Below are 57,671 nucleotides of genomic sequence, written 5' to 3'. Positions count from 1 at the left end.
GTCGCTTAACACCGGACTGGGATTAAAGGACTTCGGGGCCGAAGGTCAAATCGGCCTTTTGATGACGATCACTCTGACAAGAGAAATGTCTCCGTTTATGACGGCATTGATTCTCGCGGCCTCGATCGGATCGGCGATGGCCGCGGAAATAGGAACGATGAAAGTTTCCGAGGAAGTGGACGCGCTCGAAGTTATGTCCATCGATCCGGTGCGTTATTTGATCTTTCCCAGAATTTTAGGTTTTTCCGTCATGGTTCCCGTGTTATGCGTTTACTCCACCGTTCTCGGAATTTTAGGCGGAGCTATCGTCGGTTATTTCCAACTTGGAATCGATTACTTCACCTATTTCCGAGATGTGTTCGATCGAATCGCGTCCATTCCGGGTCTGAAAGATTTGTATGTTGGAATTCTGAAAGGTTTTATATTCGGAATCATCGTTTCTGCGATTTCCTGTTCCCATGGACTGAGAACTTCGGGAGGTGCGATCGGAGTCGGAAGAGCTACGAGAGAATCCGTGGTGACTTCGTTTTTGATGGTAATCTTTACGGGTTATATGATCACCGCCCTATTTTACAGAGATTGAACGATGGAACCCTTTGCAATCGAACTCAAAAACGTCCATAAAACTTTCGGCAAAAGAAAGATTTTGACGGGTATGAATCTCCACGTAAAAAAAGGAGAAACGCTCGTAATACTCGGACCTTCCGGAACTGGAAAGTCCGTCACTCTCAAACATATCACGGGGCTTTTGGAACCCGACGCGGGAGATTGTTTTATCTTCGGAGAAAGTATTTCCAGAGTGGGCATCAAAGTAAAAAAGAAATTGAGAGCCAGGATGGGAGTTCTATTTCAATCCGGCGCGCTCATCAACTGGCTGACGGTTTTCGACAACGTGGCCCTTCCTCTGAGAGAACACAAATTGGCCTCGGAAGAAAAGATTCAAGAAATCGTAATGCAAAAATTAAAATTGGTGGATATGGTGATCGCTAAGGATAATTTCCCGAACGATATTTCAGGGGGTATGAAAAAAAGAGCGGGAATCGCAAGGGCAATTACTACCAATCCCGAAATCATTCTCTACGACGAGCCGACTTCCGGATTGGATCCAGTGATGTCTAACGTGATCAACGAACTGGTTCTCAAAATTCAAAAAGAAACCGGCGCCGCACAAGTCGTAGTCACACACGACATGTCCAGCGCCTATAGGATTGCGGATCGGATCAGCTTCGTTTATAAGGGAAAGATCGTGTTTACGGGAACGCCGGAAGAGATTCAAAACTCGGACAACGAGTTGATCCAGCAATTCATACACGGTAAAACGACCGGGCCGATGATTTTGGAAACCAAAGAGTAAAATCGCAATTACATGAGGAGAATCTAATATGAATTCGTTACGTTATCTGCTCGTCGGAGTCATTTTTACCGCGGCCATAGCCGTGGTCGGTTATTTTACGATCATCACTGAAGGCGGCCCGGTTAAAAAAAAGGGCGAGTTTATGAAGGTCACCTTCCGAAACGCGGAAGGAATCAAGGTCGGAAATAAAGTGACGGTTCAGGGAGTTCCGTTCGGTTACGTTTCCGCAATTCGGTTGATCCAAATCGACGAAAACGGAATCGAAGTTCAAACCGGAGAAGCGGGAATCGGAACCAGGGTGGAAATCACGATGCTTCTCAGGGAAAAAATCAGCCTCTATGACAATTACGATATCATTATCAAAAACGAAAGTCTTTTGACGGGACGCGTAATTTCCATCGACCCCGGTACCACGGATCCTGAATCGAAACAATTAAAGGCAAGATCCACCCCCGTTACGATGGTCGACTACAAAGCCGCGGGAGCGCTCAAAGGAAGGGTCTTACAAGATCCTTTGGTGAGTTTATCGGAATTGATTTCCGAAAATAGAGGGGATATTCGTAAGACATTTTCGAATATCGCGGACATCACGACCAAAATCAACACGGGAGACGGAAGTTTGGGTCGACTTATCAACAACGACGACGTTCATAAAAATGTAAACACAGTCCTAACGGACGCCCAAATCGTCCTAAGGGAACTCAGGGAAGGACTCGAGGACACCAGGGAACAAACTCCGGTCACGAGTTTTATCCGAGCAGCTTTAAGCGCTTTTTAATATTAGAGTTATTGAAAAATTAATTCTCCAGTTGTTTCTGTTTCATTAAAATGGACGATTGAAGCGGTTTTGTTAATCTCCAATATCGAATTTTTCAACAACTCTATTATAAAGTTTTTTCAAAACCTTGCGGCTTGATTTTTCCGATATGCTAAATTAAAGTTTAAAAAACGCCGTAAATTATTTTAATTTTATATTCTAATGAAACAACATACCATATGCATCATAGGAACCGGAATCATGGGACGCGGAATCGCGGCCAACCTCGCAAAAGAAGGTTTTAGTCTCAGACTCTATGCAAGAAATACGTCCAAAATCGCGGATCTGATAAACGACAACGTCCGAATTTTCGATTCCCCCGCTACGGCGTCCAAAACCGCGGATCTCGTGGTTTTGTGTTTAACCGAAGATACGATCATAGAAAAAGAAGTCGTCGCATCCGGACTTTTAGAGACAAAACCTCCGGTTATCATAGACTGCGGAACAACTTCTCTTACGTTCACTTCCAAACTTGCGGAAGAATGTTCCCAAAGGAAGATTCGTTTTTACGATTCTCCGATGACCGGTTCCAAAAACGCGGCGAGAGACGGACAGATTCTTTTTATGGTCGGAGCGACCAAGCAGGAAGTGGAAGATATTCAATTCTTCTTTGAAAGTTGCGGAAAGAACGTCGTTTATTGCGATTCCATAGGCAAAGGTCAAAAAGCGAAACTCGCGCTTAACATGATTCAGGCGGGAATCTTTCAGGTTTATATGGAAGGTTTTGAACTCGCAAAAAATGGCGGAATTGCACCGGAGGTTTTAAAGGAAATTCTTCTTGGGTCCGCCGCAAAGTCCGGAATCGCGGAATTCAAGTTTCCGTTCGTATTTTCGGGAAACTATGAAACTCATTTTTCGCTCAAGAATATGAGAAAGGACGTCTATCACGCGATGGAACTCGCAAAAGAAAACAAGACGAACCTTTCTCTTTGTCAAAATCTTCCCGCGATTTACGACGCGGGAATGAATGCGGGTTTTGGAGAAAACGACTTCTGCAGCCTAAACGAAGTCACAGCGAAGATCCGTCCTCCCAAATCAGAGAATCGGTAAGAGCCTTTCCGTTCAAATCCACTTTCAAACGGATGTGCACCTTCTTCTCTTTTCGTAGTCGCCTTTCGTACTCAAGAGCTTTTTCTTCGTTCACATAAAAACGTTCATTACCGATTTTGAATCTTCCATATCGACAAGTTCCGCGCAAGTACAATCGACAGATACTTCTATCCTTCAAAGTATCGGGATCGCAATTCTCTATAAAAAATCCTTCTCCCTCTTGTATCTTTCCGGAATGAGGATAACAGATACAATGTTGTTGATCCGAGTCGGATTTACTGTAGGAATTCGTATTCAAATTTTGGCAGATAGAATCCGATTGATACTCGATGTTGTAACGCAGATAATGTCCCGCGAGAAGATCCCTCGGATCGTATCCGCTAACGGGAAGAATCAGTTCTTTTCCCGAACTTTTTGAAAACTCGAGAGTCGCGATTTGCCAACCGAAGAACACGATCGGAAGGAACAATGCGACAGGAAGGATCAGTTTGAGAAATTTCATTCTTCACCTCCCAATAAAATTCTTACTCTGGATTTGTATTTCAAGTATCCGATCGTAAGTCCTATGATGAGCAGCCCGGAAATGATAAGCCCGAATCCTGTGTAAGTCAGGGTTCCGAATAGATCGAAGTAAAAGTATAAGAATCGAATTCCCACGATCGCCAAAGAAAGATCGAATATTTTTCTGTGATTCCGAAACGAGGACGCAATTCCCAACCAAAAAAGAATAAACAAAAAAGAAGGCAATAACGTCACGAAATAATTCCAAATATAGGATCCGATCGATTCAGCCAAAACATACCGAAACGGATGCGGAAAATACAATAAGAATAATAAAAATAAACTTACGCTCAAAGATTTCTTTTGATTGGAGGAAATTTCCGTATTGGAGAATAAAAGATAAAAAAGCGGAGCCAAAACAAACAATCTAAGCCCTACCATCAACCAAGGAAAATCGGTCGTATAACCGAGATACCCTAAATTTTCAGAAAGATGATTACCGTAAATCAGGTCCTGGAAAAATCCCCGGAAAAAAGTTCCGGCGATCAAAAACAATACGGCCCAAAAAAACAACGTATCCCTTCTGGACTCTAAAACGAATTTTTCCGCAGCCAACCAAATTCCCGTAAAAATTACGGCCGAATAATAAAAATACATACTCCAATAATACTCCGAATCACCCCCTATTAGGTGGTCGATTTGATCACTGATCCAACCCGTTATAAAAATTTGAAAACCTACGATCCAAAGATGGAGGAAGGTTTTGGAATCGGTCGCAATCAAAAATAAAAAAGTAAGAACACACCAAAGCTGCGCCGCTTCGTAATACTTCCCTTCCAAGTTATAGACCTGCGATACAAGTCCGATCATCCCGAGGATCAATATCGAATTGAGAACGATCAAGACGGTGAGCAAATTCGGATTTTCCCGTTTCCAAAACGCAAGCCCTGCAACCAACAAGAGTGCGGCAAGACCTGTCCCTAACTTTAAGGAATCTTGAATTTCCTCCCAATTGGCGGCGATGATTGCGATGACACCGATACCGATGACGATCACACCTAAAATGATAAACGAATAATAGAGATAGGGAGTTTTTCGGGTTCCTTCGAAATTTCGAATCGCGTCCGATTGTTCCGACCGGATCAGCCCCGCCTCCACCCATCTTTTTAGTTTTTGTTCCAAACGCATAGATGGAAAGACTTTAGAGAGAATCAAACCGATTGCAAGAAGTTTTTAAAACGACTACGCCGAACCATTTGAATTTCTTTAATTTTCCCAAACATTCCAATAGTAAACAGTTCGGCAAACCGCCCGCCAAACGACGAAAAAAACGTTAGGCGAAATAGGATCGCATTTCGATCCTATTTATAGCCGCAAAAATGATTCATGCGATTTTAGAGCAGATCCTGAGTTCGTATAAGCGAGTTCGTCAGTCCTCATCCCCAAATGCTCTTTCCATCGCCGCTCGATAACGTTCCGTAAAAAGATTTTCCGGAGTCGGTTTCGGATTTCCGATGGTTCGGAGTCTTTTGGCGTTTTCGGCGATTCTTTCTTCATTCAAAGGATGTGTGGATAAGAATTTTATAATACGCTTGTCCGGACCCGTTCCCCCTTCCTCTTTTTCCTTCTTTTCGATGAGGACAAAAAAAGATTCCAAGGCTCCGGGATAGTATTTCGTGGATTTTAAATATTCAAAACTCGTTGAGTCTGCCTCCGCTTCCGCGGAACGACTGTTGGCTAGGGTAAGAATTTCTCCGCCGACCCTGGAACCCAAATTGATTAAGTTCGCCGCGTCCGATCCCAAAAAAATCGTAAGACCGATATAGATCGTAAAATAAATTCCTAATGAACTGATGATCTGTTTTACGGAATGTCTTTTTTCCGCGTGTGCGATTTCGTGCGCGAGAATTGCGGCGAGCGTTGCCTCGTCCTTGATCAACTTTAACAGTCCGGTATACACGAAGATATAACCGCCGGGGGTGCAGACCGCATTGATCGTATCGTCGTCGTCCAGGATGGAGATTTTATAAGGAAATTCTTTTTTATATCGGATCTGATCCGATTTTAGAATTTTATCCGCAACGGACTTTACATATTTTTCAAGGGCCGCGTCTTTTAAGATATGCATTCCTTCCTTTCCGTCTTTTGCGTTTTCTAAAAACGACTTTCCGATCTGTAAATCCAATTCTATCGGAACCGCGGAATCAATGATCGCCCCACAACTCGAAAAACAAAGAACGAAGAAAATTAAAACAAACGTATTCCGGATCTTTTTCATACGGAACATTCTTTTATTTTTGGAAATAGGATTCAAACCGGAAATTTAGGATACGAGTAAAAACTTAAATGTCGAAAAACGACGTCGGAAGAAGTAAAAATCAATTATTTACGATGAACTGCGAGCAGATGTTGAAATAGTCGGTCTTATTTCAAAGATAGATCTCGATAATCTTTTAAAAATCAAGGAGCGAATCCTAATACTAATAAATTAGAATTCTATCATCCCTTCGAAAGAATGTCGTTTAACATTTTTGATAAAACGAAAAGGATTCAAATCATTCCGCGCTCAAAACCGTTTCGTAACCGCCGTAGGCGCGTATATTGATGACCCCGGATGGAAACAAAAGATATTGCCCTTTGATCCCGGTAAGAACGTCTTCGATCACCGGATTTTTGTCAGGTGCAAGCGATTGTATTTTGGATGGATAAGATCGAACGGGATAACGAATGAGAGTCGGCTCAGTTTGAGTAGAAACCTTATAATCCAAGTCCAGATCCAAAGTTCCTATCTTTTGGATGAATTCTTTTTTTCTCTCGGAAAGATCTACCTCTTCCGGATCACCGGCCACCATCTTCTGCCAAGTCGTTCGATCGGACAAAACTTTAGAAAGTTCTTTTTCGATGATTCCCGCATCCCTTCTCGAAGTGACTTCCACAAGGGGAATTCCCTGAACGGCTCCCTGATCCACCCATCGATTGGAGACGGGATTTTCTTTGGTGATTCCGACTTTGATCGCGGAACTGTTTGCGAGATACACCGTATGGGAAATAAAACAGTGAGATTCTCCCCAATCCGGTTCTCTGCAGGTCCCGAGATGGAAATGGCAAGTATCCGGTCTTAAAATACAAAGATCGTTTTCGGCTAACGTTTGAAAACAGGTAAAACAATTTCCCTGGTTGAAACTTTTTTTAGTAATTCTTCCGCAGGAAACGCAGCGTATCCTACCGGTAAACTCCAACTTAATCTTTTTATCCAAGTAATTTAGAATATCAGAATTTTCTTGAATATGGGCTTCTTGTTTTTCGGAAGAATTCGAATCGTACTTCGCCGTGACCCAGATATATCGAACGGGATCGATCCCTTGATGATCCATCATTCTTAAAAAACCGGAAGCGATTTGTTTCATGGAAATAAAATTTCCCTTCCGCTAAGCGGTCTGCGTATCGGATCCGTTTTCACTTCCAGGATCGCGTTCAATTTGGAGCCGGACCAGTCAAAAATGAGAATCCTGTCCTGAAACTCGTAATGACTGAGTTGTCCGTTGTTTAGATAAAATGCGCGTAAGGATTCTCCCGGATTTTCTTCCGAATCGATTTTCACCACGTTTTTTCCGGAAATCGTGGTTCCCGAGTATAATTGAATATTCTTATATACTTTCAAACCCGGATTGAGTCCGTAGGCCGAATGGGGAGAAAGAGTTTCGGAAACGGATTCGGGAAGTCTTTCGGAGATCGGAGAAGAGGATATCGTTTCAGGCGAAGGTGTCGACTTTTGTGACTCGGACGGATATTGCTGTTTTAAGAGTCCGCAGAAAAAAGGTCCTGGAAGCGGAGGAACGGGAACCTTACAAACCCCGTCTTCCCATATCTGCTCCCGATCGATCGTGTATTCTTTTCTTAAACTCTGCGCGACCTTCGCGTAAGTGTAGTATTTAAGTCTTCCGATCAATTCTCTGAGGGAATATTCCTTCCAATCCGAATTTTGTGCAAAGACGGAAACATTCAAAAATGAGAATACAATACAAAACGCGACCGTTCTTAAAAGAACGCCGAGCTTGATTTTTCTTTTAATAGAGATAATACTTTTTGATCTTCTCATTGTATTCTTTCTCGGTAGAACTTAAATATTCCGAATATTGATCGTAGTTTTTTCCGGAGTCGACCGCTTTTCGAAAGGATTCCGTTCCCCAAAGAAAATCGACGTTATACGTTCCGTCGGGATACGATCTCCATTTGAATTCTTTATAATTCGTTTTTAGGGTCGTAATCAATTGAAAAGCCATCTTGAGAGGATCGTATTTTCGATTCACAACGGTTAGGCGTAAACCCCTACAAATTTCATTCTTGTAAGGACCGAACACCGGTTTGAAAAATACGGTTTGATAATAGTAGTCCCCCCCGGACTTTTGATTCAATTCTTCCGCCAATCTTTCCGGTTCGATCATCCAAGGCGCTCCGAAATAAACAAAGGGAGCGGTTGTTCCTCTTCCCACGGAAACGTTCACTCCTTCCAATAGAACCAGTCCGAGATAATTGATCGCCGAGTCTACGGTCGGCAAATTCGGAGAAGGAGTCGTCCAAGGAATTCCTTCCTTATCCCAATCGAAAGAACGTTTGGCATTTTTAGGAGATACGATTTCCAACCGAACTTTTTTATCCAAATATTCCGCGTTATAATAGGCCGCCGATTCTCCCAAGGTCAAACCTCCGAAGAAGAGGGATGGAAATTCTCCCGCAAAGTTTAAAAATCTTTTATCGATCATCTCCCCTCTTCCTTTTAAATAAAGAGCCGGATTGACGTGATCCAATACGATGAGTCTCGTATTCGCGGCGTCCGGAATTCCGTCCATGACCCTTTTTAAAACGGTCAGGTAAGTATAACATCTCATCCCCATATCTTGGACGTCGAAAAGAATCGCATCCGCACCTTTTAGAATCGCGGGAAGTTCCGCGTTCTTCACTCGATAGATATGATAAATCGGAAGATTGAAAAATTCATCCACGGTTACTGGAGATTTACTGAAGTCCTCTTCCAATCCCAGAAATCCGTGTTCCAGTCCGATGAGGTGTTTGATTTTTACGTCGTGTTTTTTAAATTCTCTCAGAATTCTTTCGGGGCTTCTGCCGATTCCAGAGGGATTTGTGATGAGAATCACGTTCTTCCCGGAAAGTCCGGGAAGAATATTCGAGTAAAATTCGATTTCGGAAGGTATGAGTTTCGATTCTGCGATGTGCTTACGAAAACTTTTTTCCGCGCAGGCAACCGAAGGCAGAAGGAGAAAAAAAATGACTGAAAGAAAGAATTTTTTCTTTATTTTTGTGTAGAGCATCCGAGAATTCCTATTTTGTTTAAGAAAATCCCTCAAACCTATTCTTCAAGGAGAAAAACGACACAATGAATCGTTTCCCTACCACCAGGCTAATCGCGGCCTTAGCAGTTATTTCCTTCGCAGTCAGCTGCGGTTCTTCCGGATCCACTCGTGGTAAGAAGAAAGAATTCTACGAAAAAGAAGGTAACAAGGTTACCGTAATCGGCGAAGCTCCCATCTACAACGGAGACAAGCAGATCGCAAAACAAAGAGCTCTGAAGGACGCAAAAATCAACGCGGTTCGTAAGGTGATCGGCGAAGAAATCAGTAGCAAAAGTAAGGCTTCCGACGGGGAAAGTTTAGGTTCCAGCCTTCTTTCCAAAACGGATGCGTTCGTTAAGAGTTACGATATCATCGACGAAACGGAAGGTAAAATCGACACTCAGCCTATGTTAAAACTTACGGTTAGATGCGAAGTGGAAGAATCTAAAATTTCCACCGCGGTCGACAACCTCCTCGCAGACGTTGGAAACCCAAGAGTTGCCGTTTTAGTTCTCGGTAAAGTGGGAGGAGCTCCCGTAATTCCTGCCGGTCCAAACAACTTCGGAGAGGCTGAGATCATCAAAGCTCTGAAGAAAAACGGAAACAAGATCATCGATCCTGCTCTTACCGCAAAAAAAGTGGGTAAGAATCAAGTAGACGCTGAAAATGTGGAAGGTTCTCCTTTGATCAAGATTCTTGCCGAAGCTCTTCAAGCGGAAGTATTGGTTCTCGCAACCGTTGAAACCGAGGATCAACAACCTTTGGATTCGGTAAACGGAAAAGCTCTGGAAAGAACCATCTACAACACTGCGGCTACTGGAACTTACAAAGTAGTTCTTCTTTGGGGTGATGGTAAGATCGTAGACAGCGGAACGGCTGACGGACGCGGCGCGGACATCACTCAAAAAGTATCCAGAGAAAAAGCGATCAGCGAGTGGGCGACTTCCGTTTCTAAAAAAGTAAACAATCAGTTGAAAGAAGAATGGTTCAATCTGACCGAAAACAACCCGATCGTTCTGAAGTTTACAGGACTGAGCGCGGACGAAGCGACTAAGTTCAAGGATGATCTTACCGAGTTTACCGCCGTAAAAGAAGTGAACGTAAGAACCTCCGATACGAACGGTTCCGAGTGGGAAGTGGTTTATCCCGGTAAGGATTCTCTCTTTCAAGAAGAACTGGTCTACAAAAAAGACAGAGGTTTTTCTTTCTTAGCGACCAAGTCTTTGGAAGTAAAATCTGCGACCCGCGGTGTGGTTAACTTAGAATTCAAACCTTTGAAATAAGACTTTAAACAACAATTCTAAGAAAACTGAAAATACCCGGAGCTTTATAACTTCGGGTATTTTTTTGTCCTCACACAAATTGTTTTCCGCTTTTGCGAATCGGATACGCGGAAGATTTTCGAACTCTTTCAAGAATCATTTGTAAATCAAAAATTCAAATCGGCCTTCGATCCATCAAAGCATTCAAAAAAAACGAACATTCCTTTTTTCGATAGCCTTCTTTTTTGAATTCCGGAATCTGCCTTACGATAAAGCAAACGATCGTATCTGGCACGGTCGACTTTTTATAAAATACAATTAGGAAAGTTTATGAAAAAAATTTTTTCTACGATTTCGATATTCACTTTCGCGATCACTCTTTTCGCAAACTGTTCGAAGAACGACGGTAATTCGCGCGTTGAACGAGGTAAAAAACTGGTAACGGTTGCAGGATGCAGCGATTGTCATACCGCAAAAACGATGACTCCGCAAGGTCCCGTGCCGGACGTTTCCAAATTTTTAGCGGGATATTTAGAAACGAATCCATTGCCGGATTACAAAAGTTATAAAAATTCTCCCTGGCTTTTATTTACCGGAGATCTTACCGCAGTCGTCGGTCCTTGGGGAGTCAGTTTTGCGAAGAATCTAACGCCCGATCCGGAAACCGGTATCGGCGGTTGGACCGAAGAAATGTTCATTCAAACGGTTCGTACTCAAAAAAGATTGGGAGTCGGAAGACCGATTCTTCCGCCTATGAACGGAATTTTTATCGGAAACATGAATCCTCTCAGCGACGAGGAATTGAAGGATATCTTTGCTTATCTTAAATCTTTAAAACCGGTCAGGAACAGAGTTCCCGAACCGATCTTAAACTAATATTTTTGCGAAAACACAGAAACCAAAACGGGATTGAGTTTTCAATCCCGCGAGCAAGATCGCTTTCTACAAATTCATTGAGAAGCTTGTCCCAAAACTAAAAAAAGAAAAATGCGAGAACCCTAACATGAACCGTCATCCCTTCCGGCTAAAACGCGGTAGTTCCCACGTTTCAAGTGGCGAGGATTTAGTGGATAAAGGTTAGGACTTTACAACCTTGTCTGACATCTAAAAACGTGCGTTGGGTATAACCTATGCGAAAGCGATTGAAGCGGAATCAACAAATTGAAAGAACAAAAAAATTTTGCTTTTAGAGCAATCTGTCAATTTGTTGATTGGAGCAGAAAGCGCGGTCCCTCACCAGTTAGTGAGCGTTGCGAGCATTAAAACTGGTGAGGGATTCGCCCAATCTTTCAACCGTCGAATTCACGTTATCTTATATCTCGAAATTTAAATTTTCCGAAAATCAATAGGGTTTTTACGATCATTGCCGGATCAATTTACCATAACCAATAGGCTTCCAGAAAACCCGCGTTCAACCCTAAGGCGGAAGACCGCTGCACGATACATCTTCTAAACGGAGAATACTCCCATTTATTGTAAGGTTTTCTATCAAAAAGCCCTATGATATCCGTAAAGTTTTGATCCAACAAACAATGATAATTGAAGAGAGGAAATCCGCCCTTATCCTTTACGTGTATTTTAGAAGCCTGAAAGAAATAAATATCCATGGATTCCGCGAGTTCGTTACCTTGATCCTTGACCGCACTGATCAGATTTTTCAACCCGTTCTGCAACGGATATCCCAAATGAACCAAAACGCCGACTCCTTTTATGAGCATATAATGATTAAAGAAATTGGCGTCCTCCACCTGAACGATCAGCCCTGCAAAAACGGAACCGAGAGTTATAATTTCCCGCCAAGCGCCCAGATCCGTCATCTGACCACGAACGATGTATTTCAAAATCACTTCGTTGATTTTGGCCACCGGATTGGTCGCAGGATTATGATCTCCATATCGAAGACTCACGTTATTAAAATCTCTTACTTGATAATTGTTAGCTTCATAGTAAGCCAAAAGATCCGTACAAATCTGAACGATATCCGGTTTTAACTCGTCCACAAAAACATAAGTCCAATAAAGTCCAACAAGCGAATGAATCACCGCATCCAGAGAAAAATCATATCTGAATTTATACCGTTGGTCTTCAAACGTATAATCGTTATATCTCATGGATCCGCAAGATATATTGTCGGGAGTTACACCCACAGTTCCATTCTTATTACAAGGTAAAAATTGATCATAGGCTTCTACGTTGACAAAGTTTCGACCGAGTCCTCCCCGATTGAGGGATTGCATTAACTTATAATAATTAACGTATCTCTTAATCAGGACAAGCGTATCCGGATCGCGAGTATTCTTATATTTCCAAGCCATCGCGTGAAGAGTCACTCCTACGTTGAGAGTCGCATCGCCGGCCTCTTGCCAATTATACTTTCCAACCCCGTTAAAAACGACATTATCATGAAAATCTAAACCGCGATACTCCACTTGACCCAGCGGTCCCGTTAAATGTTTAGCGTTTGAAAATACCTGGCCTTCTTTAAAAGAATTCATCTCTCCGACCAACCATGCCAAAAGCATAATATCCTTGTTGGAATTCTTTTTTTCAGGGATACAAAAAGACGCCGACGAAAAAATTAAAATCAGCGAAAACCACTTAATTCCTGCCTGAACTATTGTTGACGGATTTAGTCTCAAAGCTTTCGCCTCTGAAACTTTTTGTTTCTTGTTCACTCTTAACACTCCATTACTCGATAATATTTCCAAACCAAGTCGTTCCAATTCACTTTAATTTTACAAAAACACAAACATTCAAAAAACACGCAAACAATCGTATCTTCCCAAAAACTCAAATACGATCAAACTACCCAACAAAATTTTTCCTTAACTACGGCCTCCGATGGAACCGAAAGATCGATCGATTGCCCCGGAACAACATTCAATTTTAATGATAAATATTTCCGCTTTTGAATTTTAAAAAAATTCCGACAAAGGATTCGTTTCCAAAAACGACCTCCCGCAAAACATCGCGTCGATTATTTTTTTTACGCGCAATTCTTCTCTAATATTTTTTTACCAATTTTCAAATCAAACCTTTTTATAAAAAAGATACATTACCTTGGTAGCATAAACATTAAAAATACATTATATATAAATCCTACAAAACATCAGACACACACATTTACTCAGAACCATATAAAACAGCGTTTATAATTCTGTCTTTAAAACGGACTCGCCTCAAAACTCACTGCGCTCCGTTACAAACTTGTCCCAAAATTGAAATAGACCGTCCAGCGCCAATAGAAGCGAGACGCTTTACTGATCTCTATAAAATTGAGCGTCTATAATTCTGCATCTAAACGCGGGTTTCGTGCTCAAACTGACGGCATTCTATTTCATAGAGATCAATCGTCACCCAGCTTGATCCTTCCGATAAAGCGGAACTAAGAGCTTGCCCCAAAACCTCGGGAGAAATTTGCAGGAGCGTACTAGGGGTCAGGGTTTTAGGCATCAGTGGATAGGGGTTAGATGTCAGGGTTAAAATTTTTCCGTTTTATCAGTAACGGTAAGAAAGAGATCCCGGTTTCACCGTTCGTTTAAAAACATAGGAAGTTTCCACATTTTTGTGAAACTAAAGTTTCACTCCCTGCCGAATGATCCATCGAGAATGAGGCACCTATTTCAGTGGACACTTCAACGGGAATTCCTGGGAACCGGAACCTTCTTCCAAATCGAATTCAAATCTTCCTCCAGGATACACCGAGGATAGTAAAAACCAATCGAGCCGATATTATAAAAGAGACTCGACCCTGAACTACGATTCAACAAATCAAACACAGGGATACTATATCGATTATTTTTCAGTTCTGATCGTTTTCGACAAGATCAGCCTCAGTGAAAAAAATAAAATAACAAAACTGATCGAAAGAACGGTTCTAAACTTGGATAGAGGCGACATTTTGGAAGTGATATCTCGGGAATAATTTCCACAATCCTACGGAAGAATATCCGGCAATGGGTTCGGCTTGAGTTTTTCTTAAGCAGGCTCTAAACAAAGGGGCGAATTTAGCGCAGGAAGAAAGCGAATCTCAAACCTTTGTAAATCGCACTCAAAAGTGAATTCGAAAAAAAGAATATTCTAAAAACAGATTGTAATAAAATTAAAAAAATCCACCGGAAGAGATGCCTTCCGGTGGAACCTTTTTTTCTACCTTCCCTCCTGGAAGGCTTCCTTAGAGCTGCTGCAGAAGCTTGAGAACTGAATTCGGTTTCATGTTTGCCTGCGCCAACATTGCCGTACCACTCTGCACTAATATTTGTTTTGTGGTCAGCGAGACAACTTCCTCCGCCATATCGGCGTCTCGAATTCTGGATTCCGACGCTTGCATATTTTCATACGCACCCATCAGACCCTTTGCGGTATATTCAAGCCTATTGTAATAAGCTCCCATATCCGCCCTCTGCTTCATGATCTTCGTAAGGGCCGCATCCGCCAAACCGATCACGTCGTTCGCTTCTCCCGGAGAAGAAATCGCAATCGGTCTCCCGTCCGCTTTCACAAGCTTCAGGGCTTTCGAAGTCATTGTGCCGATAAAAAATCTCTCACGCTGATTTTGGTTCGGCCCCATGTGAAACCACATAGACGCGACCCTGGATCCTCTCGCGAATTGACCTTCAAAAAGCTTGAACTTATTAAATTCAGCTTGAGAAGCGATTCGATCGACTTCGTCCACCAGCGCAGATACTTCCACCTGCACAAGCTGCCTATCTTCGTTGCTGTAGATTCCATTCGAGGTCTGGATGGCGAGCACCCGGATTCTCTGAATGATGTTCGACGTCTGTTCGAGGAAACCCTCGGCAGTTTGAATGAAACTCATCCCGTCCTCGGTGTTCCGTTCCGCCTGACGCAGACCGTTGATCTGCGTCCTAAGCTTTTCGGAAACCGCAAGTCCGGAAGCGTCGTCCGCCGCGGAATTGATCCGCATACCGGAAGACAGAGCCTTCATCGTCTTGTCCACAGCAAGCTCGTTGAACTTTAGAGAACGGTGACCATTCACCGCACTCAGGTTGTGATTGATAATCATTCTACACTCCTTTGTAGAGATGAACCGGCAAATCTCCCTATCTGCCGGCCGGACATGGTCTGTCCGGTGCTCCGGGATGGACAGTATTCAGACCACCTGAAAGACCAGGCGTCTACACCGCGGAGTAATATTCGATTATCAATCGCTATTCGTTCAACGAATCTCTTTGATCCCAAAAGGACCACGGAAAGCGAATATTCTAATATTTTAATTTTTACTTAGAATGTTCTTTGACAAAACCTTCCGTCGTACTTTTGGGGAACTTAAAACGCGAACAGCCGCTAAAAGCGGCTTCTTAAAAAGGTCGGAAAAAGGACCGGATGGAATTTAGAAATCAATTCCGGAAGGAAACGCATCCCAATGGAATGCGCTCCTCTTCCGGTCAGTTATTCTCCCGCCTTTACAGTCGCCAAAAAATCGGCGGCCGCAAGATTTTAACCGTTCAGGTTAAAATCTTATCTAAGAAGCTGGAGAACCGACTGAGGTCTTACGTTAGCCTGAGCAAGCATTGCAGTTCCCGATTGAACCAGGATCTGGTTCTTCGTAAATGCAACTGTTTCCTCCGCCATATCTGTGTCCCTGATTCTCGACTCTGAAGCCTGGATATTCTCGTAAGCAACCATCAGACCTTTGGAAGCGTGTTCCAGTCTGTTGAAGTATGCTCCGAGGTTCGCTCTTTGTTTGTTGATTTTCATCAGAGCGTCGTCCAGAGTTCCGATAGAGTCATTGGCAAATTCAGCAGTAGATAGGGTCAGGAGTGAACCGTCAGCCTTAATCAGATTGAGAGATTTCGCAGTCATAGTCGCGATATACACTCTTTCTCTTTGGTGTTGGTTCGGTCCGATGTGGAACCACATAGAAGAAGTTCTAGAACCTCTTGCAAAGTCCCCCTGAAGGAGAGCCATCTTGTTGAATTCCGCCTGAGAAGCGATACGATCGATCTCGTCCACGAGCTGAGAAACTTCAACCTGAATCATCTGGCGATCTTCTGCGCTGTAGATTCCGTTGGAGGACTGGATAGCCAGAACCCGAACTCTTTGAATGATATCGTTAGTTTCCTGCAAATATCCTTCCGTAGTCTGGATCAGTGACATACCGTCTTCGGTGTTTCTTTCTGCTTGTCTAAGACCTTTCACCTGCGTTCTCATTTTTTCAGAAACGGCAAGTCCGGAAGCATCGTCTCCGGCGCGATTGATTCGCATACCGGAAGACAGAGCTTCCATGTTCTTCGCTACTTCGTTATTCTGAAACTTCAGAACGCGATGAGAGTTGATCGCGGCTAAGTTGTGATTGATGATCATGGGTTTCCTCCTTGAAACTGATCATGACTCCGGCATCCGTGCCAGAGCCCCTTGTGAGTTTGGTTTTGGTCGAATATTTATATGTATTGGAAGAATCCGAACGAGAGAATTTATATCCGACGCCTTTTCCTTCCTAATCTATCTTCGGTGATTCGGTCTTTGGGATTGAGTTTAGGATAAGTGCAAATTTTCTCTAAAAATCGTCGTTTTTCGAAGATTTTAATAGAAAATGATGAATTTTAAGGAGTGCAGATTTTATATTTTTTTTTGAAAAAATTGATTCTTATTAGGCTTATCTCTTAAATTCGATCGATTTAGCAATTCTCGTAAGTATTTTTTATTTTCAAATCGACTTTTTCTAAAAAGGAGAAAGCTTTTCAGGACACAATTTGCGTAATTTTCACCCTCAAATTTAGATTTTGCACGGCGCACAAGTCCGCGGGACTATTTCAAATTCAGACTTTACGGCTAAACATTGAAAATGTGGGAACTCCCGTAAATTGCCCTTCCGCTCTGAACAAATTCTTACTACCCCCTTACATAGCTCTTGAGTAATAACAAATAGAAAATTTCGAAAACAACTTTTTTAAAAGTTTTCAAACTCTAACGAGCCAATCCCAACTCGTCGAGGGTTTTCTCAATCAAGGCCAACTGAGTTTCAGAATAGGCTTTTCGCGCTACATCCATCAGATCATACAGATGAACCGTATGATCAATATCGATCGAACGGACATATCGGCTAAGAAGTTCAAGAAATGTTTCTTCTCCAGTGGCAACTAACGCCTGCATTGCATAACCCCCGGCTTCCAGTTCCTCGTGTACATAAATCGGCGGTTCTTCTTCCTTCTCATTTGCATTCAAAATCTGTGATACATAACGAACCACAAGAGGACGCAATTCCGGATCATCCGCACATTTTGAAAAGAAATCGGCTTCATCAACCTCTTCGCCCTGGAATTCCCAATCTAGAAAATGATCCGGATCATCATAGTCCGGATGAGAGAAGACATTGACTTTTAAGTTTTTTGTAATTTGTAACATCTCCTCTAAAATCGCCCTACGATCTTTTCCTTGCAGCCGGACTACGTTGCCTTCGATTTCCAAATCCATTGCGGATTTAGGTTTGCCCTTATCAGTTCCCGTTTTTTTAAGTTCTGCAAGGATCGATTTACGCCCCGATCCGTATTTTGTTACGCAATCGAGCGGGGTCATACCTTTCTCGAAACCGTTTCCATCTTCCGTAATTTTCGCATTTACATCGGCTCCAAAAGAAAGTAAGGTCTTTACCAATTCCAAATCCCCTACCTTACACGCGTAATGCAGCGCAGTTCCACCCGCCTTGCTTACATACAAAGAATCCATTCCTTGCTCCAATAACCAGTAAGCGATTTGATTCTTTTTTTTATTGATAGGAGACCTATCGATCGTTTCCATCAATAGAGTTTCTCCATAATCGTCCGGTTTTTCATTAGAGACTTCGAGACCAAGTTCTACAAGTTTGTTTAACATTTTGATCCCGTCGTCCTGTTGAAAAGAAGACGTCGCCAAAGCCATTCTCTTAAGAAGCGTATTTCCTTGCTGATCGACGCCGTCTACACGAGCGCCACGTTCAATCAAAATGGAAAATGGTTCCCATCGCTCCGAAAGCCAAATGGGAGTCCAATTGGAATTATCCGCGATATGGATGTCCGCACCCGCTCCCAATAGAAGTTCTACGCAATTTTTGTCATACTGCCAAACCGCATTGTGAAGCGCGGTACGTCCGCCTTTGGTTCTATCGTTGACCCTTGCTCCTTTTTTTAAAAGGAGTTCTACTATCTCCGGCTGTTTCATATAAGCTGCGAGAGTGAGTGCATTATCTCCGCCTTCTTCGAATACGGAGGGATCACAACCTTCGTCTAATAATCGTTTTACGGTTTCTACGCTTTTTGCACGGATTGCTTCGAATAGTTCGGATGGATTCATGATTTATAGGGTATTTTCCTATAAAACTGTTTTACGAGTCACGCTTTTTTCCTTGCACGACCGTGTCCACTCACTCGGGAAAGGTTCGGATTAATAATTATTAAAAATTTTCCAATCCGATTTTTTTCTCTTTTGAAAACCTTTAAAACTTCGGAGATTCAAATCCAATAGAAAAGCCCTACTCTTGCGAGTTAGGGCAATCGATCTTGCTTTTCTATATTTCAAAAATCCAATCCAAATTTTTTAGGACGATTCTATCTCCCCCTTTTTGGATCCATACCAATCTATCTTTCGAGTTAAGTGCATCAAAATCGCCAAAAACAAAAAGACGGCGATAGAACCTAAAAGTAGAGAATTATCTTCGGAAGCGAGTATAACGTATAAAAAGGAATACAATCCTACGTAATACCCACCCGCAATGAATCCTCTCTTTCTACTCTGCAAAACGGAACCCGCATAATAGGAGATAAGACAGGAAACGGCTAGGGACGCGGTGATATAAGCAAACGTAAATCCAAAATGTTCGGATAAGGACAAGTTGAGAATATAAAATACCACCATCGCAAATCCGATCATTAAGTACTGGAACGGATGAAGGATCTTTCCTCCGAAAATTTCCAATAGAAAGAAAAGAGTAAAACTGGCGCCAAGAAACAAAATCGCATATTTCAAAGATCGCTCCAATTTCAGATATTGATCGGCTCGAACGATCAAACGAACCCCGTACCCGGAAGATAAAATCTCATTCGAATTTAAATCGTTACTCGAAATTACCTGCGGATAATTTCTTGAAAAATACGAAGATTCCCACGTCGCTTGAAATCCGGTTTCAGAAATGGTTCTTTCCTTCGGCAAAAGATTTCCCTCAAACGAAGGATCCTTCCAGTTTGAAGAGATTTGGACCGTACTCTTTTTTCCAAGAGGAACGAGATGCATAGAATCGGAACCTTGGATAGGAATTTTGATTTGAAACGTGAGTGGATTCTTCAATTCAGAAAGTCTAATTTCGGAATGCAAACCGAAATGAAAATAATCATCTGCAGAAGATCCTCCCGGTTGAAACGTTTTTCTTTTTTCCGCAAAAACCAATTCCATGTCGCTTCCGATTCCTTTAGAATCGCTTACGGAAACGATCAAACGAGCGTTGTCCCATTCAATATTTTTTGTATCTTTCGGAAAATCGGAAACGGTAGGCCGTTTAAAATTCCCTTGGATTTTCAAATCTCCTGCATACAAGATCGCCTCGTAAATTCCTCGTTTTCTTTTTTCCGCTTTTAAATCCGTTTCCAGATTCAATTCTTCCGGTAGAAAATACATTTTTTCGTATACATTTGCTTTTACGAAAACTTCCTTCCCGTTTTTTTCCTCGATTTCTTCTTTTAGTACATGATAAGGAACCACCAAAATAGGACCAGCCACTGTTTGGGACGATCCCCACTTGGAGCTCACTTCTACTGCGGCTTCTGCGGCCCTTTGTTGTCTTTCCGATACTAAGGAATCCACCATCTGGATCGGAATCAAAAATCCAGCTAACAAAATCGCGAGAATGAAAATTCTAAGATTGATAGACGATTGAATTTTAAACATACGTTCTCCTTACCTAAGAAGTATGCACCGATCGTATGAGGAACGGATGAGCGGAGTGTGAGGACTTTGTGAGGATCTTATTTTTGGAAACGATTTTCAAAAAAAATCGTCGCGATTGCTCCGCCCGCTTCTCGATTTTTCACTTCCACTTTCGCTTCGTGTAATTTGGCGATTTCCCGAACAAAGGCAAGTCCTAGGCCCGAACTTTTGCGGCCCGTATCGGGACGAGGAAGGGAATAGAATTTTTCAAAAATTCTTTCCAAAGCGTAAGGGGGAATTCCAGGTCCGGAATCTTCCACCTCTATAAAAGGAAATCCTTCCTTTTTACCGCAACGAACCGTAATCTGAGAACCGGGACTGGAAAAATCAAAAGCATTCTGAACTAAATTTCGAAGTGCGATACTTAAAAAGAAACGATTTCCTTCCACGTAAATCGTTTCGGTTGTTTGTAAGATGTTTACTTTTTTCCGAAAGGATTCGGAAGAAACGGAAGTCGCTACTTCTCTTATCATTTCGCTCAAATCCAAGTTCGGAGTTTTTTCCAATTGGGATAGATTTTCCAATGCGCTCAGTTCCAATAATTTTTCAATGATCGTTTGTATGCGCCTTCCTTCCAATTGAATGTTTGCGATCAAAGAATCCGAACGATCCGGATTTTCAGAAATCAATTCCGCGGATGCGAGTAAAGAAGAAAGAGGGCCTTTGATTTCGTGGGTCATGGACTGTACATAATTTTCCACATATTTTCTACCCGCAAGTTCGCGAAACAATTGATCCATTTCCTCTCCTAAGCCTCGAATTTCCGGTACGCCGATTTTAGGAAAAGGAATTCGTCTTTTGGATCGGAGCGCGGAAACATAATCGGATAATTTTCGGATCGGAGAAAACAAAAAGTATAAAATGCTAATAAACAAAACGATTATAGAAAGCGCCACATACAAACTCAAATTCCAAAATTTCTTTCGAGTCGCTTCTATAAAAGGGATCAAACTGTTTTTGGGTTTGATCACGGTAAGCACGCCGATTGTTTTTCCGGAAAGCCGGATCGGGGCCGCTATAAATAATCCTTTTTCAGAATCGGAAACGAATAAAGGACTCGATCTCGCTCCGTATTTTCCCCTGAGAGTTAAGAAAACGTCGTTCTTTTGGGAATAGTCGAGCCCTTTTCGATGTCCTTCTCCGTCGTAGACCACGATTCCTTTTTCGTCCGTAACGTAGATTTGCAGATCCACTTTCTTCTTGGTGATTTCGAAAATTTTAGAATTCAGATTCCGCTCTTTCGCGATCCGCAACATGGGAGAAAGAATTCGTTCGCTGACTTCTCCCAAAGTAGATCCTTTTTTGGAAAGTTCGCGTTCCAATGAGGAAGCAAGCAGATGGGCCGTATCGTTCATCGATTCTTCGACCGTTTCCATATAACGAGGTCGAATCGAATCCTCGATCTTATCTATGAAGTAGTAATAACCCGCAAAGAAGGCAAAAAAAAACCGATGACGATTCGGATCCAAAGACTCATAACGTTTCCTTTATTCCGTAGCCTTGGCCCCTTCTTGTCTCGATCGGATCGAGATCGGGACGAACTTCTTTCAATCTGGATCGGATATTCTTAATCACAGTATCCACGGCTCGATCGAAACTATCTTCCGGTTCCGTCCAAACCATGTCCATAATTTCTTCCCGAGTGAAAATTTTACCGGGTCGTTTTAAAAACAACAGTAACGTTTTGTATTCGTACGGTGTGAGCGGTAAGGATTTGCCGTAATAATAAACTATCTTACGATCTTCGTCCGTCAAAAACTCGGTTCGTTTTTCTTCGGAGTTTCCGCCGTATCTCCGGAGCACCGCCTTGATTCTCGCGACTAACTCCCGAGGACTGAACGGTTTTACCATATAATCGTCCGCGCCCAATTCCAGTCCGAGAACACGATCGAGTTCGGACTCTCTCGCAGTGAGTAAGATGACCGGAATCGAATCTTTTTTTCTGAGTTCCTTTAAAATCTCAAAACCGTTTTGATCCGGTAAGCCGACGTCTAACACCAATAGATTCGGAGATTCTTTCAGGAGAGAAAGACATTCCGCGCCGGTCATAGCGGAAAGCATTCTAAAACCTTCCGATTCTAAAACGATCCGAATCGTTTCTTGAATTCCCGGTTCGTCTTCGGTGACCAAAATCGTTCGGACTAAACTCATAGAATAAAGTGAAAATCGGATCTTCCTTTTAGGAAAAGAATATTTTCGTTTGTTTTGACTCTTTGGATTTTTTTTCAAACACCGACGAAATCCGTTTGCATATACTTCTAAAGAAGGATACTTTGCGATTGTTTTATCAATTCACAATTTCTTATGAATCAAACCAAAACTAAAAAAGATACTCAAGACTTATTTGAACTCTACAAACAAATGCTTCTCATCCGAAGGTTTGAAGAAGGCGCCGCCAAATCCTACAGCACCGGAAAGATAGGCGGCTTTTGTCATCTCTATATCGGACAAGAAGCGGTAGGAGTCGGATCGATCGCCTCTCTTGGAGAACAAGATTACATCGTTTCCACTTACAGAGATCACGGACACGCACTGGCACGAGGTTTGGATCCAAAGGCTTTGATGGCCGAACTTTTCGGGAAACGAACCGGAATCTCCAAAGGTTACGGAGGTTCCATGCACTTCTTCGATAAGGACAAACATTTCATGGGAGGACATGGAATTGTGGGAGGGCATATCTCTCTCGCCGCGGGAATCGCATACGCTTCCAAATATAAAAACGAAAACTCAGTCACGATTTGCTTTTTTGGAGAAGGGGCGGCAAACATCGGTTCCTTTCACGAAGGAATGAATCTGGCTGCGATCTGGAAACTTCCTCTCGTGATGATCTGCGAGAACAATCACTACGCGATGGGAACTCCCGAATACAGAGCTCTTTCGGTCAAAGACGTTTCGGTTCGAGCGGGCGCCTACGATATTGCGAGAGATCATATCGAAGGAGACGAGGTTCGTAAGGTTCGAGACCACGTAAGCGTTGCCGTGGAACGCGCACGCAGGGGCGAAGGCCCTACCCTGATGGAAATTTCCACGTATCGTTTTAGAGGTCACTCCATGTCCGATCCCGCAAAGTATAGGACCAAGGAAGAATTGGATCGTTATAAACAAAGCGATCCGTTGTTGAAAGCGAAACAGGATCTTCTTCATTCGCAGTGGTCCGAAGAAGAATTAGAAAAACTAGATATGGATTTATCGGCTCAAGTGGAAGAAGCCATTCAATTCGCGGACAAGAGCGATGAACCTCCTCTCGGCTGGTTGTATAAGAACGTTTATGCGGAGGATGTTTGATGGCAATTCTCACATATAGAGAAGCTCTCAACCGCGCCATGTGCGAGGAAATGGATAAGGACCCGAACATCTTTCTCATGGGAGAAGAAGTCGGTCACTATGACGGAGCCTACAAAGTTTCTCAAGGAATGCTTGCCAAGTACGGAGAAAAAAGAGTGATCGATACTCCGATTTCCGAAAACGGTTTTGCGGGTGTGGGAATCGGAGCGGCTATGGTGGGTTTACGTCCTATCATAGAATTTATGACTTGGAACTTTTCTCTCGTAGCCATCGATCAGATCATCAATTCGGCGGCTAAGATGAATTATATGAGCGCGGGACAGTTTCCGATTCCGATCGTATTTAGAGGTGCGGGTGGCGCGGGAGGAAGACTCGCGGCCCAACATTCCCAGTCCTTTGAAAGTTGGTACGCGCATATTCCCGGTCTCAAAGTAATCGCCCCTTATACTCCCGCGGACGCCTGCGGCCTTTTGAAAACCGCGATCGCCGACAATAATCCCACCATCTTTATCGAAAGCGAAGTGTTGTACGGAAGCAGAGGCGAGGTTCCGGATCGGGAATATTCCATTCCGTTTGGAAAGGCCGACATCAAACGGGAAGGATCGGATCTAACAATCATTAGTTGGTCGCGCGCTTTGATGTACGTTCTGCCTGCCGCGGAAAGACTTGCGCAAGAAGGAATCTCCGTGGAAGTTTTGGATCTGAGATCGATTCGTCCTTTGGATGAAGAGGCGATTTATTCGTCCATTCGTAAAACAAATCGAGCTTTGATCGTGGAAGAAGGTTGGGAGGTCGCGGGCTTCGGTTCGCAAATAGCGTATCTCATTCAAAAAAACGCATTCGATCATTTGGACGCTCCCGTGGAAAGAATCACTCAAGAAGACGTTCCGATGCCTTACGCCGCTAATTTAGAAAAGGCTTCTCTTCCGAGCGAGGAGAAAATCGTCTCCAAGGTTCGGGAAATGCTCGAATGACAAGAGTAAGGAATATTCAAAATGGCTAAAATTGCAGAGATGACTCAACTCAGTCCTACGATGGCGGAAGGTAAAATCGTACGTTGGCTCAAACAAAAAGGAGATTCCGTTTCTCCCGGTGAAATTATCGCCGAAGTGGAAACGGACAAAGCCGTGATGGAAATGGAAGCCTTTGAAACGGGAGTTTTGTTGGAAATTCTCGCACCCGAAGGAACTTTACTTCCGGTTGGCGCTCCGGTCGCGATCATCGGCAAATCCGGAGAAGACGTAGCCGCGTTAGTCGAAACCGCAAAAAAATCGATTCCATCGAAAAAGGAAAGTTCGACGACACAATTCGCACAGGCAGGTTCGACACAACCTATAACCACATCGCAAGTTCACACACAAACCGAACCGCAATCAAAAGCGTCGTTATACTCTCAAACTCAAAATGTAACGTTATCCGAGGCGCCGATCGCCGGAAAAAAAACGGAATCGTCTTCGATCGAAACGGTTTCTAGGACTTTTCCCGAATTGCAACGGGAAGAATTTAGAGAATCCAAATCCGTTCGTGCGGGAGGTCCCGTTAAGGCTTCTCCTCTTGCAAAAAATTTGGCCCTTCAAAAAGGAGTCGATCTAGGCGAAGTGATCGGTTCCGGACCAGGAGGAAGAATCATCAAACGCGATATTCTTTCCTATCAAGAAACGGGAAGCGGCAAGAAGGGTTCTTTTGTTAAGCGACAAGATCGTAAATTGGAAATTACCGGAATGCGTAAAACGATCGCGTCTCGGCTCGCCCATTCCACTTCCACAATTCCTCATTTTTATCTTACGTTGGAATTGGACGCAAATCCGTTGGATACTCTTAGAAATTCATACAATAGAGATCTGGGGCTCGAAGGTCCCGCTAAGATCAGCGTAAACGATCTCATTCTCAAGGCTTGTTCTTTTTGTTTAAGAGACGTTCCCGAAGTCAACTCCTCTTGGAGAGAGGATCATATCCTCGAACACGGAAGAGTGGATATCGGAGTTGCGGTTTCCATCGAAGGAGGACTGATCACTCCCTATGTTCGAGACGCGGATAGGAAATCCGTGGGTGAAATCAGCCGTGAAATAAAAGAACTTGCTTCCCGAGCGAGAGAAAGAAAACTCAAACCTGGTGAATACATGGACGGAACTTTTACCGTCTCCAACCTCGGAATGTTCGGAATTTCTTCCTTTACCGCAGTCATCAACGAACCGGAAGCCGCAATCCTCGCGGTCGGCGCGCTTGTGGAAAAAGCGGTTGTCCTACAAGGAAGTGTCGTTCCCGGAAAGACGTTATCTGTCACACTATCCTGCGACCATAGGGTCGTGGACGGAGCGACCGGAGCCAGATTTCTTTCTTCATTTCGAGAATATACGGAACGTCCCCTTCGCCTACTTACGGGTTAAGGACTTTATTTTTGTGGAAAAAGAATCAGCTTCCGGTTCGAGAAAAGAAAAAATCAGAAAATCGGCTTTGCTTCTCTTGTCGCTTAACAAAGAAGACGCGGCCAAGGTTTTATCCAAACTGGACGATTCCATGATCGAAGAAATCGTTTTGGAGATGGCTCAAATCAAATCGATTTCTAGAAAAGAGAAGGAAGACGTTCTCTTAGAATTTAAGAATTCGGTTCTTCCCGGAGACGGAGAAATCAAAGGCGGAATGGACGCCGCCCGAGAAATCCTTCAACAATCCTTGGGAAAAGAAAAGGCGGAAAATATTCTCGGTAAACTTTCGCGGAAAGATATCGAGGATGATTTTTCCTTTTTGAGCGAAGCCGAACCCGGAGTCCTTGCGAGTTTGTTACAACACGAATCCCCTCAAACGATCGCCGTGACTCTCGCGTTTATGAGCCCGAAAAAAGCGGCGGATATTTTAAAATTCTTTCCGGGAGAACTACAGGCCGGCGTCGCCTATCGTTTGGCGAATACGACCAAAACTCATCCCGACGCGATCAAAGAGATCGCGAGAGTTCTCAAGAAAAAATACGAACAAAGAGACAGGTCCGAGTACAGCGAAGCGGGAGGTGCGGAAGCTCTTGCAAACATACTCAACCACATGGACAAATCCCAAGAAGAGAATATTCTCAAAGAACTCGAAGCGAATTCTCCCGAACTTGCAAAACAGGTCAAAGAGAAGTTATACACCTTTGAAGACGTTTTAGGTTTGGATCAAAAGGAAATGAGAATTCTAATCAACCGTCTAAGCGACGACGATTGTTTGAGTATGGCCTTGCGAGGGGCCGGAGACGAACTCAGAAATCATTTTTTAAACGCGATGTCCAGAAACAGGGCCGCGGAAATTATGGATATGATGGACATTCGAGGCAAACTTACGTTACGCGAAATCAACGACGCAAGAAATATAATTTTGAATCTGATCCGAGAATTGGAAGAAGAAGGAACGATCTTTGTCAAAAAAGACGGAGAAGAATATATTTAAGCGTTTTCCCGATAGATCTAACGATCAAAATCAAAATACGGTTTAGGAAAATCTCGTTATGAATTCCCGCTCAACCTGCCAAAATTCTCACAAAAGCCTTTTAAAAAACCTTTGGAGATTCGATTTCCGGATTTGAGTTCGCAAGGATTCGACAACTTACTTTTTCCGGAAGCAACCGTCTACACAACCGTACTTTTTAAATATCCTAAAATTTGCTGAACTGTCTTAGATGAAAAAATTACTCATAACTATATAAAGTATCTAATATTTTGCATTGAAGCAGTGTTTTACGATAAAAATTAGCGGTACTCAATTTTATAGAGATCAGTAAAAATAGATCGGGAGAAAGAGTTCAAAAAATGTTTCGTTAGTTGCCTCTCTCGTAAGCGACTAACGAAGAAAATAGAAAAGTCTATAAATTAAAAAATTTGAATTTGTTTAATGACAAACTCAAAACAAATCATTTAAAGATTATTAGCTTCACGTTCATAAATACTCGCTTCTTTTTCACAGTGTTCCGCTAATTTTTTGTATTTATTGTGTTCTTCTATAGAAGAAATCGCTTTTCCACCTTTACTCAGATTGGATAGGTTTTTATACTTTTCTGCAAGATCCTTATGGTCCTTCGCTTTCTTAATCAGATACTCTTTTGCAATCTTTTTTAATTCCGGATTCGTCGCCTCTTTGATTAACAACTCTTCTATTTCCGAAATTGCAAAAATTCCGCTGGAAAATCCTAATAGGAAAAGTATTAAAATTATAATCTTCTTCATGATTTTTTCTCCAAGCACGTTTGTATAACCTCGTATATTTTCCACGAAAAGAGCTTCGTAGTCGATTCAAAAACGAGCAAAGTTTTCCATTTCGTATGTGAATGTTATACGCAAATTTCACCTAAGTATTCGGGTAAAATTTTGCAATTGCAAAATCTCGTATGGACGACAAAGAATGCCCTTATGATTTACGGAACTTACGTTTTACTGTCAAAACTCATCTTACCGTCCCAGAAAATGTGTGAGTTCCCACATTTTTAGAAAAGATTCCTCGAATTCAGAAAATGCGAGAACTCCAATTGTCCATTACGGATTTAAAAAAGTCCGAATTTACGTTTTCACTACTTTATCGTAAGTTTAACCTAAGCAAGATTGGGCGAATGAAAAACTTCCGAAGCGATGCAATGCTCGGAGTGAAATAACTCGAAACTTACCTTGTGTTTGATATTTTTCCTGAAAGGTTAAAGAATTAGTTTTAAAAAAGAAAAATCTCGGAGCTGACGGGACTCGCATCGCGTTTTTACGCTTTTTACGAAAGCGAAAAACGCTCTCGCTCATAAGCTTCGAGTCCGATTTTTTTGGTTGGTGTAAGATTATTTGGAAAAGAGGAAAATTTCGGAGCTGACGGGACTCGAACCCGCGACATCCTGCGTGACAGGCAGGCACTCTAACCAGCTGAGCTACAGCTCCTTGTTCGTTTGATACTTTTTCAAAGGAACTCCTACGGTCAATCGATTTTGGTTCAGTTGACTCGAAAAATTCTATTCCGAAAATCTATTCTTTCATTTACTGGAATACAAAATTCTTCGCATAAAAATATTGGGACCCAAACAAGGATGATCGTTCAGGAAAAAAAACCTCAGGAACTTTTAGAAGATCGTATCTTTACGATTTCCAATTTTCTTTCCGTGAGCAGGGTTTTCCTCTTACCTTTTTTCATCACTTTCACAAAAACTTATATATCTTCGCCGGATAAGACGGAATTCTTACTCTATGCGATGCTTACCTGTCTTTTAGCAGTCCTCACGGATTACCTCGACGGTTTTCTTGCAAGACTTCTCCATCAAGAATCCGTACTTGGCCGATATTTGGATCCTATCTGCGACAAGATTGTGACAATCGGAGGACTTTCGGTAATCGTTCATTACTTTCGGTTTCCAATCTGGATTTTGATCGCTTACGTTATTCGAGAAATGTTAGGCGTTTGGTTGGGAAGTTTTCTTTATCTCAAGCGAGGAATTCAAGGAAAACCGAACTGGTGGGGAAAATTCGGAGTCGGACTCGTTGCGATCACCGTTCTCTGGTATATGTGTATTCCCCTTATAGAGTTTAGGATTTCCGGTGAAAGTGTTCTCAAACATCCTGAAATTTCAGGCTACATACTTGTAATGATTCTTTTCGCCGGAATCTTCGCGTATTCCAAACGTTACTGGAATATCGTATTCCATCCCGAACGAATTCAAATCGATCCTGAGGATAAAAAGACTCGGAAGAAATACGAATTGGTTTGAATGTAAGTTCCTTGACTCCCAAGGTAACTCTCGCATCCTGTCCATTGCAACCGCTCGGGTGGTGGAATTGGTAGACACGCAAGCTTGAGGTGCTTGTGCCGTTTAGGTGTAGGGGTTCGAGTCCCCTCTCGAGCAAAAAACTTTTCTTACCAACAATCAAACATTCAATCACAACAAAACTTGGGACTCGAAGCGAGCTTTTATAAAGCGTTTTGAGCTTCCATAAGAAGCGAGAAACGCTTCCGAGGAACACGATGTTCCGAGGCAAAAGCGAGACGCCGTGGAGCCAAGTCGAACAGGATGTGAGACTGCGTAACGGCGAGTCCCCCGTTTCGACAGCAGGTAAACCTCATGACCTTGCCTGTCAGACATTGACCCACGTTGCGACCCATGCGGTCTAACATTGTTGTAAAGAGAATCAGTTTTTGAAACCGTTCGAAGGAGTCCACACCGTAAGGAATCAGGTATTCGTTCTTAATGATACCATTGACTCTTTCAGCGATCGGATTTTCATAAACGTCATACACAGTGCTGTTCTTGATGTGGTTCATACCTATCAACTTCAGAAACTCTTTGGAATGATACTTACCGCCACCATCGGAATGAAAAATGACACCTGTGATCTTATGGAGGAGTTGAAAATATTTTGATCGTCTGCGTTGACGGATTAAAAGGATTCCCGGATACGATTCTATCAGTTTTCGATTATTTTCGGCGATCGATTGATATTGGATTCGTTTTAAAGAAAGTCATTTACACAGGCTTGCTGATAACACCTTTCTCATTTGAAACATGGTCACAAGATGGTTCGGAACTTTCTCAAGGGAAAAGAAGGTGATCGTATCAACGTCCTCCTATCCGCTGCCGGTTGTAATTTCAGTAAGCTACTTCGAGCTTTCTTTTTGTTCTGGATCAATTTTCTCTTTTTTTGCACGCGCCTTTTTCAAATCTCTTTTTCGCGCTACCATTTTAGTTAGATCTCTCTTTTTCAGGGACGACTAATTATGAAAAGTCCTAATCCCTTAGTGACTAAACCCTCGCCCCTTGAAACGTGGGAACTCCTACATTTTTAAACGAACGATAAAACTCGGATTTCTTCCGAGCCGTTATGGATAAAATCGGAAAAAATTTTAACCCTGACCCTTAATCCCTATCTACTGACTCCTAAAACGTGGGGACTCCGTTCCCAATTTTTGCTTAAATACAAGGCATATTTATCAATAAAAATCACATTATGTCATTCTTATTTATTTAATAAGCACTCATTTTCTTATTTCCAATAAAAATATGCCGTTTTTTTAACCAAATTTTAAATTTTAAGCGTTGGCATGCATTTTGCATAATTTGGGCATAGGAGATTTAGGAGAATGATGAGAATAAAAACAATAACCCTCGTTGCTTCCGTTCTCTGCTTGCTCGTTTCTTCTCAGGTCTTTGCCCAGACCGGAAAGAAGTCGGCAGCGGATACTTCAGTTGCCCCCGCACCGGTTTCCCAAACGGCCGAGCAGGAAGATAAAAAATGGTATGATCAAATCGAATTTTCGGGGTTCGCAGATGTGTATTACATGTACAATCTCAATCCGAAACAAGGAAACGACGTTGATGCTACCCGGGCTTTCGAAACGAGTAATAAGAACTTTGCGGTGAATGCCGTGGCTCTTACGATCCAGAAAGCGGCCGAAAAAAGTTCTCCCTGGGGTTTCAGGATCGACATTCAAAACGGTCAAAACAACGCGTTTCAGGAAGCTCCTTATTCCCAAAGCAATAGCATCTATAACTACAATATGCTCAAACAAGGATACGTAAGTTTGTATTTCCCGGTTTTAAAAGGGATGACATTGGACGTCGGTAAAATGGCGACTCACATCGGTTATGAGGTTCTCGAATCTATGAGTAATCCGAACTACTCGATAGGCGCGATCTTCCAAAATACGATCCCATTTATTCATACAGGCGCTCGTCTGACCACACAGTTCACGGATAAATGGGCGGGAACCTTTTATATCTACAACAGTGGCGGTGGTACCGGTTATAACTCTCCCGCAACTGCAACCACCGCTCCGTTGAACGTAATCACGGACCCGGCTTACAGCGGTAATGCGGCGGGAAAAAGTTATTTCGTGGAAGGTCAAACGGAAAGAAAAGCGGTCGGAACTCAGATCAAAGGTCAGTTGATCGAAGATAAACTCGCAGTCACTTGGAACACTCTTTATTCCAGCGACGGTGCCTACGCTCGCGTCGATCCTTCCAAGGCCGCTATGGCCACGGAACTAGCGAACTCTTCGGGAGATCCGAAGATCGGCTTATACAATGTGGCAAATCCGCAAAGAGCAAAATACAACAAAGACTACTGGTTCATGAATCACGCGATTCTTTCCATTACCCCTACCGATAAAATCACGATCGATTTGGATTACACTTGGAGCGAAAAAGCCGGTGGTGCGGTTACCAACGGAAGTTTAGACCAAAGAAAATACAATGTCGATGGAACCGGAGCCGAAGTCTTCAACAAAGACACTCTTTTTTGGGGTTTGAACAACAAACGGGATGTCAAGACCAATTACAAAGCTTACGGTATCTTTGCGAAGTTTAAAATCAACGAAGCCTGGGGAGTGAACGTTCGTGCCGAGTATATAGACGACAAACACAATAACGGCGCTTTGACTACTTTCAATCCTTTCATGGGTCCGAACGCTTACGTCGGTGAATTCAAAAAAGCCTCGGACCTCGCGGTTGCCGACGCGGTGGCTACGGCTCTTGCAGCGGACCCCACTTTCGGGTCCTTTGGAGTTACCAAAGAACAAATTCTCGAAGCAATGAACGACGATTATAAAAACTACGGTGGAACTAGAAACGCAGGACAGTACAAAACATTTACCGTCACTCCGGTTTGGAATTTTACCGAAAACCTATTAATCAAACTGGATCTTCGTAGAGACTGGGCAACCGGTAAACAATTCGTTGACCAAAAGGGTGAAAAAACAGATTACCAAAACGGTCTGACCCTTGGTGTTGTCGCAAAGTTCTAAGGGAGACGCGAGATCCGCTTCGTTTTAAAAGCGCCCTTGAAAAAAGGGCGTCTTTTTTTTATGCGGGTGCTGCCAAAGTTACTCTTTTCACCAATAAAACGTGGGAGTTCCCACATTTCAAGTGGTTAGGAGTTAGTCATAACGTTACCCACAAGTTGAGAAAGGTTTTAGAAGAAGAAGGATCAAAAACGCACACGTTTCAAGTGGCGAGTGATTAGGCTTTAGGGATTAGGATTTTACATACAATAAAATGCAAGTGTTCCGACAAGAATGGAGCTTGTTACTTGCAAAAAGTATGATTTTCTGATATTAGAAAAGTCTCCCGAGTCTTCCACCTCCTATTTCGCGACTTATAAAGAGCGAAATAGAGTTTCTTCACCACCATCCAAAATCAAGGGGAAACGCAATGCAACGCTCTCTATGGATCGCTCGACATGCCCAAACTTTCAACCGTCGAATCAACGCTATCGAAGAACGAAAAATCCTTACTTTTTCTTCTTTGTTTTCTTCGAGGCCGAATCTGAAGACTTCTTCTCCTTACTGGATGATGAAGTCTTTTTTGTTTCCGATAACGAATCTAAATCCTCACTTTCGTATTCTTCCAACGGGTACTGATCCAGATAAGAGTAAGGCTCGAAAGCGGGCCCTTTTTGTTTTTTATGAAGGTTGTATTCTCTTTCTCCGACAAGAATCAAATACAAAGACGGAAGTACCGTAAGAACCAATAAAAGCGCGGAGAACAACCCTCCCACGATTACGGTTGCAAGCGGCCTCTGAACGTCGGAACCCACTCCGGAGGCAAGGGTCGCTGGGATGAGTCCTAAAAGCGCCAAAAGCATCGTCATGAGCATAGGCCGGAGCTGGATCACCGCCGCTTTTTTCACGGCTTCTCTCACACTGATTTCGTCGTCTTCGTGTAATAAGTGATTGGTTCTCGATACGAAAAGAACTCCCGCCATCGTCGCGATTCCGAAAAGGGAGATAAATCCTACGCCGCCCGAAACGTTGAAATAATAACCTCTCAACAAAAGCGCGTAAATCCCTCCGACGAGAGACAAAGGAATACAGGCAAGAGCCACATACACATACTTTAGATTTTTATAAAGTAAATATAAGGCGCCAAAGATAATCGCGATCGTCAAAGGGATCACCATCGCCAAACGCGTTCCTACTCTCGCAAGATTCTCGTATTGCCCTCCGTAACGAATTTCGTAACCTTCCGGCAGTTTCACTTTTTCCTGGACCTTTTTTCTAAGTTCGGCTACGAACCCGCCCTGATCCCTTCCTCGAATATTGGTTCGAACGGTTACGGTTCTTCTTCCTTCCTGGCGAAAGATCATCGTTGGTCCGTCCTCCAAAGTAACCTTCGCCAATTCCGACAAAGGAATTCTTTCTCCTTTGGGAGAAATGATCGGCATGTTTTCGATCGCTCTCTGAGAAGTTCTATAGTCCTTGGAAAATCGAACCACGATCCCGAATCGTGCCGGGGTTTTCGGAGGGATGTCGGAAGGACCTTCGTAGAGAGTATCGATTCTCTGCATCCCGATTGCAGCTTCCACCATTTGTTGAATATCGCTTACGTTGATCCCGTAACGGGCCGCAGCCTCTCGATCGACTCGAACGGTGAGCTGAGGACTGTCGGCTTCCTGTTCGATTCCGTACTCGCTGGCCCCTTTCATTTCTTTGACGATTTCAAGAACTTCGTTCCCGATCTGTCTCATGACCTTGAGATCGTTTCCGGAAACGAAAACCGCCAAGTCCGCGATCGTTCCCATAATCGCTTCGGAAAGGTTATCCATGATCGGTTGGGAAAAACTCACTCTGGTTCCCGGAAGCCCGGCCTCCAAATCGTTTCTCATTCGGAGCAACAATTCGGTTTTGGTGATCTTTTCTTTCCAATCGTCGTAGTCTTTCAAACCTACGAGAACCTCCAAGCGGTTCGGAGGAAGAGGATCCGTTCCGTCGTCGTTTCTTCCCAACTGTGAAAGTACGACGTTGACCTGTTCGTTCTTATAGATGAGTTGTCTGATTCTCGGAATAAATTTTTTAGACTCGGGTAAGGAAATGCCAACGGGAAAGAAAATTCTTAAGTTAAAACCACCCTCGTCCATCTCGGGTAAGAATTCCGTTCCTAAGGACAGGCCGCCCACTACCAGCAAACTTCCCACGACGGAAAAACAAATCGCCACAACTCGTTTGGATCTTTCTACGAGCCACTCAATGAGCCTTTCGTATTTTCTTTCCAGCCATTCGTAAAACGGGTTATGCCATTCGATCGGACCCGGGTTCTGAGATTCGAAATAGTTGCGGTAGATGTAGGACATCATCACCGGAATTGCGGTCATCGAAAAGATGAGCGCTCCTATAATCGCAAAGGAAATCGTAAACGCCATCGGCTTGAAAAGTCTTCCCTCGATTCTTTCAAAGGAAAAGATCGGAAGATACGCAAGTACGATAATGAGGATGGAAAAAATGATTTCAGTCCCGACTTCGGACGCGGAGTCCACGGTAAATCGAATGATTCCTTTTTTCTTATCGATCGGGGACGCATCCCTGTAACGGCGCATGATGTTTTCCACCATGACCACGGCCCCGTCCACTATGATCCCGAAGTCAATGGCGCCGAGCGACAGTAAACTGGCCGGAATTCCGGTGATATTCATGAGTAAAAAGGCGAATAACATCGCGAACGGAATCGTCGCGACCACCACAAGAGAAGCTTTGACACTTCCTATAAAAAAGATCAAAACCAAACTGACAACGACCACACCTTCCACAAGCGTCTTACCGATGGTTCGAAGCGTGTAGTTTACGAGGTCGGTTCTATCGTATGTGGTTCTGATCCGAACGCCGTCCGGTAGATAATTCTCGTTGATCTCATCTACCTTGGCGCGAATCCGCTCTCCCATTATGTTTGGATCTCCCCAACGACGGATCGCAACCAAACCTTGCACGGAAGAATCCACGTCGATCAAACCTTCTTGATCGTTCTGGATCGTATAACCGAGGACGCCGCTCGGAATCGGATGGGAAATTTCCACACTTCCCAAATCTCTAATAAAGACCGGAACTCCGTTTTCGGTTTTGACTACGATGTTTTCGATATGTTTCGGCTCTCGGATCGCACCCAAGGATCGGATCGGAAATCCTTGTTCCCCTTGTAAGAGTAAGTTACCTCCGGTGTTGAGATTGTTTCGTTGAATCGCTTCGATTACGTCGTTGATCGTAAGTTTATATCGAATCAATTTATCCGGTGTGGTGACTACGTGATATTGTTTCGGTAATCCTCCGAAAGTTACGACATCCGCGATTCCTGGAATTCCGAGCATCTTGGGCATGATTACCCAATCCTGAATCGTTCTGAGTTCCATCGAAGTATGATTGGACTTCGACTCTACGATGTATCTGTAGATTTCACCTACGGGAGAACTCATTGGGCCGAGAGTCGGCTCCACTTCTGCGGGAATATCCGCGTCCCGAACCCTTTCTAAAAGACGGGTTCTCGCAAAATAATCGTCCGTTCCGTCCTCGAACACGAATTGAAATACAACAAGACCGTTGATCGTCCTGGATCTTCTGACCGCAACCTTCGGAATTGCATTCAATACCCTTTCGATCGGAATGGTAATCCGTTCTTCCACTTCCACTGCGGCTTTTCCTGGAAACTTCGCGATCAGTCGCACTTGAGTGTCGGCTATATCGGAATATGCTTCTTTTCTAATATCGACCCAAGCCCAGATCCCGAAAACGATCGCGGCGGCAGAGGCGATCAATGTCGCAAGACGAAAACGAAGTACCCCTTCGAGTAAATTTCGGATCATGATTTAATTCCTCACATTAATGAACTCAACTCGGGGTAGCGGAATTCGGGTTTATCAAAACGAAAATAAAAACGGGCTAAAAAGTCCGGCGCTGAACGCAGATACGGCAAATGGATGTACAATTTGGCGTTTTGGAACAACAAAAAGTCGTATTTCAAATTGAAACTTTCCGAAAATCCGGTCCGTTGTCGCTCGTTGAAATATTTGAATTTGTCAGGGAAAATGATTCAAACGCCGCCAGACCGCAAGCATTTTTTGTTGGAAAGGAAAGGGTTATAAAAAGGAAGTCTCGGAGTTTTTGAGACCGGTCGGTATTACCGATTGGAACCGTCAAAGAAACGTAATCGCGGGGTCAAACGCACATTTTGGAAATTCTAAAATGAAGCTAAACTATGTTTGATGAAAAGTGCAAATATAGATTGAACTTAAGAATTTGGTGGATTTTCGGCGAGAAGGAATTCCCCGCTTTGTCTTTCTAAAAACCAAGCGGTCTATCCAATGGCAAAACTTATCGTGTATTTTTTCGAATCGTCTTTGTCTTTACGGACTTTTGCTTTTTACCGTTTTTCTCATCCGGCGTTACGTTCGTTTCTTCTTCATAACCGGATAACGTAAGAATGTTTGAATCTTCCGAAAAGGAACTATAATCGGTAGAATCCTGAGAAGGACTCGTTTTTTTCAAGTCATCGTTAGTTCCCATGACCAAAATATAAAGACTCGGCATTACGGTTAATACTAAGAAAAGCGCGGAAGCCAAACCGCCCACCATTACGGTAGCGAGCGGTCTTTGTACATCCGAACCGACTCCGGACGCCATCGTCGCGGGAATGAGCCCCAACAAGGCAAGTAACATCGTCATCAAACGAGGTCGAAGTTGAGTGACTGCGGAAAGAATAGCAGCCTCTCTTACCGTCATGTTCAAATCGTCATATCGAAGGTGATTCGCTTTGGAAACAAACAAGATTCCGGCCATGGTTGCGATTCCGAATAGGGAGATAAAACCCACACCCGCAGAAACGTTAAAATAATATCCTCGGGCTAGAAGCGCGTAAATTCCCCCTAAGAGAGAAAGAGGAATACAAGAAAGCGCGACGATCACCGACTTCAAATCTCGATAAAGCATAAACAAAAGTCCGAAGATGATTCCGATCGTAACCGGGATCACGATCGCGAGCTGTTTTCCAACACGGGCCAGGTTTTCATACTGACCTCCGTATCGGACTTCAAATCCTTCCGGAATCTTAACTTCTTTTTTCACCCTCTGTTGCAATTCGGCGACAAAACCCCCTTGATCTCGACCCCTTACGTTCAAACGAACCGTAAGAGTCCGTTTTCCGTCCTGCCTAAAGATCATCGTCGGAGAATCTTCTTGTGTGATGTCCGCTAGTTGAGAGAGGGGAATTCTTTCTCCCTTCGGAGAAATAATCGGGATGTTTGCGATCTCTCTTGCGGACTGGCGATAGTCTTTTGCAAAACGAACCGCGATTCCAAACAGAGCCCGGTCTTTCGGAGGAGTGTCCATCGGACCTTCGTATAAATAACTGATCGGTTCCATACCGACCGCAGCCTCGATCACGTTCTGTATATCGCTGATATTGATTCCGTAACGAGCGGCGACCGCTCTTTTGAGACGGATGACCAGCTGAGGAGCCGGCCCTTCCTGTTCGATTCCGTATTCGCTGGCTCCCTTCATCTTCGAAACGATATCTAAAATCTGTTGTGAAATATCACGCATCACCGTCAGGTCCTGACCGGAAACGAAAACGGCCAAGTCGGCGATCGTTCCCATGATCGCCTCGGAAAGGTTGTCCATGATCGGCTGTGAAAAGCTCACCTTCACACCGGGTAATCCTTCTTCGAGTTCGTTTCTCATACGGATCAAAAGTTGTTCCTTGGTGATTTTTTCGTTCCAGTTTTTATAGTCTTTCAATCCGACGTAGACTTCCAATCGGTTCGGAGGAAGAGGATCGGTTCCGTCGTCGTTTCTTCCATACTGAGAAAGAATCATGTTGACCTGTTCGTTTTTGTAGATCATAGCCCGGATCTTGGGAACGAACTTCTTAGCTTCGGGAAGAGAAATTCCCACCGGAAAATAAAGTCTGAGCGTAAATCCGCCCTCGTCGAGGGAAGGAAGAAATTCCGTTCCGAGAGACATCATACCCACAACCAAAAGTCCGGTAACTCCCGTAAAAGCGACGGTCACGACTCTCTTGGATCGATCGACTAAATAATGTACGACCTTTTCATACGATCTTTCCATCCATTCGTAAACTGGATTGTGCCATTCGATCGGTCCCGGATTCTTCGATTCAAAATATTTCCGATAAAAGAAAGACATGAGAACCGGAACAACGGTCATCGTGAACAATAAGGCTCCGAAAATCGCAAACGACAACGTGAAGGCCATCGGTTTGAAAAGTCTTCCTTCGATTCTTTCAAACGAAAAAATAGGAAGATAAGCGAGAATGATGATTAAAATCGCGAACAAAACCTCCGTTCCGACCTCGGTCGCGCAGTCGTACGTAAATCGAACGATTCCCTTTTGTTTATCGGCGGGAGAGGCGTTCTTATAACGGCGCATGATGTTCTCAACCATCACGACCGCGCTATCCACTACGATCCCGAAGTCGACCGCACCGAGAGACAAAAGGCTCGCGGAAATGCCGGAAGAATTCATCATCGTAAACGAGAATAAAAGCGCGAACGGAATCGTCGCGACCACAACGATAGAAGCTCTCAAACTTCCGATAAAAAAGATCACGACTAAACTTACGACTCCGATCCCTTCCAACAGAGTTGTTCCGACCGTTCTCAGAGTATATTTTACTAAATCGCCCCGATCATAAGTATTTCTAATTCGAGTTCCTTCGGGCATGTATCGATCGTTGATCTCTTGGACCTTAGCGCGAACCCGCTCTCCAAAGGCGTTCGGCTCCACCCATCTTCTCATGGCGACAAGACCTTGAACGGCGGAATCTACGTCGATCAATCCTTCTTGATCGTTTTGGACCGTATAACCCAAAACACCGCTCGGAATCGGATGTGAAATTTCCACCGAGCCGATGTCTTTCACGAAAACCGGCACGCCGTTGACCGTTTTTACTACGATGTCTTCGATATCTTCCGGACTTCGAATCGCACCGAGGGAACGGATCGGGAGAGACTGCTCTCCTTGCAAAAGAAAGTTTCCACCCGTATTCAGGTTGTTACTTTTGATTGCGTCGATCAGGTCGCTCACGGTCACGTTATAACGAATTAATTTTTCCGGAGAAGTCACGACGTGAAATTGTTTCGGCAAACCTCCGAAGGTAACCACGTCCGCAATCCCGGAAACCTGGAGTAACTTCGGAATTACGATCCAATCCTGAATCGTGCGTAAATCCATCGGAGTATGATTTCCGGTCGTCGATTCGATTACGTATCGATATACTTCTCCGACGGGAGAACTCATAGGCGCGAGCGTAGGAGTCACTTCTTCCGGAATGACCGCGTCTCTGACCTTTTCCATCAAACGCATACGCGCGAAGTAATCGTCCGTGCCTTCTTCAAATACGAACTGAAATACGACGAGCCCGTTGATCGTTCTGGATCTCCTTACGATTAAGTTCGGAGTGGAATGAAGGACCCGCTCGATCGGCATCGTTACCCTTTCTTCCACTTCCAAGGTCGCCTTTCCCGGAAACTTTGCGACGAGACGAACCTGAGTGTCAGCGATGTCGGAATAGGCTTCTTTACGAATGTCGATCCAGGACCAAACACCGATCGCCAGAGAAAGAACGGCGGCGGCTAACGTAAAAAATCTGTATCGAAGCGCCGACTCTATGATTAAGTTTAGAATTTTCATGGATATTATCTAGTATCAAACAAATAGCCGACCTGAATGAGAAGCTGAGGATTTTTATAATCTCCCTTACCAATTCCCGCACCCACTTGGAGGAAAAAGTTACCGAGCAAAAAGTCGTAAGTCAAACCTACGTACTGTTGATTCAAATGAACCTTTTGTCTGTCGCGGCTTTCGTGTTCGAGATATAGGGCCAAATCCGGGCTTTGTTCCGTGACGTAAGAACGTAGGAGCAAATCCTCATACGTAGGATCTCTGTGTGTGTAACCGGGAAACGACGAACCGCTCGGATAAGAATTTTGACCGCCTCGGCCGATTTCCGGTTGAAACGGATCCACTTCAAATCTTCCGAATACAATAGAAACGCTATGTGCGATTACGGGAGTTTTCCAAAAACTATAACCGATATCGACCTGTCCTCCCCACCAATGAGGATTCCACCTTCCGCCGGAAACTCTAAGTACTATATCTTTGTAATAGTAACCGAGATTGAGATTGATACTTCCCGGAGATCCTATGCTCGCGCCGTATACGAGAAAGTTTGTGGACTTCGCAAGAGGTTTGCCTTTGAGAATGTCCTCGCTCGATTCCTCCTTTCCGAATCTCGTCTTTCGATCCGGATCATCCGTCCACTCGGGAGAAACATCGTCCTTGGAATCGGAATTGTATTTCTGATTTTGGCTCTGGGCCAAAATAGAAACATTCAAAAACCCTAATAATACAAATAGGACTAAGAATTTCAAATGTTTCATGTTAAAAGCCGAAACTGAGTCCCTTCAAAAGAATCGAACCTTGAACGACCACTCTGTCGCCCTTAGTCAACCCTTCGATAACGTTTACACGATCCATTGAGGAAATACCCAAGGTCACTTCGCGTCTGGTGAACTCATGCGGAGATTCCTCCACAAAAACGTAGTTCTGACCTTCGACGGTAACGATCGCATTGAATGGAACCACGACCGTATCACCCGCCGTATCTTCCGGAAATTTAACGTTCGCGAACATGCCCGGTTTTAATTTAAACCCGGAGTTGGTAATTAAAATTCGAACCTTTACGGTTCTCGTCATAGGGTCCACGTTATCGCCCAGGGCTTCTGCGGTGCCGGTCCATTCTTCGCTGGGAAAGGAAGAAAAACGAACCTTAACTCGTTTTCCTTTTTTCAATTTAGAAAGTTGAGATTCGGGAACGTCGCTGATAATCCAAGCGCTCTGAGCTCCGGATCTACCGAGGAGCGCGGGATTGAGTCCCACAGCTCTGAGTTTCCCTTCGTATTCTGCAAGTTCCGCCTCGTCGTTGTTCTGTTGTGTATCCGCTTCGACCAAATCCTTTTCGGTGGCGACCCTGTGTTTGAACATATCCTTGATCCGTTCGTGATTTTTAACGGAACGATTCAGGCTGTTTCGAGAATGAACGTAACCGACGTAAAGATCGTTGAGTTCCGAGGATTCAAAAAGAATGATTCTTTCTCCTCCGCTCACGGAAGGAGAAGTCGAGGCGATCAATCGAGCCGGAGCGTCCACGTTGATGAACTCTCCGTCCTTTCCGATCTCCTTGATTTTTATGATCTCAAGACCGGGACTGTTCTCTTTGAATTCGATTTTTTCTCCGTTGTCGGAAATGATCGGTTTGCTCGGAGGAACTTTTGCCTTCTTGTCGCCTCGGTTGGATAGGCTCAAAATCGCGAAGGATACGATGGCGATGATTGCGGCCGATCCTGTGATTAATATGGTTTTTTTGGTAAAATGTATCTTCATGTCAATATCCTCACTTATCTTCCGTTGCAGGTGGGGAGAGTTTCGGAATGAGAACTCCCTGCCCCACGGAAAAATTAACTCCTTCGATCGCGTCCATACGATCGGTCTGTAATTTTAGCATTTCCACAACGCTGGAACGATAGGTTTCAAAAAAATCCGTAAATTCCAATATCGTAATATAACGTTTTTCGTAACTGAGAATCATATCCTTGGAAAGATCGGTGTATTCTTTCGTATAAGTGTTTCTGAATTTTTTGTAGAGTTCGTCCTTGATCTTGGCGGTTTCGATGGAAACTGCGACCTCGTTTTCGACTTCCAAAAGCGTGTTTTTAAGTTCTTGTTTTTTGGAAAGAATCGCTTTTTCGGACGCCTTGATGTTTCCCTGATTTCTATCAAAGATAGGAATGTTCAACTGAGCTGTGATCCCCCAATAGTTCTGGAAAGCCGTTCCCCCTCTGTTGTACATAGGACCGAAGGCAAGATCGGGAATCGCGTTCGCGTGTTGCAATTCCAAGTTCGCTTCTTCGTAACGAAGAGCTTGGATGGCTTTTTTGAGATCCGGTCTTTTATTACGAGCCAGTTCCAACAGGTCGTCTCGTTTCAATCTTCCCGGTTCGAGAATATCCAGTTGATTTTCGACGAGCATCGGAACGATTTTTATATCCGCGCTTCGGAAAGAATCGTCGTTTAACAAAACCCGCAGATCCGCTTCTCTTTCCAAAATTCGAATATTCAATTCTTCTCTTTCTTTTTTAAGAAAGAAATACAGGGCTTTCAAACGGAGAACTTCCGCTTGCAGAATCGCTCTTCTTTTGTAACCCATTTCGGCGGAAGTTACGGTTCTGCCTAACGCTTCCAAACTCTGATCGTAAAAAGAAATCGCTTGTCTATAGTAGTAAATCGCGTAGAATAATTTTCTAAGTTTACTTACAAGTTCCCGAGCGAGGTCGTAGAATTCCTGCTCACCCATTCTCGCGTTCAGTTCGGCTACGCGTACCCTTTTACCGATTTTTCCGCCTAACAAGAAAAGCTGCTGGATCTGAACCACGGTTTGTCCCGAACGGGAAAAGTCGAAGTAACGTTGAGTCGGTTCCGCAAAAATACTCTGATCGATAAAGATGTTCGGATTCGCATAGAGTCCCGCCTGTTCGATTCCGGCCTTGCGCGCATCAATGTTGAAACGAGACGCGAGCAAGAGTAAATTGTTTTTCCAGAGTTTTTCTTCCGCGGTCTTAAGATCCAAAGTTCTCTCTTTATCCGGAGAAACTTCCGGAGCCTCGCGTAGAATCGGATTCTCCGATTGTGTCGGAGATTCCGGGATACCGAGTCCGGGATCTTGGTACGAAGACGAACCTTTCGATTCCTCCGGCAGGATCGGATGTATCCAAAGAATGAGTAATAGCGTGAAAATCTTTCTCATAAGTTTTCCAAGTTTGTATGTTTGCGTATCAAGTTGTACGGTTCTCCGAGATTGTTTTCATTACCTTTCGCTTCGGGGTTAGTGCTATGCACCAAAATAACAAAATCTAAACCGAGCCGTTTAAAAACCGAGTTTAGAAGGATGTATCAAACGATAGGTGGAGGTAAGTTTAGGAGCAGTGAAGAAAGTAAATAGCTAAAGTGCGTTTTAGGCGCAGTGAACTTTCCAAAAAAGAAATAATTTTCCGTTTTGGAAAGTTCGAAAAAGCCGGAGAATACGAGATCTAAAAAATCGTAACGTCCTCTTGGACAAATGGCGAGATCTCTGGTTTCGATGCCGGATTGAATTTCGGAACGCGTTTTAGGATATGATTGACTGTGAATCCTTTTCGCAAGAGCGGAATGAACTTCACCACCTCGAACGTCTAAAAATGCGAGATCAAAGGTTCCATCTTCCTCGCACGGCAATACGATCACCGCAGTCAGAACCAAAATCAGCAATCGATGGATCCAATGGACCTTCATTCAATCCACGATTCTAAGGTAGGATAAGGCTTACAAACGTTTTTCGATTTTTAATGCTTAAAAAGGCGACAACATTTCCACTTTTTGGGTTTTAATCCAATCACGGAGCCACGTGTTCAACGCGTACTACCGTCCCATTTCGCATTAAAACTCGGATTTCCAAATCCGGTTTTGCGCCCGGTTTGTATCGACTGATCGGTCTCGTATAAACAAAGGCTTCGATGCTGTTGGTTCTAAACTGAATCTGATCGGGATTTCCCAAGAATTCTTTCACAAAAATTCGATTCTGTCCCTGTAATGTGTCCTTGATCTCGGACCTGAGTCTCAGATTTTTTTCAATCTCCGGATCCAGAGCTCGTTCGGAAACGGTTCGGCTTTCTTCCACTTTCGCTTGAGAGGAACTTTCCGTTTTGTCGGAACCTATAAGTTGTTTAAGAACCAGCTTTTCGCATTTTTCCCGATCTCCGAAGGTCTCCATACAATCGGCGTAGATTTGTTTTGCGGAACCTTTTGGGGGCGACGTCGTAAAACAGGAAACGAGAATTCCCGATCCGCAAACTACAACGAATGTGAAAAAAGGAAATCTCAGCGTTTCCTTCTCCGACTCGTTTTTCTTTCGGTTCCTCCGCCGGAACTGACCGTTACGGTGGAACGAGATTGATTGGAAGTTCCGCCCGTAAGTTCTTGAAATCCTCCGGTCACTTCCCGACCCACTTTTTTATATTCCCGTTTTTCTTCGGGTGGTTTGGAATTTTCCGACACTTCCACGCGGAATAAAAAGTTTACGACTTCGTTTTTCAGATTTTCGATCGCAACGTCGAACATTCTAAAACCTTGAAGTTTGTATTCAACGAGAGGATTTCTTTCGCTATAACCTACGGTCCAGATTCCTTCTCTCAGATGATCCATAGAATAGAGATGTTCTTTCCAGCGATGATCCAAGATATCCAGGAAAATATTTCTTTCGAGAAGTTTCCAAATATCCTTACCGATACTTTCGGCTCGGCCCTCGTATCTTTGTTTTGCGGCCGCATTGATCGTATCAAACAAGGCGAGCTGAGGATTTTTGGTTTTCTTAAAATCTTCTTCTTTGATTTTAACGTCGAGGTCTAAAGTTCCCAGCCATTCGTTCAGCGCTTCCAGATTCCAAGCGGAAGGATTGTTTCCTTCGCAGTATATTACGATTTGATTCTCCACGGCCTCTTCGATAAAACCGCCGATCAAAGGAGAAATGTCTTCGTTTTCGAGAACCTCGTTTCTCATCTTGTAGATTACGATTCTTTGGCGGTTCATCACGTCGTCGTATTCCAAAAGGTGTTTCCGAATATCGAAGTTATGACCTTCCACCCTTTTCTGCGCTCTGGCGATCGCGTTACTCACCATTTTGCTTTCGATCTCTTGGCCTTCGGGCATGTTCGCCCATTTCATTAAGCCCGAAATCCGATCCGAACCGAAAATCCGCATCAGATCGTCTTGAAGAGACAAATAAAAACGGCTGGAACCGGGATCTCCCTGTCGACCGGAACGCCCGCGAAGCTGGTTGTCGATCCGTCTCGCTTCGTGCCTTTCCGTTCCTAGAATATGAAGACCGCCGGCGGCAATCACGTCTTCGTGATTTTTTTTCCAAATTTTTATCGACTGAAGGATTTCGTTCGCCCTTTTTTGTTTCGCGCCGGAATCCATTTTCTGAACGACCGACTCGGCGTTTTCCAATTCTTGTTTTAAAATCGATTTCTTAAACTCTCTTATAAGATCGTCTTCGTCCTTCCAGGTTTCCAAATTCTCCTTATAGGGCTGCGCTCCTCCGAGAACGATGTCGGTTCCCCTTCCCGCCATATTGGTCGCGATCGTGACCGCACCGGGTTTTCCAGCGTTAGCGACAATCTCCGCTTCTTTTTCGTGGAACTTAGCGTTCAAGACGCTATGTTGGATCCCGGCGGATGCGAGCATCCTGGAAAGAACTTCGGATTTTTCGATGGAGATCGTTCCTACGAGAACAGGTTGTTTTTTGGATTGGAGTTCCCGGATTTCGGCGAGGATCGCTTCAAATTTTTCCTTTTCGGTCCTATAAACACGATCGGGAAAATCCTTTCTCTGAACCGTCACGTTAGGCGGAATTACGGTAACGTCCAAATTGTAGATTTTCTTAAATTCCTCCGCTTCTGTGTCCGCGGTTCCGGTCATACCAGCGAGTTTATCGTACATCCTGAAATAATTTTGGAACGTAATGGAAGCGAGGGTTTGGGATTCTTTCGCGATCGTCACAGCTTCCTTCGCTTCGAGAGCTTGGTGAAGTCCGTCCGAATATCTTCTACCTTCCATAGGACGACCCGTAAATTCGTCTATGATCACAACTTCACCGTTTCGAACGATGTAATCCACGTCCTGCTGAAAGATCTTATGCGCTTTCAGAGCTTGGTGAACGTGATGCACCAGATCCACGTTTTCGGGAGCGTAGAGGTTTTCGATCCCCAGAATCTCTTCCACGTGAGAAACGCCTCTTTCGGAAAGAAGCACGTTACGCGCCTTTTCGTCCACCTCGAAGTCTTCCGTTACAATCAACTTAGGGACGATCTTATTGATACGAACGTATTTGTCGGTCGCTTCGTCCGAAGAACCGGAAATGATCAAAGGAGTTCTCGCTTCGTCGATCAGAATCGAGTCTACCTCGTCCACGATCGCGAAAAAATGGGATCTCTGAACCTTATGATCCCTGTGAGAAACCATATTGTCTCTCAGATAATCAAAACCGAATTCGTTGTTGGTTCCGTACGTAATGTCCGCCCCATAAGCGGCTTTTCTTTGTTCGTGATCCATATCGTGTTGAATCACTCCTACGGAAATTCCAAGAAAGTCGTAGATCGGCTTCATCCAGTTCGCGTCCCGTTTGGCGAGATAGTCGTTTACGGTAACGACGTGAACTCCCTTTCCGGCAAGAGCGTTCAGATAAACGGCGAGAGTCGAAGTCAGGGTTTTTCCTTCCCCGGTTTTCATCTCCGCGATATTACCGCCGTGGAGGGCAATCCCTCCCATCATCTGAACGTCGAAATGTCTCATTCCCATCGTACGAAGGGAAACCTCTCTCACCGTGGCAAATGCCTCGGGAAGAATGGAATCCAAGGATTCGCCCCGAGCGATCCTCTCTCGAAATTCAATCGTTTGAGAAGAGAGTTGGGAATCGTTCATCCCTTTCATTCTTTCTTCCAAAGAATTGATCTGTACGACGATCGGGATGAGTTTTTTCAAGTCTCGTTCGAATTTACTTCCGAGAATGACCCGGAGAATGTTTTGAATCATATTCATTTTTCCGTATATTCTATCATTTGAATTATTGCTTTTAAGATCATCAAGTCGAAATCCGATCCAAACCCGAGCGAGGTTCGAAAAGGTCGTGTTCCAAACCTTCGCGGCTCTCGAACTCCACTAAGTTTAATCATCCGTTTCCGGCCGCAACTGCGCCGGGGCTTTGCGGAGTAAAAACAGACCGATTGGATGTAGTGTCGGGTGTAAGATCGAGGATCGCTCCGAAAATTCTGCGTCCCACGTTCTCCATTTGAGACCTCAAAACCTCCGTTTCCGGTCCGGGAACCCAACCGGCAGAACGGATAAAGTCCGAATGTACCGTCTGCCAGACCTGGAGCATGGAAGCCGTAACTTCCAGATGGCACTGAATTCCAAAAATTCGATCCTGAAAGGAAAACATCTGATCGGAATACATCTCGCTCGTTAAAAGATGTTTTGCTCCTTGTGGGATCGAAAACACGTCTTCGTGGAGATGAAACGCAGGAAAGGAAGAGATTCCGTCGAAAAGGAAAGGAGAAGGTTCCCGAACCTGAACGTCGTAAAAACCTACCTCGGGACCTTTTTCGCCCCGCCGGACTTCCCCACCGAGCGCCTTGGAAATGATTTGCGAACCGAGGCAAATTCCGAACACTTTGCGATTCGGCATCGATGCCGCATAACGCACTAAGTTGAGCCAAGGTTCGAAAAAACGAGAAAGCGCAGGATCTTCGACGGACTGGGGTCCTCCCAAAAGAACGATCAGATCGAAAACCAAATGTGCGTCCGGAAGCGGTTGCAATCGAGGATCGTACGCGTTGTGATAGGTGATTCTATAATTTCTTTCCTTTAAGGAATCGAGTAAAATTCCGGGCCCTTCGCAATCCTTAAATCGAACGATTAAACTTCTCATGAAGATCCGGCCATCCTTTTGAAAAAAAGAACCTTCTGATCCGCGCTCAACCTCTGCGGATTGGACTCCTCGCTGATCGGTCCGATAAAATTGTAATAGAGCAGGAAAGGTTTCGTTTTAAAAAGAAGCGTTTCGGGAGTTCCCGTAACAATAGAATCCGTTCTACTCACTCGAAACGGTTTTTTCATTAGAATTGTAGGAACTTGAATTCCGTATTTCCGAATTTCCTCTTTTACCAAAGGAACCGCCTTGGTCAGTAACTCTTCTTCCGACATCGTTTCCGGTTCGTCAAAGAAAAGAGCCGGATCCACCGCCATATAGAATCGGATCTTCGAGTCTTTTTGCAATTCCTGGTAGAGATAGTTGAGCGCCGGAATTTCTTTGATACAAGGAATACAGTTCGGTCCGTACACGTTTAAAACCAAACGAGACGCCGCCACCTCCGAAAGTCGGACCGGTTTTCCGTCCAGAGTAATTCCTTGAAATTCCTGAACTCCCAGATTGGGTTGTTCCGACAACGCGCAATGGATTTCCAGTAAGCTTAAAATGAGGCAGAGAAAAATTCGGTTCATTAATTACACACAACTTTCGGTAGAAGAGGAAAAATAATACGGAAATGGGGTTCCGAATTCATGGATAATACCAAAAGAAAGCCTCACAGATGGAAATTCAAGGAATAAAAACGAAGGAGCCTTACCCGGGATTTGCGACACCGGCTTTGGAACCAGTCACTTGCAGAGTTGGCTCTGACCCGAAAGCCGATCCGTTTTTCCTTTATTTTTCCGGAGGAAGTACCGTGTAACTCAGGTTGATTTTTGTTTTTTCTCCGCCTTCAAAAAGAGAGGAATTGAATTTGAATTCCACTTCCGCGGGAAAAACCGCGTTCGTATAAGGAAAGGAACCGAGACGATTTTCTTTTCTCAGTTTGTCCTTGAGGATAGAACCCAGATATTGAAACGAACCCACCCAATCCTCTCCCATTTCAAAACCTTCCATCCTTTCTACGGTTCCCGAAAAACTCATCGTGGCGTAATATGAATCCCGGATCGCTCTGGACTCGGAAGGAGTCAGTTTACGATTGAATCGAATCAGGAAACCCGGAGTTTCCCGAGCGTGAAAGTAGAGATAGTTCGCGAACTTTTCCCAGGTATCGGGTTTTCTGTTATTCGGAATTTCCACTTTGTAGTGATGATTTTTTTCCACGGGTTCGAGACATTCTCCTGCCCGATTGAAATGATCGCAAAGAGTGATCGTCGCGACTTCGAGCCGGGTTTGCGCGCAGGTTCCGAATAAGGATAAGCAGATTCCGTAAACGGAAAAAAGTAGTTTAGGTTTTATGAATGTTTTGAACATAGGATTCTCTCAGACTTGTAAAAAAATAAACCGCTTCCGGAGTTTTAAAAAACGGAGGAGCCGTTTCCCTAAAGACCATCTTTTGTTTTTGATAGTTGTAAACCGTTTCGGCATAAACACCGTTGAATAGATAAATTCTGTGAAAGTCGTCTCGGACGCTCGAAATTACGACGGAATGATTACAAAGATATCCCGGAAAAATACGAACGCCGTCGTCCTTTTCCATTGCGGAGTTTTGAATCGAAAGACATTCTTTCTGAATGGAAGGAAGTTCTTCCCTGTGAATTCTTCTTTTAAAGGAAAGAATTTTCGTGTGTCTTCCCGGAAATCGATTCCAAAGATCCGCATCCGGATCTTTCCAAGTAGGCATAGAATTACTTTCATACAAGGTTGCGGAGAATTTCTTTTCGGTCTTGTTTTTGATGGAATAGAACATTTCCGTATCTTCGAAAGCGACTACGATAAAAAAGGAGGCGCCGGTAGGTTTGGTCAGTTTTTCTTTTTCGGGAGGTTTCTTTTTTGAGGAATTCATCGGATGAAAAGATCGTTTATTTACTCTGGATCGTCACGATCGCCTTTTCCCCATACACGCGGGAGTGAAAAATCAGTTTCCAGGGTTTCCTTTCGAATCGAAATAATCCAGAATTATTTTATTCAACCATCTTCCATCCGGAATTTCCGGAGTCGGGTCCGTCAAAAATCCGACGTGTCCGCCTTTGGGGCTGAGAATCGTTCGGATATGAGGAAGTTTGTTCCATTCTATCTTATCCCAATCAAAAGGAGGAGCGACCGGATCGTCTTCGGAATGAATCACGATTCCGGGATGACGAATATCGGGAATGTATCGAATGCTCGAACAATCTTGATAATACTGTGTCGCGTCCTTGTAACCGAAAAAAGGGGCCGTTACACGGTCGTCAAATTCGAAGAACGTTTTGGTTTGAAACGCGTTCTTTTCCAGTAGCGGAGGAAGTTGTATGATTTTATTTTTGATCTTTTTGCGAAATCCGGCCAGGAACCGGTCTCTGTAAAATTTTCCTTCGCTCGAATCGATGTGCTCACAACCTTTAAACAAATCCAAGGGAGGATTTGTGGAAGAGAAGGCTTCCACTTTGTGATTTCTTCTTTCTCCGAGGTATTTTAAAACCAAACTCGCCGAAAGGGAAAACCCGGAGAGAAAAATTCTGTGGGAAAGTTTTTTCCAGACGAAGTCGATCACGTCCTGAACGTCCTTCGTCTGACCGATGTTATACGTTCCTTTCGAAAATCCCTGACCTCGACCGCAGTTTCTGAGATTCATCCGAATACATCCGTATCCTCTTAGAAGTGCGTTCTGCGCGAGACCGACTAAATAAGAACTATCAGAGGTTCCCTCCATTCCGTGAATCATCACGATATAAATTCCGTTCCAGACCGGACCGGAAGACGAATATAAGGAAAGCGGCGGATTGTGTTCCAACCAAAGAGAGTCTCCGGATCCGTCTCCAAGTTGAAGAAGAATGTCTTCGAAGTAAAACGAACTTCTGAGACGATTTTTGGGAGGAAAGAGCGTATTATAAACGGTCTGAAGGTGTTTGCCTTTGACAAATCGTTTCGGTTTAAAGGCTTCTGAACTCATGGACTTACGCCTATATTAGAGTTCTTTAAAGAATTCGTCCCAGTCTTCCAGTTGTTCTTTACTCAAGTAAGGACTTTTTTTGGCGAACTTATAGAGCCTTCTTAAAAAATCGATTCCTCGTTTTACGATCGCCGGATCGTCCGGGTGCATATCGGAAAGATAAAAATTTGCGAACTCGTCGAGTTCAAAAGAACCGATGTCCTTCAAAAAAACTTCTTTCGTGGTTTCGTCCTCCTCTCCTTCCAAAAAAAGAAGAGAAGCGAATTCCAAAAAGAGTTCGCTTAAATTTTGATCCTCTTGTGGATTTCTACCTTTTTGTCCCGGAGAGACTAAAAACTCTTTTAAGAATTCTTCTAAGGAAACCGTCTTAGACAAGGATAGTATCCGATCAGCTAAAATCGATCGTAGTCGCGAGTTTGTTTACGATTCCGTATTTGATCGCTTCTTCCGCGTCCATGTAATAGTCCCGATCCGTGTCTTCTTCCAATTTGGAAACCGGATGTCCGCAGGCGTCCGCGAGAATTTGATTTAACTTTGCTTTTGTTTTGAGAATTTCTTCCGCGTGAATTTTCAGATCGGTAGCGGGCGCGACGATTTGTCCGCCGATGCTCGGTTGGTGAATCATTACTTTACCGTTCGGCCAAATGGAACGTTCTCCTTGTTTACCGGCCGCGAGAAGAACCGAACCCATGGACGCCGCCATTCCCATACAAACCGTATGGACCGGCGACGAGATCATCTTGATCGTATCAAAAACGGTCATACCCGATGTTACGACTCCGCCGGGACTATTGATATAAAACGTAATCGGCTTTCCCGGATCTTTCATTTCCAAGAAGAGGAGTTTTCCGACAAGATCCTTAGACGATTCGTCGGTGACCGGACCCCAGAGAAAAATCTTTCTGTGGTCGAGGAAATTTTTGGAAATTTTACTTCCTGTGAGTTCTTCGAATACTTCCGCAATTTTTTCTGTTTCTGGCATTCCTGAATCTTTCCTTTACTAGTTGCTAAAGTCCAGTTTCTTCTTCCTCATTTTTATGAAAACTCCAATACAAATAAAACTAGAGAAGATTGTATAGAAAATCCGAATAAAATGGATGGGTGGAACCGGAAATTGTTTTCCCGGACGAAAGGTATTCAATCTGGATGCGAGAACAGGTTTGACTTCGGATGTATTTTCGGTTTCTCTAAATTTAACGATATGAGCGTTTTCGCTCAAAAGATAAAATCTCCTAGCCTCCCTTTCCAGAGCCGCTTGATCGTTTTTTAGGATTTTTTGTTTCTCTTCCAACTGTCTATTTTCATAAGCGAGTCTTTCCACATCCAACTGCAAGGACGCGAGAGATTCTTCCAGTTGGGATCGTACAACAATCCCGGATTCTCCCAGGACGATGAAATAAAAAAGTCCGGCAAGAAAGCAAGAGAACCAAAAGACTTTAGTCGAAGGAGAAGTCATAGTTGATAGCGTTTCTTAAATTCCTTTTTTGTTTTTTGAATTTTTAAAATTTCAAATCACTCTAACTTTAAACAGGATTCTACGCGAAATTTCCGACACGATGCGCTCGTTAGAAAACGCATCGTTTTTCTTTGGAAAAGAATTCTTATAAATTATAAAAAGTCTCCCTACCTTTGTAGATCGCGGATTTTCCGAGTTCTTCTTCGATTCTCAGAAGTTCGTTATATTTTGCGATCCGATCCGTTCTGGAAAGGGAACCCGTCTTGATCTGACCCGCGTTAGTCGCAACCGCTATATGAGAGATCGTAACGTCTTCGGTTTCTCCGCTCCTATGGCTTACGACATTCGTGTATTTCGCCCTTTTTGCCATTTCGATCGAAGCGAGAGTTTCCGAAAGAGAACCGATCTGATTTACTTTGATCAGAATCGAATTTCCCACTCCGGAAGAAATTCCCTTGGAAAGTTTCTCGATGTTCGTCACAAAAAGATCGTCTCCCACGAGCTGAACTTTCTTTCCTAATTTTTCGGAAAGAAGTTTCCAACCGTCCCAGTCGTTCTCATCCAGTCCGTCCTCGATTGTGATGATCGGATACTTGGAAACCAAGTTCGCATAATAATCCACGAGTTCGGCGCTTGAGAATTCCTTATTATTTTCGGCACCGAGCACGTATTTCTTTTTGCTTTTGTCGTAAAACTCGGAAGAAGCGGCGTCCAAACCCAATAAAACGTCCTTTTCGGGTTTATAACCCGCCTTTTCGATCGCTTCAAGGATGACTTCTATCGCTTCCACGTTGCTCGTTAGGTCCGGAGCAAAACCGCCCTCGTCTCCGACGGCCGTGTTCAACTTTTTTCCTTTGAGAACGGCTTTGAGGGAATGAAACACTTCGGCTCCCATTCTCAAACCTTCGCGAAAACTTTTGGCTCCCACGGGAAGAATCATAAACTCCTGAAAGTCTACGTTATTGTCCGCGTGCGCACCTCCGTTGATAATGTTCATCATCGGAACCGGAAGTTCTCTGGCAAAGTTTCCGCCGACGTAGCGGTAAAGAGGAAGTTTAGAATAAGAAGCCGCCGCCTTTGCAACCGCGAGTGACGTTCCGAGGATTGCGTTGGCACCGAGTTTCCCTTTATTTTTGGTTCCGTCCGCATCGAGCATGAGCTGGTCGATTCTGTTTTGGTCCAGCCCGTCTTCTCCTTTGAGCGCCTCTTGGATTTTTACGTTTACGTGTTCTACCGCTTTGAGAACGCCTTTTCCTAAGTAACGATGTTTGTCACCGTCTCTGAGTTCTACGGCTTCGTATTCTCCCGTCGATGCTCCGGAGGGAACAGCGGCCCTACCAAAGGAACCGTCGGCAAGTGTTACATCCACTTCCACGGTTGGATTTCCACGGGAGTCGATGATTTCCCGAGCTTGTATTTTTTGAATTTGAGAGTTATGAGACATTTTACTTCCTGAGATTCTCTAGGTTTGATACGTGGATTATGAAACGGTCCGTATCCAAGAAATCAAGCGGGAAACGAAAAATGGGACCGCCCTGACCCGCGCCGATTCTCGATCGTAAACATTGAATTTCTAAAATCTAGGAACTCCTAGTCGACGCTCGGAAACGCCGTCCGTTTTCAGAGGATCAATCGATCAAGCAAAAAAAGATGTTTCCTCGAAATTGGAACAAGAAGCAATTGACATCTCTCTTTCCACTGATTTCGTGGTATTTTGAAGCTTCTTTCCAATCTATTCAGGGAATCCGAATGAACCAAAATTCTGAATTTGACATTGTAACTCTTATCGAATTAGCAAAACGCAATAAATATGAAAAAGCTGTTGCCGGGTTTCATACCTTGGATCGAATCGAAAGGCTCGAATTACCCAAAAAAATCAAAGCTAGAAAATTAGCGGTTCAGGCAATGTTCGCTCTCGCCAGCGAAGAAGTTCAATATCAATATTTCACAAAAGAAGAAAGAATCAAACTCGACCAAGAAGCAAATCTCAGTAACGAATCCTACTCAAAATTCAACGGACTTTTCGAAGCTCCGCAGGCCCCGATCGCGGAAGAAGACACGGAAGAAGACTTCATTCCGGAAGAAGCGCCTCGCCCGATTCTCGACGGAGATGAAGAGGAAGACTCTCTCGACGAAGATGATGACGAGGATGAAGATGATGACGACGACGATGAGGATGAAGAAGACCTCGAAGACGATGAGGATGAAGAAGAGGAAGAAGATTCCGTAAAGGAAGAGGATTAGAGGTTCCTTAAAACTATCTACCGTCTTGTTTCCAATCCAAACGGCACCTTAAATTTAGAGGAAACCCAATCGGGTTTCCTTTTTCATTCCCGCTTTAATCCTACTTCCGAAGGAGAAAGAATCGCCGAACAGATTCCGGTTCCACAATCCTGGAGAGAAACGATTCTGATCTTCGGTTTCGGTTTGGGTTATCACGTAGAATCTTACCTTCAAAAAACAACCGAGCCCGTAAACGTTCTCATACTCGAACCCATTGTCGCATTAAAATCGATCGCCGAAAAAATTTTCGAAAGAATCTCAAAATCATACGAAACAAAAGGACATCGTGTCGGAATCATTTTCGGTTTGGAGGAATTTCTATCCAAACCTCTTTCTTCTTGGCTTTCTCAAGAAACGAACAAGGTCTCCCCTTTTTTACATCCGGTTTATTCCAGGAAGTTTTCCGATCTTACGTTGAACTTTTTGGATTCTCTCAAACAAAACTCGCAAAACGACGCTGCAAAGGATTATTTTCAAAAGATCTGGGCGCGCAACTACGTTCGAAATCTTACGAGTATATTCGAAAATTCGAATTCTTCTCGGATTCTTTCGGGCGCGAAAGAACATTTTTTCCAAGACCAAACTCTTCTTTTTACCGGAGCAAGTCCTTCTCTCGAAGAGGAAACGGATTGGATTCTTAAAAACAGAAGCCGATTTCATCTGCTCGCTTCCGACACCTCCTTAGGTTGGATTTTAAATTTCGGAATCGTACCCGACGCGGTTTTAAGTTTGGACTCGTCAAGAGGAACTATATTCCATTTTCGAAATATTCTTCCCGAGGATGTTCCGATCCTCACCTGGTTCGGAGGTTCAACCTATCTTTTCGATCTTCCGAACCCGAAATGGATTTATTTTTCCACATATCCTTTGGATCAAATTCTCAGGTCCCTTTTTTTTCCAAAAGCTCCGATCCTGGAAAACCCTTCCTTGAACATGGCCGGAATCGCCCTATCTCTCGCCAAACAACTAGAATACGACCGGCTATTTTTAAAAGGTGTGGACTTCCGAAGAAGCGGAGGCCGAACTCATTGTAGATCAAGCGGTTACGAGGTTTACGATCGATCCTTCCTTTCCAGAAAGGAAAGTCTGTTCAAGACCCGATTTCAAAAATCGAAGTCCTGGGAAAGAAGATTCTCCGTTTTAGAAATCTTAAAAAACCAATCCCCAGAACTTTTCAGATTGTCTAATTCTCCGGCGATGACGATAACCAAGAAACTCGGAGAGGGTTTAATCTGGGAAGACCCGAAAAAAATCCAATTGGAAAAGTGGTTTCGATTTTGCGTCGCACATCCCGATTTGGATCGAAAGAGTTACTTTTCTCCACGGATTTTAAACATCCCTTCGGTAATTGAACCTTGATTTCGAAGGAGTAATTCTAAAAGAAATCGTTATATCCTCTTGACATTTCCAAGGAAACGGAAGCAATTCTCTTTCTGAAGACAGTTTGGAACCCAGGATTATGAATAAAGGTTATATCATTTGTGTCGATGATGAAATATCGGTATTGGAAACGATCCAGCAGCAACTTCGAAACGAATTCGGAGAAAGCCACGAAATCGAAATCGCAAGGAGCGCCGAAGAAGGACTCGCGTTGATGGAAGAAATTCAAAATTCCGGATACGTGATCGAAGTTGTGATCGCGGATCAGATGATGCCCGGCATGAAAGGTTCCCAGTTTTTAGAGGAAGTTCACAAAAAACTTCCCGACTCGATTAAGATCATGCTCACGGGTCAGGCCGGACTCGATTCGGCGATTCATGCGATCAATTACGGCGGTTTAAGTCGTTATGTGGAAAAACCTTGGAACACCGAAGAACTCACCGGAGATATACGCTTTTTAATAGAGAAATTCCGCCAAAATTTAGAGAACCAACATTTAATCAATGAACTCAGTAGAAAGATCCAAGAACTGGAAGAACAAAATCAAAAATTCCAGCAAGAAACCTGAACGGACATCCCGCAATCGCGTGAAATACATTCTTTTTTTTGCATATACGATCCTTTTTGTTTTTGCGGAAGTTCCCGTCTTTTCCGTACCCGGTCAGACAAAACCCGCTAAACTTTCCGAAGAACAACTCTTAAAGAAAAAGGACGTGCTTCTTCAAGTCTTAAAATTCGGGACCACGAAAGAAAGGGCGATGGCCCTTCGCGAACTCGAAGACTTTCCTTCCGAACATTCCGGAGCCTTGATCGATCAACTCGGAAAAATTTTGGATAAGGACCCGGATTGGACGATGAGGGTCTATGCGATTCGGACCGTCGCCGAATTAAAACTGACTCAATACGGAGGATCCATTCTCAAACTTCTAAAAAGCGAACAGCCCGATATCCAAAGGGAATCCATCTATACAACCAAAAAGTTAAAACTCGAAAAGGCCGCTCCGATTCTTTTTGAGATCTTAAAATCCCAGGACTTTACCAAAAACTCCAATCTTACCGTAGGACTTTTGGATACTCTGGGAGAATTTCCTCCGCAGGACGATGCCTCTTCTTTTTTACTCGCGAGGTTGAACGAAAACTTCAATGATCCCGAAATCAGAGCGCAGATCGCTCTGTTTTTCGGAAAAAGTAAAGACAAAAAAGCGGAAGGCGCGTTACTCGAAATCTATAAGGACTCCAAAGAACCGGTTACTCTCAGGAGTTTTTCCGTAAGTTCCCTGGGTAAGATGAAGTCCTTTTCTTCCATGCCTACGATCAAGGAAGAATTGGAAAAAATTCGGAATCTCAAAAATAAACAGGAAGTTAAGGACTATCAACCCCTAAAGATCCATTCCGTCACGGCTCTAGTTTCCATGGGCGACAAAGACATATTAGAAGAATTGTATGCGTATGCGAGAGACGACGATCCGGTCGTGAGACTGAGGGCGATCAAACATCTCACTGATACGGGGGATATGTCCGTTCTTGAAATTCTAGAATACAAGGCTCAACGCGATCCGAGTGAAAAGGTCAAAAAAGCCGCAAAGACGGCGATCGAAAAATTAAAAAAAGGGGAATCCGGAAACGGCTTAGACGACAAAGAACCCGGTTCCCCTAAGTTCAAGTCCGGAAACAAAGAAAGGCCGATTCGTTCCGGTGATCCTTCTCCGTTACCCGGAACCTCGCCCGATTCAGGAACGTCCCCGCCTCCAGGCGGT

General features: G+C 43.8%; 48 protein-coding genes, 2 tRNA genes and 2 pseudogenes (2 of these 52 cut by a window edge). 18 read left to right on the top strand and 34 right to left on the bottom strand.

Annotation, left to right across the window (positions count from 1 at the left end):
• The 4 genes from LEP1GSC194_RS06300 to LEP1GSC194_RS06285 form a co-directional block, all read left to right on the top strand.
• Positions 1 to 583: the 3' portion of an MlaE family ABC transporter permease gene (locus tag LEP1GSC194_RS06300; protein WP_020772852.1), read on the top strand. Its footprint begins 197 nt before the window's first position; only the last 583 of its 780 coding nucleotides appear in the window; the start codon falls outside the window, past its left edge; the stop codon is at positions 581 to 583.
• Between the two features lie 3 nt (positions 584 to 586).
• Positions 587 to 1,354 carry an ABC transporter ATP-binding protein gene (locus LEP1GSC194_RS06295; protein WP_020772906.1) on the top strand — a complete coding sequence of 256 codons (768 nt, stop codon included), beginning with the start codon at positions 587 to 589 and terminating at the stop codon, positions 1,352 to 1,354.
• A 28-nt stretch (positions 1,355 to 1,382) separates the two neighbouring features.
• Positions 1,383 to 2,132: a mammalian cell entry protein Mce gene (gene mce, locus LEP1GSC194_RS06290; RefSeq protein WP_020772773.1), complete on the top strand. Its 750-nt coding sequence runs from the start codon at positions 1,383 to 1,385 to the stop codon at positions 2,130 to 2,132.
• Positions 2,133 to 2,333: 201 nt separating this feature from the next.
• Positions 2,334 to 3,221, top strand: coding sequence for an NAD(P)-dependent oxidoreductase (locus LEP1GSC194_RS06285; protein ID WP_036041583.1), 888 nt, complete (start codon positions 2,334 to 2,336; stop codon positions 3,219 to 3,221).
• Here LEP1GSC194_RS06285 and LEP1GSC194_RS06280 read toward each other — a convergent pair.
• The 6 genes from LEP1GSC194_RS06280 to LEP1GSC194_RS06255 all read right to left on the bottom strand — a co-directional run bounded on the left by LEP1GSC194_RS06280 (position 3,181) and on the right by LEP1GSC194_RS06255 (position 9,052).
• Positions 3,181 to 3,723 (bottom strand): GDYXXLXY domain-containing protein, encoded by a 543-nt coding sequence (locus LEP1GSC194_RS06280; protein WP_017807932.1) that lies wholly within the window; start codon positions 3,721 to 3,723, stop codon positions 3,181 to 3,183. The two genes, LEP1GSC194_RS06285 and LEP1GSC194_RS06280, sit on opposite strands and share 41 nt — an antisense overlap.
• A complete protein-coding gene (locus LEP1GSC194_RS06275) occupies positions 3,720 to 4,910 on the bottom strand; it encodes a DUF2157 domain-containing protein (protein ID WP_020772792.1) in 1,191 nt (396 codons plus the stop codon). Before LEP1GSC194_RS06275 ends, LEP1GSC194_RS06280 begins: the two co-directional genes overlap by 4 nt.
• A 241-nt stretch (positions 4,911 to 5,151) precedes the next feature.
• Positions 5,152 to 6,000, bottom strand: a complete 849-nt coding sequence (locus LEP1GSC194_RS06270) for a M48 family metalloprotease (protein ID WP_086005161.1) — start codon at positions 5,998 to 6,000, stop codon at positions 5,152 to 5,154.
• Positions 6,001 to 6,277: 277 nt separating this feature from the next.
• Positions 6,278 to 7,129: a DUF2797 domain-containing protein gene (locus LEP1GSC194_RS06265; RefSeq protein ID WP_017809472.1), complete on the bottom strand. Its 852-nt coding sequence runs from the start codon at positions 7,127 to 7,129 to the stop codon at positions 6,278 to 6,280.
• The gene (locus LEP1GSC194_RS06260; RefSeq protein WP_020772823.1) at positions 7,126 to 7,821 is read right to left on the bottom strand and encodes an LIC_11883 family protein; all 696 of its coding nucleotides are present in this window, start codon (positions 7,819 to 7,821) and stop codon (positions 7,126 to 7,128) included. Before LEP1GSC194_RS06260 ends, LEP1GSC194_RS06265 begins: the two co-directional genes overlap by 4 nt.
• On the bottom strand, positions 7,790 to 9,052 hold the full coding sequence (locus LEP1GSC194_RS06255; RefSeq protein ID WP_020772901.1) for an exo-beta-N-acetylmuramidase NamZ family protein: 1,263 nt from the start codon (positions 9,050 to 9,052) through the stop codon (positions 7,790 to 7,792). Before LEP1GSC194_RS06255 ends, LEP1GSC194_RS06260 begins: the two co-directional genes overlap by 32 nt.
• A 65-nt stretch (positions 9,053 to 9,117) precedes the next feature.
• Between LEP1GSC194_RS06255 and LEP1GSC194_RS06250 the strand changes: the two genes are divergently transcribed.
• Together LEP1GSC194_RS06250 and LEP1GSC194_RS06245 are read left to right on the top strand one after the other, a co-directional pair.
• The gene (locus LEP1GSC194_RS06250; RefSeq protein WP_020772733.1) at positions 9,118 to 10,356 is read left to right on the top strand and encodes a lipoprotein LipL46; all 1,239 of its coding nucleotides are present in this window, start codon (positions 9,118 to 9,120) and stop codon (positions 10,354 to 10,356) included.
• Positions 10,357 to 10,665: 309 nt separating this feature from the next.
• Positions 10,666 to 11,211: a c-type cytochrome gene (locus LEP1GSC194_RS06245; RefSeq protein WP_020772878.1), complete on the top strand. Its 546-nt coding sequence runs from the start codon at positions 10,666 to 10,668 to the stop codon at positions 11,209 to 11,211.
• Positions 11,212 to 11,711: 500 nt separating this feature from the next.
• On the opposite strand, the gene LEP1GSC194_RS06240 is transcribed toward LEP1GSC194_RS06245, so the two are convergent.
• The 7 genes from LEP1GSC194_RS06240 to LEP1GSC194_RS06210 all read right to left on the bottom strand — a co-directional run bounded on the left by LEP1GSC194_RS06240 (position 11,712) and on the right by LEP1GSC194_RS06210 (position 22,404).
• Positions 11,712 to 13,010, bottom strand: coding sequence for a hypothetical protein (locus tag LEP1GSC194_RS06240; RefSeq protein ID WP_020772828.1), 1,299 nt, complete (start codon positions 13,008 to 13,010; stop codon positions 11,712 to 11,714).
• A gap of 1,499 nt (positions 13,011 to 14,509) precedes the next feature.
• Positions 14,510 to 15,361: a flagellin N-terminal helical domain-containing protein gene (locus LEP1GSC194_RS06235; RefSeq protein ID WP_020772736.1), complete on the bottom strand. Its 852-nt coding sequence runs from the start codon at positions 15,359 to 15,361 to the stop codon at positions 14,510 to 14,512.
• A 455-nt stretch (positions 15,362 to 15,816) separates the two neighbouring features.
• On the bottom strand, positions 15,817 to 16,662 hold the full coding sequence (locus LEP1GSC194_RS06230) for a flagellin N-terminal helical domain-containing protein (RefSeq protein WP_002994206.1): 846 nt from the start codon (positions 16,660 to 16,662) through the stop codon (positions 15,817 to 15,819).
• A gap of 603 nt (positions 16,663 to 17,265) precedes the next feature.
• Entirely contained in the window at positions 17,266 to 18,627 is a 1,362-nt protein-coding gene (locus tag LEP1GSC194_RS06225) for an ankyrin repeat domain-containing protein (RefSeq protein ID WP_020772845.1), read from the bottom strand.
• Positions 18,628 to 18,870: 243 nt separating this feature from the next.
• Entirely contained in the window at positions 18,871 to 20,214 is a 1,344-nt protein-coding gene (creD, locus tag LEP1GSC194_RS06220) for a cell envelope integrity protein CreD (protein WP_020772919.1), read from the bottom strand.
• A gap of 77 nt (positions 20,215 to 20,291) precedes the next feature.
• Positions 20,292 to 21,722 carry a two-component system sensor histidine kinase CreC gene (creC, locus tag LEP1GSC194_RS06215; RefSeq protein ID WP_020772932.1) on the bottom strand — a complete coding sequence of 477 codons (1,431 nt, stop codon included), beginning with the start codon at positions 21,720 to 21,722 and terminating at the stop codon, positions 20,292 to 20,294.
• A gap of 4 nt (positions 21,723 to 21,726) precedes the next feature.
• Positions 21,727 to 22,404: a response regulator gene (locus tag LEP1GSC194_RS06210; RefSeq protein WP_036041645.1), complete on the bottom strand. Its 678-nt coding sequence runs from the start codon at positions 22,402 to 22,404 to the stop codon at positions 21,727 to 21,729.
• 153 nt (positions 22,405 to 22,557) lie between these two features.
• Here LEP1GSC194_RS06210 and pdhA point away from each other — a divergent pair, with 153 nt between their 5' ends.
• Genes pdhA through fliG form a run of 4 tightly spaced genes read left to right on the top strand, consistent with a single transcriptional unit; the run spans position 22,558 to position 26,958 of the window.
• On the top strand, positions 22,558 to 23,538 hold the full coding sequence (pdhA, locus tag LEP1GSC194_RS06205) for a pyruvate dehydrogenase (acetyl-transferring) E1 component subunit alpha (RefSeq protein ID WP_020772817.1): 981 nt from the start codon (positions 22,558 to 22,560) through the stop codon (positions 23,536 to 23,538).
• Complete coding sequence (locus tag LEP1GSC194_RS06200) at positions 23,538 to 24,512, top strand: pyruvate dehydrogenase complex E1 component subunit beta (RefSeq protein ID WP_017809912.1); 975 nt, start codon at positions 23,538 to 23,540, stop codon at positions 24,510 to 24,512. The genes pdhA and LEP1GSC194_RS06200 overlap by 1 nt, the downstream gene beginning before the upstream one ends.
• Positions 24,513 to 24,533: 21 nt before the next feature.
• Positions 24,534 to 25,925, top strand: a complete 1,392-nt coding sequence (locus tag LEP1GSC194_RS06195; protein WP_020772774.1) for a dihydrolipoamide acetyltransferase family protein — start codon at positions 24,534 to 24,536, stop codon at positions 25,923 to 25,925.
• 13 nt (positions 25,926 to 25,938) lie between these two features.
• Positions 25,939 to 26,958: a flagellar motor switch protein FliG gene (gene fliG, locus LEP1GSC194_RS06190; RefSeq protein ID WP_036041578.1), complete on the top strand. Its 1,020-nt coding sequence runs from the start codon at positions 25,939 to 25,941 to the stop codon at positions 26,956 to 26,958.
• Positions 26,959 to 27,422: 464 nt separating this feature from the next.
• Here fliG and LEP1GSC194_RS06185 read toward each other — a convergent pair whose 3' ends face one another.
• Positions 27,423 to 27,731, bottom strand: a complete 309-nt coding sequence (locus LEP1GSC194_RS06185; protein WP_036041642.1) for an LIC_10421 family protein — start codon at positions 27,729 to 27,731, stop codon at positions 27,423 to 27,425.
• Between the two features lie 616 nt (positions 27,732 to 28,347).
• Positions 28,348 to 28,421, bottom strand: a tRNA-Asp gene (locus tag LEP1GSC194_RS06180).
• Between the two features lie 146 nt (positions 28,422 to 28,567).
• On the opposite strand from LEP1GSC194_RS06180, the gene LEP1GSC194_RS06175 reads away from it, so the two are divergent.
• Positions 28,568 to 29,242 (top strand): CDP-alcohol phosphatidyltransferase family protein, encoded by a 675-nt coding sequence (locus LEP1GSC194_RS06175; protein WP_020772910.1) that lies wholly within the window; start codon positions 28,568 to 28,570, stop codon positions 29,240 to 29,242.
• Between the two features lie 52 nt (positions 29,243 to 29,294).
• Positions 29,295 to 29,377, top strand: a tRNA-Leu gene (locus LEP1GSC194_RS06170).
• Between the two features lie 65 nt (positions 29,378 to 29,442).
• Here LEP1GSC194_RS06170 and LEP1GSC194_RS23565 read toward each other — a convergent pair.
• Positions 29,443 to 29,793, bottom strand: coding sequence for a hypothetical protein (locus LEP1GSC194_RS23565; protein WP_408605327.1), 351 nt, complete (start codon positions 29,791 to 29,793; stop codon positions 29,443 to 29,445).
• 225 nt (positions 29,794 to 30,018) lie between these two features.
• Here LEP1GSC194_RS23565 and LEP1GSC194_RS21945 point away from each other — a divergent pair.
• Positions 30,019 to 30,219: pseudogene (locus LEP1GSC194_RS21945) on the top strand (IS5/IS1182 family transposase); the annotation flags it as partial.
• A 393-nt stretch (positions 30,220 to 30,612) separates the two neighbouring features.
• On the top strand, positions 30,613 to 32,271 hold the full coding sequence (locus tag LEP1GSC194_RS06160; protein ID WP_020772833.1) for an outer membrane beta-barrel protein: 1,659 nt from the start codon (positions 30,613 to 30,615) through the stop codon (positions 32,269 to 32,271).
• 485 nt (positions 32,272 to 32,756) lie between these two features.
• Here the strand turns inward: LEP1GSC194_RS06160 and LEP1GSC194_RS06155 are convergent, their stop codons facing one another.
• The 18 genes and pseudogenes from LEP1GSC194_RS06155 to eno all read right to left on the bottom strand — a co-directional run bounded on the left by LEP1GSC194_RS06155 (position 32,757) and on the right by eno (position 53,695).
• A complete protein-coding gene (locus LEP1GSC194_RS06155) occupies positions 32,757 to 36,092 on the bottom strand; it encodes an efflux RND transporter permease subunit (RefSeq protein ID WP_020772786.1) in 3,336 nt (1,111 codons plus the stop codon).
• Positions 36,093 to 36,600: 508 nt separating this feature from the next.
• Positions 36,601 to 39,936 (bottom strand): efflux RND transporter permease subunit, encoded by a 3,336-nt coding sequence (locus LEP1GSC194_RS06145; RefSeq protein ID WP_020772914.1) that lies wholly within the window; start codon positions 39,934 to 39,936, stop codon positions 36,601 to 36,603.
• Between the two features lie 5 nt (positions 39,937 to 39,941).
• Positions 39,942 to 40,685, bottom strand: a complete 744-nt coding sequence (locus LEP1GSC194_RS06140; RefSeq protein WP_020772900.1) for a hypothetical protein — start codon at positions 40,683 to 40,685, stop codon at positions 39,942 to 39,944.
• A gap of 1 nt (position 40,686) precedes the next feature.
• Entirely contained in the window at positions 40,687 to 41,688 is a 1,002-nt protein-coding gene (locus tag LEP1GSC194_RS06135) for an efflux RND transporter periplasmic adaptor subunit (RefSeq protein WP_020772768.1), read from the bottom strand.
• Positions 41,689 to 41,698: 10 nt separating this feature from the next.
• Entirely contained in the window at positions 41,699 to 43,108 is a 1,410-nt protein-coding gene (locus tag LEP1GSC194_RS06130) for a TolC family protein (RefSeq protein ID WP_020772839.1), read from the bottom strand.
• Between the two features lie 146 nt (positions 43,109 to 43,254).
• Positions 43,255 to 43,632, bottom strand: coding sequence for a hypothetical protein (locus tag LEP1GSC194_RS06125; RefSeq protein ID WP_036041571.1), 378 nt, complete (start codon positions 43,630 to 43,632; stop codon positions 43,255 to 43,257).
• Positions 43,633 to 43,732: 100 nt separating this feature from the next.
• Positions 43,733 to 44,110, bottom strand: coding sequence for a hypothetical protein (locus LEP1GSC194_RS06120; RefSeq protein WP_017808607.1), 378 nt, complete (start codon positions 44,108 to 44,110; stop codon positions 43,733 to 43,735).
• A gap of 107 nt (positions 44,111 to 44,217) precedes the next feature.
• On the bottom strand, positions 44,218 to 46,929 hold the full coding sequence (secA, locus tag LEP1GSC194_RS06115) for a preprotein translocase subunit SecA (RefSeq protein WP_020772854.1): 2,712 nt from the start codon (positions 46,927 to 46,929) through the stop codon (positions 44,218 to 44,220).
• Between the two features lie 136 nt (positions 46,930 to 47,065).
• Positions 47,066 to 47,824 (bottom strand): type 1 glutamine amidotransferase, encoded by a 759-nt coding sequence (locus LEP1GSC194_RS06110; protein ID WP_020772762.1) that lies wholly within the window; start codon positions 47,822 to 47,824, stop codon positions 47,066 to 47,068.
• A complete protein-coding gene (locus LEP1GSC194_RS06105; RefSeq protein WP_020772807.1) occupies positions 47,821 to 48,396 on the bottom strand; it encodes a TlpA family protein disulfide reductase in 576 nt (191 codons plus the stop codon). Before LEP1GSC194_RS06105 ends, LEP1GSC194_RS06110 begins: the two co-directional genes overlap by 4 nt.
• Before the next feature lie 32 nt (positions 48,397 to 48,428).
• A pseudogene (locus LEP1GSC194_RS23560) lies at positions 48,429 to 48,497 on the bottom strand (TlpA family protein disulfide reductase); the annotation flags it as partial.
• A gap of 101 nt (positions 48,498 to 48,598) precedes the next feature.
• Entirely contained in the window at positions 48,599 to 49,177 is a 579-nt protein-coding gene (lcpA, locus tag LEP1GSC194_RS06100; protein ID WP_017809261.1) for a complement regulator-acquiring protein LcpA, read from the bottom strand.
• A complete protein-coding gene (locus tag LEP1GSC194_RS06095) occupies positions 49,152 to 49,709 on the bottom strand; it encodes a DUF4416 family protein (protein ID WP_020772936.1) in 558 nt (185 codons plus the stop codon). Before LEP1GSC194_RS06095 ends, lcpA begins: the two co-directional genes overlap by 26 nt.
• A gap of 72 nt (positions 49,710 to 49,781) precedes the next feature.
• Positions 49,782 to 50,795 (bottom strand): YheT family hydrolase, encoded by a 1,014-nt coding sequence (locus tag LEP1GSC194_RS06090; RefSeq protein ID WP_020772931.1) that lies wholly within the window; start codon positions 50,793 to 50,795, stop codon positions 49,782 to 49,784.
• Between the two features lie 15 nt (positions 50,796 to 50,810).
• The gene (locus LEP1GSC194_RS06085; RefSeq protein ID WP_017809259.1) at positions 50,811 to 51,170 is read right to left on the bottom strand and encodes a hypothetical protein; all 360 of its coding nucleotides are present in this window, start codon (positions 51,168 to 51,170) and stop codon (positions 50,811 to 50,813) included.
• Between the two features lie 13 nt (positions 51,171 to 51,183).
• Positions 51,184 to 51,777 carry a ClpP family protease gene (locus tag LEP1GSC194_RS06080; protein WP_017809258.1) on the bottom strand — a complete coding sequence of 198 codons (594 nt, stop codon included), beginning with the start codon at positions 51,775 to 51,777 and terminating at the stop codon, positions 51,184 to 51,186.
• A gap of 18 nt (positions 51,778 to 51,795) precedes the next feature.
• The gene (locus LEP1GSC194_RS06075) at positions 51,796 to 52,251 is read right to left on the bottom strand and encodes a septum formation initiator family protein (protein ID WP_017809257.1); all 456 of its coding nucleotides are present in this window, start codon (positions 52,249 to 52,251) and stop codon (positions 51,796 to 51,798) included.
• Between the two features lie 145 nt (positions 52,252 to 52,396).
• On the bottom strand, positions 52,397 to 53,695 hold the full coding sequence (gene eno / locus LEP1GSC194_RS06070) for a phosphopyruvate hydratase (RefSeq protein WP_020772842.1): 1,299 nt from the start codon (positions 53,693 to 53,695) through the stop codon (positions 52,397 to 52,399).
• Positions 53,696 to 53,931: 236 nt separating this feature from the next.
• Here eno and LEP1GSC194_RS06065 point away from each other — a divergent pair, with 236 nt between their 5' ends.
• From LEP1GSC194_RS06065 to LEP1GSC194_RS06050, 4 genes are all read left to right on the top strand, one after another.
• Positions 53,932 to 54,495 carry a hypothetical protein gene (locus LEP1GSC194_RS06065; RefSeq protein WP_036041640.1) on the top strand — a complete coding sequence of 188 codons (564 nt, stop codon included), beginning with the start codon at positions 53,932 to 53,934 and terminating at the stop codon, positions 54,493 to 54,495.
• A gap of 165 nt (positions 54,496 to 54,660) precedes the next feature.
• The gene (locus LEP1GSC194_RS06060; protein WP_036041568.1) at positions 54,661 to 55,893 is read left to right on the top strand and encodes a 6-hydroxymethylpterin diphosphokinase MptE-like protein; all 1,233 of its coding nucleotides are present in this window, start codon (positions 54,661 to 54,663) and stop codon (positions 55,891 to 55,893) included.
• Positions 55,894 to 55,993: 100 nt separating this feature from the next.
• Positions 55,994 to 56,482, top strand: a complete 489-nt coding sequence (locus LEP1GSC194_RS06055; RefSeq protein WP_017809251.1) for a response regulator — start codon at positions 55,994 to 55,996, stop codon at positions 56,480 to 56,482.
• Positions 56,418 to 57,671, top strand: partial view of a HEAT repeat domain-containing protein gene (locus tag LEP1GSC194_RS06050; RefSeq protein WP_081605044.1) — the 5' portion only. The gene runs 66 nt beyond the window's last position; the window shows 1,254 of its 1,320 coding nt (coding positions 1-1,254); it begins with the start codon at positions 56,418 to 56,420; its stop codon lies beyond the right edge, outside the window. The genes LEP1GSC194_RS06055 and LEP1GSC194_RS06050 overlap by 65 nt, the downstream gene beginning before the upstream one ends.

The organism is Leptospira alstonii serovar Sichuan str. 79601 (assembly GCF_000347175.1).
Lineage (GTDB): Bacteria > Spirochaetota > Leptospiria > Leptospirales > Leptospiraceae > Leptospira > Leptospira alstonii.
The sequence above is the reverse complement of the archived record's forward strand: the minus strand, read 5'-3'. Positions and strand labels throughout refer to the sequence as shown.

What these genes read in the sequence shown, in the direction of transcription:
- LEP1GSC194_RS06260 (WP_020772823.1), bottom strand. Translation starts at nt 7,821, where the DNA reads ATGAGAAGATCAAAAAGTATTATCTCTATTAAAAGAAAAATCAAGCTC.
- LEP1GSC194_RS06075 (WP_017809257.1), bottom strand. Translation starts at nt 52,251, where the DNA reads ATGACTTCTCCTTCGACTAAAGTCTTTTGGTTCTCTTGCTTTCTTGCC.
- LEP1GSC194_RS06080 (WP_017809258.1), bottom strand. Translation starts at nt 51,777, where the DNA reads ATGCCAGAAACAGAAAAAATTGCGGAAGTATTCGAAGAACTCACAGGA.
- LEP1GSC194_RS06245 (WP_020772878.1), top strand. Translation starts at nt 10,666, where the DNA reads ATGAAAAAAATTTTTTCTACGATTTCGATATTCACTTTCGCGATCACT.
- LEP1GSC194_RS06280 (WP_017807932.1), bottom strand. Translation starts at nt 3,723, where the DNA reads ATGAAATTTCTCAAACTGATCCTTCCTGTCGCATTGTTCCTTCCGATC.
- LEP1GSC194_RS06120 (WP_017808607.1), bottom strand. Translation starts at nt 44,110, where the DNA reads ATGGAGACCTTCGGAGATCGGGAAAAATGCGAAAAGCTGGTTCTTAAA.
- pdhA (WP_020772817.1), top strand. Translation starts at nt 22,558, where the DNA reads ATGAATCAAACCAAAACTAAAAAAGATACTCAAGACTTATTTGAACTC.
- LEP1GSC194_RS06250 (WP_020772733.1), top strand. Translation starts at nt 9,118, where the DNA reads ATGAATCGTTTCCCTACCACCAGGCTAATCGCGGCCTTAGCAGTTATT.
- LEP1GSC194_RS06135 (WP_020772768.1), bottom strand. Translation starts at nt 41,688, where the DNA reads ATGAAGATACATTTTACCAAAAAAACCATATTAATCACAGGATCGGCC.
- LEP1GSC194_RS06295 (WP_020772906.1), top strand. Translation starts at nt 587, where the DNA reads ATGGAACCCTTTGCAATCGAACTCAAAAACGTCCATAAAACTTTCGGC.
- lcpA (WP_017809261.1), bottom strand. Translation starts at nt 49,177, where the DNA reads ATGTTCAAAACATTCATAAAACCTAAACTACTTTTTTCCGTTTACGGA.
- LEP1GSC194_RS06225 (WP_020772845.1), bottom strand. Translation starts at nt 18,627, where the DNA reads ATGAATCCATCCGAACTATTCGAAGCAATCCGTGCAAAAAGCGTAGAA.
- LEP1GSC194_RS06285 (WP_036041583.1), top strand. Translation starts at nt 2,334, where the DNA reads ATGAAACAACATACCATATGCATCATAGGAACCGGAATCATGGGACGC.
- LEP1GSC194_RS06105 (WP_020772807.1), bottom strand. Translation starts at nt 48,396, where the DNA reads ATGAACCGAATTTTTCTCTGCCTCATTTTAAGCTTACTGGAAATCCAT.
- LEP1GSC194_RS06140 (WP_020772900.1), bottom strand. Translation starts at nt 40,685, where the DNA reads ATGAAACATTTGAAATTCTTAGTCCTATTTGTATTATTAGGGTTTTTG.
- LEP1GSC194_RS06155 (WP_020772786.1), bottom strand. Translation starts at nt 36,092, where the DNA reads ATGATCCGAAATTTACTCGAAGGGGTACTTCGTTTTCGTCTTGCGACA.
- LEP1GSC194_RS06110 (WP_020772762.1), bottom strand. Translation starts at nt 47,824, where the DNA reads ATGAGAAGTTTAATCGTTCGATTTAAGGATTGCGAAGGGCCCGGAATT.
- LEP1GSC194_RS06230 (WP_002994206.1), bottom strand. Translation starts at nt 16,662, where the DNA reads ATGATCATCAATCACAACTTAGCCGCGATCAACTCTCATCGCGTTCTG.
- LEP1GSC194_RS06270 (WP_086005161.1), bottom strand. Translation starts at nt 6,000, where the DNA reads ATGAAAAAGATCCGGAATACGTTTGTTTTAATTTTCTTCGTTCTTTGT.
- LEP1GSC194_RS06200 (WP_017809912.1), top strand. Translation starts at nt 23,538, where the DNA reads ATGGCAATTCTCACATATAGAGAAGCTCTCAACCGCGCCATGTGCGAG.
- LEP1GSC194_RS06130 (WP_020772839.1), bottom strand. Translation starts at nt 43,108, where the DNA reads ATGAGAAAGATTTTCACGCTATTACTCATTCTTTGGATACATCCGATC.
- LEP1GSC194_RS06235 (WP_020772736.1), bottom strand. Translation starts at nt 15,361, where the DNA reads ATGATTATCAATCACAACCTGAGTGCGGTGAATGGTCACCGTTCTCTA.
- eno (WP_020772842.1), bottom strand. Translation starts at nt 53,695, where the DNA reads ATGTCTCATAACTCTCAAATTCAAAAAATACAAGCTCGGGAAATCATC.
- LEP1GSC194_RS06255 (WP_020772901.1), bottom strand. Translation starts at nt 9,052, where the DNA reads ATGCTCTACACAAAAATAAAGAAAAAATTCTTTCTTTCAGTCATTTTT.
- LEP1GSC194_RS06195 (WP_020772774.1), top strand. Translation starts at nt 24,534, where the DNA reads ATGGCTAAAATTGCAGAGATGACTCAACTCAGTCCTACGATGGCGGAA.
- LEP1GSC194_RS06265 (WP_017809472.1), bottom strand. Translation starts at nt 7,129, where the DNA reads ATGAAACAAATCGCTTCCGGTTTTTTAAGAATGATGGATCATCAAGGG.
- LEP1GSC194_RS06185 (WP_036041642.1), bottom strand. Translation starts at nt 27,731, where the DNA reads ATGAAGAAGATTATAATTTTAATACTTTTCCTATTAGGATTTTCCAGC.
- LEP1GSC194_RS06175 (WP_020772910.1), top strand. Translation starts at nt 28,568, where the DNA reads ATGATCGTTCAGGAAAAAAAACCTCAGGAACTTTTAGAAGATCGTATC.
- LEP1GSC194_RS06125 (WP_036041571.1), bottom strand. Translation starts at nt 43,632, where the DNA reads ATGAAGGTCCATTGGATCCATCGATTGCTGATTTTGGTTCTGACTGCG.
- LEP1GSC194_RS06095 (WP_020772936.1), bottom strand. Translation starts at nt 49,709, where the DNA reads ATGAATTCCTCAAAAAAGAAACCTCCCGAAAAAGAAAAACTGACCAAA.
- LEP1GSC194_RS06090 (WP_020772931.1), bottom strand. Translation starts at nt 50,795, where the DNA reads ATGAGTTCAGAAGCCTTTAAACCGAAACGATTTGTCAAAGGCAAACAC.
- mce (WP_020772773.1), top strand. Translation starts at nt 1,383, where the DNA reads ATGAATTCGTTACGTTATCTGCTCGTCGGAGTCATTTTTACCGCGGCC.
- LEP1GSC194_RS23565 (WP_408605327.1), bottom strand. Translation starts at nt 29,793, where the DNA reads ATGAACCACATCAAGAACAGCACTGTGTATGACGTTTATGAAAATCCG.
- LEP1GSC194_RS06160 (WP_020772833.1), top strand. Translation starts at nt 30,613, where the DNA reads ATGAGAATAAAAACAATAACCCTCGTTGCTTCCGTTCTCTGCTTGCTC.
- LEP1GSC194_RS06145 (WP_020772914.1), bottom strand. Translation starts at nt 39,936, where the DNA reads ATGAAAATTCTAAACTTAATCATAGAGTCGGCGCTTCGATACAGATTT.
- LEP1GSC194_RS06275 (WP_020772792.1), bottom strand. Translation starts at nt 4,910, where the DNA reads ATGCGTTTGGAACAAAAACTAAAAAGATGGGTGGAGGCGGGGCTGATC.
- LEP1GSC194_RS06055 (WP_017809251.1), top strand. Translation starts at nt 55,994, where the DNA reads ATGAATAAAGGTTATATCATTTGTGTCGATGATGAAATATCGGTATTG.
- creD (WP_020772919.1), bottom strand. Translation starts at nt 20,214, where the DNA reads ATGTTTAAAATTCAATCGTCTATCAATCTTAGAATTTTCATTCTCGCG.
- secA (WP_020772854.1), bottom strand. Translation starts at nt 46,929, where the DNA reads ATGATTCAAAACATTCTCCGGGTCATTCTCGGAAGTAAATTCGAACGA.
- LEP1GSC194_RS06210 (WP_036041645.1), bottom strand. Translation starts at nt 22,404, where the DNA reads ATGAGTTTAGTCCGAACGATTTTGGTCACCGAAGACGAACCGGGAATT.